The organism is Actinocrinis puniceicyclus, from assembly GCF_018283645.1.
Lineage (GTDB): Bacteria > Actinomycetota > Actinomycetes > Streptomycetales > Catenulisporaceae > Actinocrinis > Actinocrinis puniceicyclus.
In genome coordinates, this window is sequence record NZ_JAGSXH010000030.1 from 1 (window position 1) to 57,587 (window position 57,587).

Here is a 57,587-nt window from a genome sequence, read left to right on the forward strand (position 1 = left end):
CCCCGGACCCGGCGCCCGCGCCGGTACCCGCTCCGGCCCCGCCGTCACCGACCCCGGCGGCACCGACCCCGGCGGCATCCGCGCCTGCTCAGAGCGCCGACGAAGGCCCCGGCGCATACGTGACCCCGCTGGTGCGCAAGCTCGCGGCCGAGCGCGGCGTCGACCTGTCCACGATCGACGGAACCGGCGTCGGCGGCCGGATCCGCAAGCAGGACGTCATCGAGGCGGCCAAGGCGCGCGCGCCGCAGCCCGCCCCGGCAGCGGTCAACGGCGCCGCCCCCGCGCCCAGCGCCCCGGCGGCCGCGCTCTCCCCGCTGCGCGGGCGCACCGAGAAGCTCTCCCGGCTGCGCGCGCTCATCGCCAAGCGGATGGTCGAGTCGCTCCAGGTCTCCGCGCAGCTGACCACGGTCGTCGAGGTGGACGTCACCGCGATCGCGCGGCTGCGCGACCGGGCGAAGAAGGACTTCGAGGCCCGCGAGGGGGTCAAGCTTTCCTTCCTGCCGTTCTTCGCCATGGCCGCGGTCGAGGCACTCAAGCAGTACCCGCAGGTCAACGCCTCGATCGACGTGGACGCCGGGACCGTGACCTACCACGGCTCGGAGAACCTGGGCATCGCGGTGGACACCGAACGCGGCCTGCTGGTCCCGGTGATCAAGAACGCCGGAGACCTCAACCTCGGCGGCATCGCCCGCGCCATCGCGGACCTGGCGGCCCGCACCCGCGACAACAAGGTCTCGCCGGACGAACTCGGCGGCGGCACGTTCACGCTGACCAACACCGGCTCGCGCGGGGCGCTGTTCGACACCCCGATCATCAACCAGCCGCAGGTGGGCATCCTCGGCACCGGCGCCGTGGTCAAGCGCCCGGCGGTGGTGACCGATCAGGTGCTCGGCGAGGTCATCGCGGTGCGCTCGATCGTGTACCTGGCGCTGAGCTATGACCACCGCCTGGTGGACGGCGCCGACGCGGCGCGCTTCCTGGCCGCGATCAAGGCGCGGCTCGAGGAAGGACGCTTCGAGTCCGAACTCGGCCTCTGAGTTCACGCGGCCGCCGCGCGCCCCGCCCGGCTTTCACGTCCCGGCAGCTCCCGCTTCGGCGGGCGCTCGCCGGGACGCGGCGCGTTCGGGCAGGTCGGCGCGCTGCGGGCGAAGCGGGACGGTCCAGGCCCTGAGAAGGCCGCATGCGCTCGCTCAGGAAGTGGCTGTACCGTAAGCCGACCGACGGCGTCATTCGGCAGTTTCGGACTAGGGGCAGGAAGCGCGGGACGATGGCATCGCAGGCCGGTAAGAAGAGTGCGCAAGAGCGCCGTGTACAGATCGAGAAGATGCGCGCGGAGCAGACGCGCCGGGAGCGCAAGCGGAAGATCTACTTCGGGGTCGGCGCGGGCGTGTTGGTACTCCTGCTGGTCGCGGGGCTCTCGGCGCTCGCCCTGTCCAAGAAGAACGGCTCCACTCCAGCGGCGAGCACCGCGGACTCCACGCCCAACGCGCTCGCCCAGACCTGGGACGGGCTGACCGGGCAGACCGTGGACGGAGTCTCGGCGCAGACCGAGGAGCAGGTCGCGTATCACATCCACTCGCACCTGGAGATCTTCGTCAACGGCAAGCAGAAGGCCGTGCCCGCGGGCATCGGCATCGTCAAGCCGTGGAGCACGCAGCCGCAGAACGGCGGCAACGTGTTCATCGAGGGCGGCAAGCAGATCTACTACCTGCACACCCACGACAGCAGCGGAGTGCTGCACGTCGAGTCGCCGACGACGCAGACCTACACGCTCGGGCAGCTGTTCGCCGAGTGGAACCAGCCGCTGTCCGAGACCCAGGTCGGGCCGGCCACCGGCAGCGTCATCGCGTACGTGAACGGCCAGAAGTACGCCGGCGACCCCTCGAAGATCGAGCTCACCCCGCACGAGGTCATCCAGTTGGACGTCGGCCAGGACGTCGCGTTCCAGCCGTACACCTTCGCCTCGGGGCTGTAACGCCCTTGGCGGTGCTGGGGAATGTCTCAAGGGGCGAATCCGGTGGTCGAATCGTTGCCTTGATACATCCCCCAGCACCCGCCTGGCGCGCAGCGTATTCGGATTCTGACGATTCCCCGGCGGGTAGGTAGACCGCGACACCGATCCGGGCTCGCTGGGGGGTTCGTATGCACGCTGACGTGTGCGTCGTCGGCGGGGGAATCGCCGGGCTCGCCGCGGCGGTGCGACTGGCGGGCGAGGGACTGTCCGTGACCGTCCTGGAGGCGGCCCAGGACGCCGGCGGGCGGGCGAAGGACGCTCGGGTGGACGGCTTCACGCTCGGCGACGGCGCGCATCTACTGCACACGACGTGGCCGGCGCTGCGGCACGCCGTCCCGCCGGCGCAACTGGCTCTGGGCGGCTTCGCCGCCGGGGTGCGGGTCTGCTCCGGCGGCGGGAGCGCACCGGTGTCGCGGGTCCGTTTCGGCGCGGCGCCGAAGCGGCCGCAGCAGACCTTCTCCGCGCTGCGCATGCCGATCGGCACGCCGGCGGACAAGGCGCGCCTGTCCAAGTTGCTGTACCGGCTGGCCACCACCCCGCCGCAGCGGGCGCTGTCCGGTCCGGAGCAGGCGGCGGCCGAATCCTTCGCCTCGCGCGGGTACTCGCCCGAGCTGGTCGACCGTTTCCTGCGGCCGTACCTGGCCGGGCTGGCCGCCGACGACGATCTGAGCGCGTCGGCGCGCGGCGCGGACTGGCTCCTGCGCCTGCTGGTGCGCGGCCGGTTCGCGGTCGCCGGCGCCGGGATCGGCGCGTTGGTCCGCAGACTTGCCGGCAGGCTGCCGGAAGGTGCGCTGCGAACGGGCGCGCGGGTACACACGGTGCGCGCCGACCGGGTCGTGAGCGAAGCCGGGGAAATCAGGGCACGAGCGATCGTGGTCGCGTCCGATCCCCACGCCGCGACCGCGCTGCTGCCCGGGCTGCACGAGCCGCGGATGCGCTCGGTGACAACACTCTGGCACACCGTGGACGACTCGGCGCTGCCCTTCGAGCCGGACCGTTCGCCGTATGTGCTCGTCGATGCGGAACCCGGCTCACCGGTCGGCCGCACGGCGGTGGTCAGCCGCGCGGCGCCCGCGCTCGCGCCCGTGGGGCGCGCCCTGGTGGCGACGACGGTGTTCGGCGACGACGGCAAGGAACCGGGCGCGCTGGACCGGGCCGTTCTGCCCCGCCTGGCCGAACTGCACGGCGTGCCGGCCCGGTGCTGGGAGACGCTGGAGATCCGGCATGTCGAGCAGGCGCTGGTCACGATGCAGTCCCCGTACAACTTCACGCGTCCGGTGCGGCTGATCAAGGGCCTGTACGTCTGCGGCGATCATCGAGACCTGCCGAACGTCGAAGGCGCGTTGCAGTCCGGGCAACGCGCCGCGAACGCAGTGCTCGAAGACCTGGCGGGCCGGCCGTGACGCGCGCCCCGTCACGACCCGCCGGTCACTCGCCCGGGTAACGCAGCCCGATCTGCTGCCTCATCAGATCCAGCGTGCGCATGATCGACAGCGTCTCGTCCAGCGGCATCACCGGGCTCTCGGTCAGCCCGGCACGCAGGCAGCGGCCCACCTCCGCCGCCTGGAACCGCAGCCCCTTGCCCTCGCGCGGGAAGTCAAGAGTCTGCGTCGTACCGTCCAGCAGGGTGAGCCTGGCCGGAAGCCTGCCGTCCGCCCAGTCGGCGATGTCGATGCGGCCCTTGGTGCCGGTGATCGAGGCCGTGTTCGCGGTGCGCACGTCCAGGGCCGTCGTCACCAGCGCCTGCGCGCCGTTGGCGTAGCCGAACACCGCCGAGGTCTGCGCGTCCACGCCGGTGACCGCCGGGCTCGCGAACGTGGCGACGCGGTCAGGCGCGCCGAGCAGCATCGAGGCGAAAGACACCGGGTAGATGCCCAGGTCCAGCAGTGCCCCGCCGCCGAGTGCGGGGTCGAGCACGCGATGCGCCGGGTCGGAGCTGAGCACCTCGCCGCGGTCCACGACCAGCGAGCGGACCTCCCCGATCCGTCCCTGCGCGATCAGCTCGCGCAGCCCGATCTGGTGCGGCAGGAACCGCACCCACATCGCCTCCATGAGGAACACGCCGGCCGCGCGGGCCGCCGCGATCATCCGCTCGGCCTGCGCCGCGTTGACGGCGAACGGCTTCTCGCACAGCACTGCTTTACCGGCCGCGATCGCGGTGAGACTGACCTCCTCGTGCGCGGTGTGCGGTACCGCGACGTAGATCGCGTCCACGTCGGGATCGGCGGCCAGGACGTCGTAGCCGACGCGCCGGCGCGTTATTGCGTGCGGCCCGGCGAACCTGTCCGCGGATTCCTGGGACCGGGAGCCGACCGCGACGAGCTGCGCGTCGTCGAGCAGGCGCAGATCCCGTGCGAAGGCATCGGCGATCACGCCGGTTCCGGCGATGCCCCAGCGGATCCTTTCGGCCACGGTGCTGCTCCTCCCACGCGATCATCGATGCGGATTCAGCCTATAGCGCCGACAAAGGGGTACAGCCTGCCGCGGGCCCTTACCTTGGCCGGCGCCGCTGTCCCCGCCCGGCGCCGCCGAGCCCGCCTCAACCCGCCGTGCGCGATATGCGGACCGCCTCGTCCGCCCACGGCTCTCCGGACGCGCTTGTGACCGATTTCACTTGCTGTGGAACGGGCCCGCCGGCCGCGAGCGGACGCGCCGGATCGCCCGCGCATCCGGCCGCGCGGGCGCGTCGTAGAGTCGTAAGCGTGGGCGAACTGGAAATCATCCGAGGCGGTTTCGGCGCCGAGGCGGTCGATTACCGCATCGCGTGGGAGGACCAGCGCGCGCGGCACGCGGCGCGCGTGGCGGACCTTGTCACGGACGCGGTGATCCTGCTCGAGCATCCGCCGGTGTACACCGCCGGGAAGCGGACCGAGCCGCTGGACCGGCCGTTCGACGGCACGCCCGTGGTGGACGTGGACCGCGGCGGAAAGATCACCTGGCACGGTCCCGGCCAGCTGGTCGGCTACCCGATCGTGCGGATGCCGGAGGGCGTGTACGTGGTCGACTTCGTGCGGCGGGTCGAGCAGGTGATCATCGAGGTCTGCTCTGATCTCGGACTGCACACCGAGCGGGTCCAGGGCCGCTCCGGCGTGTGGGTGCCCGGCGACGCACTGCGCCAGGACCGCAAGGTGGCCGCGGTCGGGCTGCGCTTCGCCAAGGGAGTCACGATGCACGGTTTCGCCCTGAATTGCGACAATGATCTGGATTGGTACCACCGCATCGTGCCGTGCGGAATCCGTGACGCGGGCGTTACAACGCTCAGCGAGGAACTGGGCCGCCACGTGACCGTCCAGGACGTGTTGCCGCTCGTCGAGAGCCACCTGCATCTGCTCACCGAGCCCAAGGGCGCGTCGACCGACCGGTCGCGCCGCGCCGCAGCCGCATAGACTGCCGTGACCGACCCGGCGATCCCGCTACTACCAGCAGTGATGCGCGAGACCGAGGAGATGCGGCCGTGACCGCCATCAATGACAGCAGCCCGGCCGACGCGGCGCTGACCACGACCGGGCCCGACGGCCGCAGGCTGCTGCGGCTTGAGGTGCGCAACGCGGCCACGCCGATCGAGAAGAAGCCCGAGTGGATCAAGACCCGCGCGAAGATGGGCCCGCAGTACACGCAGCTGCGCGATCTGGTCAAGAACGAGGGCCTGCACACGGTCTGCCAGGAGGCCGGCTGCCCGAACATCTTCGAATGCTGGGAGGACCGCGAGGCGACCTTCCTGATCGGCGGCGAGCAGTGCACCCGGCGCTGCGACTTCTGCCAGATCGACACCGGCAAGCCGGCCGCGCTCGACCGCGACGAACCGCGGCGGGTAGGCGAGTCCGTAGCGACCATGGGCCTGCGATACGCGACCGTGACCGGCGTGGCGCGCGACGACCTGGCGGACGGCGGCGCCTGGCTGTACGCGGAGACGGTCCGGCAGATCCACGCCCAGGTGCCGGGCTGCGGCGTCGAGCTGCTGATCCCGGACTTCAACGCGGTCCCCGAACTGCTCGCCGAGGTGTTCGACTCCGCACCCGAGGTGCTGGCTCACAACGTGGAGACGGTGCCGCGGATCTTCAAGCGCGTCCGCCCGGCGTTCCGCTACGAGCGCTCGCTGGATGTGATCCGGCAGGCCCGCGCGGCCGGCCTGGTCACCAAGTCCAACCTCATCCTGGGGCTCGGCGAGGAGCGCGGCGAGGTCTCCCAGGCGCTGCGGGACCTGCACGCGGCTGGCTGCGAACTGATCACCATAACTCAGTACCTTCGGCCCTCCCGCCGCCACCATCCGGTGGAACGATGGGTGAAGCCGGAGGAATTCGTCGAACTGAAGCAGGAGGCGGAACAGATCGGCTTCGCCGGGGTGATGTCCGGGCCGTTGGTGCGTTCGTCGTACCGCGCCGGGCGGCTCTACCAGCAGGCGGTCGCCGCGCGAACGGCGTAACGGCTTGAGCGTGAGAGGGAACCCGGTCGGCGCAGTCCTGGTCTCGGAACGCTCTTCACCGGGAATTGACCGGTGCGCAGTAACCTCGCAACACGAGACAGCAACCCTGGTGGTGCTGATCCGACCAGGAGATTGGGGGCACGGAAGCATGACGGTGACGGTTGACGGCGCCGCGGCGAACCGGGCTGGGGCACGGCGCGGAGCAGTGCGGACCGTGTTGAACACGGTCGAGTGGGTGATCTTCCGCGGCGACGGGCTCACCGTCGCGCGCGAGAACGCCTGGGCCGCGGTCCAGGAGGACCGGGCGCGGGCGAAGGTCAGAGCGGAGGCGTCGACGGCGCTGCACGACGCGAACGTCCCGACGCTCAAGTAGCCGCGCGGCTGACGACCTGTCAGCCGCGCAGGCCGCCTGCCGCGAGGCGGCGGTACCGAATCAGTCACGGCGCCCCCGGGCGGTGCGATGATCACCGCGCCGGGGACATATCCTTTTGAGCATGGCGCGTAACCCCTCCCCTGAGCCGACCGTGAGCCCGGCGGCACCGTCCGAGCCGCCGAGCGGCCGCCTCAAGCAGTTCGGCTACGCCTACAAGGTGACCAAGCAGGCCGATCCGCGGCTCACCCCGGCGATGCTCGCCTGGGGCGGCGGGACCGCCGCCGTCGTGTTCGTACTCTTCTTCCTGCTGTTCGGCGGCAGCGTCGTCGGGCTGGTCTTCGCGATCCTCTTCGCCCTGGTGTTCGGCGCGCTGGTGGCGCTCTCCACGCTCTCGCGCCGGGTGCAGCGCAGCGCGTACGCGCGCATCGAGGGACAGCCGGGGGCGGCCGCGGCGGTCCTCGAACAGAGCCTCAAGCGCGGCTGGACGATGACCCCGGCGGTGCAGTTCAACCGGCAGCAGGACCTGGTGCACCGGCTGATCGGGCGTGCCGGGATCCTGCTGGTCGGCGAGGGCGACCCGAACCGGGTGGCGCAGCTCGTCGCCACCGAGCGCAAGTCGATCGCGCGGTACCTCGGCCCTGATGTCGAGGTGGACTCCCTGATCGTGGGCGACGACGGCGCGGCGGGCCAGGTTCCGCTCAGCAAGCTGTCCCAGACGCTGACCAAGCGCGGCCTTCGCGGCAAGGCGAAGCTGACATCCCTGCAGGTCAACGAGTACGCGAAGCGGCTGGCCGCGATCGGCGGAGGTCCGATGGCGAACCTGCCGAAGGGCCCGATCCCGCGCGGCGGGCGCATCCCTCGCGGCAACATCCGCTGAATGTCCCCGGTGTCAGCTCCTGACCTCGACGGTCCCGGCGAGCCGGTCGTGCAGGCCGCGCCCGTCGCGGTCCCAGACCACCGCCGGGACGACCAGCAGAAGCAGCACCGTGCGCAGGATCACGTGCAACGGGGTGAGCGGACCGCCGAGTTTGCCGACGCGCAGTCCGAACAACCGCTTGCCGAGCGTCGTGCCCCACAGCGAGAGCAGCACCAGGTGCTCGGCGCCGAACAGCGCGATCGTGCCCCACTGTCCCTGGGCCGAGGATGCGTGCCAGCCGAAGGCCAGGGCGAGCATCTCGGCCACCGCCCAGTCCACGACCAGCGCGCCGAGCCGGCGGCCCTGCGGCGCCAGCGAGCCCGGCCCGGACTCGGGCAGACCGAGCCGGCGGCCGCGGTAGCCCTCTGCGTCCTGCGCGGAGCCGGCGCGCGGGCCCTCAAGCCATCCGCCGACCGCGGCCCGTGCGCCTGCTTGCTTAGGGGTGCCTGACTTGCGCGCGGACGGTGGAGACTGTGTCATGCCTACCAAGGTAGCCGTCCGAAACAATCGGCCGGTGCCGGGTCCCCGGGTTGACGGCCCTAGCGTGCCGCGCGACGGCCTGATCCCGCCGCGTGTAACGTGCAGGAAACAACAGGGACACGGCCGGGAAATGGCCTTTACCTATCGTTCCCGGCCAGAGCCTGATTGCGAAATCGGGCCTGTGGGTCCGGCCGTCGCGCGACGCGGCGCAGGGCGGTCCCCGCAGGCGCGGACTGTCGAGGCCCTGGCGGGCAGCAGGCGAGCCGTGTGGGGGCTTGCGCGCACTCGCCGAACCAACTTCAAAGCCCCCCGCTCTGTGCCCATCGCGTTTCCCGAGTCCGGTCGGCTCTCCCGGCGAGACCGACTTCATCGGGTCGAGGAGGAATAGTGACATTCCAGAACGCCGACGAGGTACTCAAGTACCTCAGTGACGAAGGCGTCCAGTTCGTGGACGTCCGGTTCTGCGACCTGCCCGGCGTCATGCAGCACTTCACCGTGCCGGTGGAGTCCTTCGGTGCGTCCGTGTTCACCGACGGCCTGGCGTTCGACGGGTCCTCGATCCGCGGCTTCCAGGCGATCCACGAGTCGGACATGCAGTTGCTGCCGGACCCGGCCACGGCGCGGCTCGACCCGTTCCGCAAGGAGAAGACGCTCAACATCAACTTCTTCATCCACGACCCGCTGACCGGCGAGGCGTACTCGCGCGACCCGCGCAACGTGGCGAAGAAGGCTGAGGCGTACCTCAAGAGCTCGGGCATCGCGGACACCGCGTACTTCGGCCCCGAGGCCGAGTTCTACGTGTTCGACTCGATCCGCTTCGACAGCAAGGTGAACGAGTCCTTCTACCACATCGACTCGGAGTCAGGGCACTGGAACACCGGCCGCGAGGAGGTCGGCGGCAACCTCGGCTACAAGGTGCGATACAAGGGCGGCTACTTCCCGGTCGCGCCCTATGACCACTACGGCGACCTGCGTGACGAGATGGTGCAGGCGCTCAAGGGGGTCGGCCTTGAGGTGGAGCGGGCGCACCACGAGGTGGGCACCGCCGGCCAGGCCGAGATCAACTACAAGTTCAACACCCTGCTGCACGCGGCCGACGACCTGATGCTGTTCAAGTACGTCATCAAGAACGTGGCGCTCGCGAACGGCAAGACCGCCACCTTCATGCCGAAGCCGCTCTTCGGCGACAACGGCTCGGGTATGCACACCCACCAGAGCCTCTGGAAGGACGGCAGCCCGCTCTTCTACGACGAGATCGGCTACGCCGGCCTTGCCGACACCGCCCGCCACTACATCGGCGGTCTGCTCAAGCACGCCCCGAGCCTGCTGGCGTTCACCAACCCGAGCGTGAACTCGTACCACCGCCTGGTGCCCGGTTTCGAGGCGCCGGTGAACCTGGTCTACTCGCAGCGCAACCGGTCGGCGTGCATCCGCATCCCGATCACCGGCGCGAACCCGAAGGCCAAGCGGATCGAGTTCCGCGTGCCGGACCCGTCCAGCAACCCGTACCTCGCGTTCTCCGCGATGCTGCTGGCCGGCCTGGACGGCATCAAGAACAAGATCGAGCCGATCGCCCCGGTGGACAAGGACCTCTACGAGCTGCCCCCGGACGAGCACGCCGCGGTCCCGCAGGTCCCCGGCAGCCTCGGCGCCGTGCTCGACGCGCTCGAGACCGACCACGACTACCTCACCGCCGGCGGAGTGTTCACCCAGGACCTGATCGAGACCTGGATCGCTTACAAGCGTTCGGCCGAGATCGACCCGATCCGCCTGCGCCCGCACCCGTACGAGTTCGACCTCTACTACGACATCTAAGAACGTCACAGGTCAGGCCCCGTAAACAGCCCCCACGGGCCGTGCACGGGCCATGATCAAGGCCCCGCCGACGGACGTTCGTCGGCGGGGCCTCGTCACGCATCGCTCATAAGGGCGGCTTGGTACCTGACCGCCGCGAGTAGAGGTCGAGCGCACGGCTCGTCGCTTCAATCGCAGCTCTCGCCCCCGTCGTCAGCAGGGGCGCCGGCCAGTGGGAGCCCACGCTCAGTCCGCCGTCAGTCCAGCTGTATGACGCCGGCCTGGATCGGAGCCTGTTCGCCGTAGGGTGCGCCGGTCACGACGAAGACGAGGCCCGGCCGGCGCCAGGTTCCCGGGCCGGACAGCGGGATGGTGAATCGGCTGTAGCCCCTCGGCATCGCCGAAGACAACCGCGTCCACTTGCCGGGATCACCGAGCGCCCGATTGACAAAGAAGTCCTCGTCACTGTTGGCGCTGACGATGACGGTGCCCTGGGGGCCGCCGGAATCCGACCACGACACGGTCGGGGCCGCCGACGGGGCGTACCCGTCCTGGTCGAGCAGCTCCTGCGCCGGGGACGAGGCGAACGACTCCGGATCCCGGGCGAGCTTGTAGCGCACTGGGTAGTAGGTGTCCGAGACCCCGAACTCGTAGGTCATGATCCACAGACTGTGATGCACTTGCGCGACGGTGGTCATGCCCGGTCGCTGGCTGTATTCCGCACCCACGGCGTCATCGACGACCGGACCCCAGTGACGCAGGTCCCTGGTGGTCTGATGCGCCAGCTTCTGCCCGTACCTCGGGTCTCGCTGGTCAGAGTAGTAACAGACGAGCCGGTCATGGTGCAGCAGCAGGAACGGCTCCCACACGGGCGTGTTGCCGTTTTGCGGATTGGGCGGGCCGCCCTGCGCCACCGTGCTCAGGTACTGCCAGGTCAGGCCACGGTCGACGCTCGCGTACAGCACGATCCGTGTGCTCGAGGAATCCAGTGAGTTGCCGGCACACAACACCGCGCCCTTCGGGAGGCCGGCGAAGGCGCGCGGCAACTCGTACAGGAACGGCTGCAACCAGAGCCTTCCGGGCTCGCCGTTGTCGGGCACATTGCCCCGCTGAAGCCAGGTATGGCCGCCGTCGTCGCTCCGGAAGATCGGGAACCCGCCCGGCTTTCCGAAGTCGAACTGCTGGAATGTCGCCAGGTATGTCTGCGATCCGCCCGGCTGCACGCTGAGCCGCACGGCTCGCGCGTACGCCGCGCCTGGTCCGGGGTCGGCCACCGTGACCGGGCCGAATGGAACCTCACCCTGCGATAGGCCGGAGTTCGTCGCCGCCGCGACCGCTGTTCCCGTCCTGCCCACAGACAGCGCCACAACCGCGGCTCCCCCTGTCCCGAGTAACGCCCGGCGTGTCAGGCGCACAGCCCCGTCAGCCACACCATCGGCTCGCCGACCATCGGTGGATGCGGTCCACAGCGAGTCACGACCATTCTGCATGGTTCCCCTTCGCTCTATTGAGATCAGCGATGGGGACGTTACGCGGTTTAGCAGCCGAGTCAATGGACTGCGCCCAGATCGGGGTGAATAACCCTGCTTCGTCCGGGCACATCAGAGCCTTGACAAGCTTGGCGAGGCATCGGTCAGTGGTGTCGCCACGACAACCGGGAACCCGAGCACGGCCATCCATGTCAGTGGTCGACTCTACGGTCAATAACCGGTGAGGGGAGATTCGCGTCGATCCCGAGCCAGGAGCGCACCGGACGGTCCGGGCCCGCGTGAGCGGGTCTGGACCGTCCGGCTGTACGGGTTCTACATCCCGGCCGGGCGGCGCACCGGCTTGCGCCGCAACCGCCCGAGCAAGCGGGAGCCGAGCAGCGCGTGCAGAAGGCCGATCGTGGACAGCACCGCAAGCTCGGCCGGCCGGTGGTGCCGGAGCAGTTCCACCGCGGCGAGCACGATCGCGACCGCCACGACGAGCGCGGACAGCACCCCGTGGAAGCGCCGCACCTCGGAGTGCGGCCAATCCTCGGGGTCGGCCGGCTCCGGCGCGTCGGGGACCGCGCGACGATAGCCGGCGAACACCCGCGACGCCCACGCGCTGGTCGACTGACGCCCGTAGAGTTCGAGCACCCCGACGAGAACGAGGAGCGCCGCGAGGTACACGGCCACGAACCCGGCCTCGGTGCTCACGCCGTCACCGGCTCGGCATCCGGTTCGGCTCCGGCGGCCGGATCGTCCTGGACGATCTCGGTGAACAACAGGACCTCCTCGGGATCGGCCGCACTCCGGACCGCCTTGGTGCGGTAGCGCACACCGAGCCAAGTCATCCACAGCAAAGGCAGCACCCCGGCGATGAACACCACATCACCGGGCAGGCGGAGCCACTCGAAGAAGGAATTGGTGTTGCCCTGGAGGTAACCCAGGCTGCGCGCGTCCGCGTAGCCGCTCTGAACGACCTTGTACAGCTGTAGAGCGCCCTGAGGAAGCATCGAGGCGAAAGACATCCACAGCAGGCCGATGTTGAGCAGCCAGAAGGACAACCGGGGCCAGCGGTCGGACCACCGCTCCTCCGGGATGAGGTAACGCAGCGCGAACACGGCGAACCCGACGGCCAACATGCCGTAGACGCCCATCATCGCGGCGTGCGCGTGGTTGGCGGTCAGCCCGGTACCGATCTCGTAGTAGGAGACGATCGGCAGGTTGATCAGGAAGCCGTCGATGCCCGCGCCGAGGAAGTTCCAGAAGCCGACCGCGGCCAGGAACATCACGGCCCAGCGGTGCGGGAACGGGGTGGACGAGCCGCTGCGCCGCCGGGCGCCGAGCTGCAGGAAGCTCCAGGCCTCGACCGTCAGGAACAGCAGCGGGACCACCTCGAGCGCGGAAAACGTGGCGCCGAGCGCGAGATGCTCGGCGGGCGCGCCCTGGAAGTAGAGATGGTGCATCGTGCCGATGATGCCGCCGGCGCTGTAGAGCACGATGTCGAGGTAGATCACGGTCAGCGCCACGCGCTCGCGCACGACGCCGAGCAGGACGAACAGGTACGCGACCGTGGCGGTGGTGAACAGCTCCATGAAGTCCTCGACCCACAGGTGCACCACTATGAAACGCCAGAAGTCGCCCGCGGTGAACTCCGAGTCGGGGTTGGTGATCAGGCCCACGGCGTAGAACGCGGGCAGCGCGAGGGCGGCCAGGAAGAACAGCCACGGCATGTTCGCGACGCTCTCCGTGCGCAGCCGCTTTCGCAGGCCCCGGAACAGGATGAAGGTCCACAGCGCGAGCCCGACGACCAGCAGCACCTGCCATACCTTGCCCAGGTCGATGTACGCCCAGCCCTGGTCGCCGAACTCCTTCCACAGTGAGCCGAGCCAGCCGCGCATGCCGGCCATCTCGCCGAGCAGGCTGCCGACGACCACCACCACGAGCGCGCCGAGCAGCACCCGGGTGAGCAGCGCCTGCCGCCGCGGTTCCCAGCCGCGGGAGATGAGCGGAGTGAGGAAGATGCCGATGGCCAGGAACGAGGTGACCACCCAGAAGATCGCCAGCTGCTCGTGCCAGGTGCGGGTGAGGTTGTACGGCAGCCAGCGGTCCATCGGGATGCCGAAGAAGCTGCTGAGGTCGGCCCGGTAGTGCTCGGTCAGGGCGCCCACGAGGGTCTGGACCAGGAACAGCGCCGCCATCGCGAGGAAGAATCCCGCGGTGGCGCGCTGCGCCGGGGTCAGCTTCACCTTGTCGGGCGCGTGGAAGCGCAGCTCCCGGTGGTCGCGGTGGTGCCAGCCGAGGAAGTTCCAGCGGCCGAAGGCGGCGAAGATCGCGCCGGCGCCGGCCAGCAGGAAGATCAGCGACAGCACGCTCCAGAGCACGACATGACCGGTCGGGACGTTGTCCACCAGCCGTTCTGAGGGCCAGTTGTTGGTGTAGGAGTAGTCCGTGTCCGGACGGTCGGCGGCGGCGGACCAGGCGGTCCAGCCGAAGTAGGCGGTCAGGTCGAAGATGTCCGCCGGATCGGTGATCGCGCTCGGCCGCACCCCGTTCTCGCCCTTCGGGCTGCCGAGCAGTTCGGCGTAGTGCGTCCTGATCTGCTGGAACGCCACGGCCTGCGCCTCGGTCCACACCAGGGTGCCGCTCTTCTCGTCGTACCTGTTGGTGCGGAAGTCGGCGACGGTCCGGCCGTGCGGGTCGCGCAGGCCCTCGCGGGAGTACTGGTCCTGCACGGAGGTTGCGGCCCGGTTGAGGTAGTCGGCGGTGAAGTCAGGCCCGAGATAGGCGCCCTGGCCGAAGATGGAGCCGTACTCCATCAGGCCGTTGCGCAGGAACGTCTCCTGGCCCTTGCGGATCTGCTCTCCGGTGAAGAGGACCTTGCCGCTCGGCGTGACGACACGGTCCGGGATCGGCGGCTGGAACTGGTAGGTGAGCATCGCCAGCAGGCCGAGCACGAGGAAGCCGGCGACGGTGACGAGGATGGACGCCTGGACCCAGCCCTTCGCGATCATCCTGGGCTGTTTCGCCCCGGGCGGCCGGTCGGACGCGGGCGTCCCGAACTGGTCTCCAGTGGCGGGTTCGGACAATGCCATAGGTCTGATTCCTCCTCCGTGCACGCGGCACACTCCGGCTCCATATGCGGATCACCGAGCCAGCACGGCACAATAAAGTACAGACCGTTTGTATAAACAACTCAGACTGATGTGATGTTCGACACGCCGTAGAAGTTGGCGTGCGTTCCGCGCCTTCACAGAGAATACGCAGGTAATGCTGTTGATCCTCGCGCCGATGTTGCCAGCGTCACGGCAGTTAACCCTGGGCAACCGCACTCGACCGTGCAACCGAAGCGTCGCATCGCCCGACTGCAAGGATTGAAACGATAATATCCCGTGAAAAATGGGACGGAGGAGCCGGTCGGCCGCCGGCGGGGACGGCGAGCCGGTCCTGCCGCGCTCGGCGGATATGCGGCAGGACCGGCCGGATCGCCCCGCTTACAGGCTCGGGAAGCTCGGGAACGAGCAGGACGGGACGCTGCCGGAGGTCACCGGAGCCGACAGCCTGGTCAGGCTCACGTCAGTGCCCGAGGACGGATTGAGGTTGGAGCTGTAGGTGTCGACGTACGCGTACTCGGCCGTGTAGGACGTGTTGTCCAGGCTGACGTACTGAAGGTAGAGGCCCGTCATGTGCGAGGAATCGTAGCCCTCGATGATCGACGTGGCTCCCGAGACAGAGCTCTGCGACTTGAGGCCGTCGATGATGATGTTGGTGAACTCGGGGATGCTGCTGGTGCTGCTGGAGGAGGAGTAGCGCGGGTTCAGCTCGATCAGGTGCTTCACACCGCTCTCGCAGGTGTTGATGTAGGTGACCGTGGAGACCTTGCCGCCCTTGCCCGGATAGCTCTTGATCCGGATGCCGTTGTTCAGGCTGCTGACGTTGCCGGAGCTGTCGGTGCCCTGGACGGTGTTGTTCTTCACGAGCACGTTGCTCACGCCGTCGTTGGTCTCGCTGCCGATGGAGATGCCGTGCGTGCCGTAGAAGTGGTTGTTCGCGATCGTGATGTTGCTGGACGCGCCGCTGCCGCCCTTGATCGCGATACCGTCGTCGCCGTCCTGGATGTACGAGTTCTCGATCGTGACGTTGCTGGCGGCGTCCGGATCGATGCCGTCGGTGTTGCGGGCCGTCGCCGGGGTCTTGATCCGCACGCCCCAGGCGGTGAAACCGCTGCCGGACTTGTAGGTCACGTGGAAGAACGCGCCGTTGACCAGGTTGATGTCGTAGAGGGTGGCGTTGTCGGCGCCGGAGAAGTACACCAGCCGCGGGTTGTTCTGCTTCCTGCCCTCGTTGCCCGCGGTGGTGCCCAGCTGCCACCAGGTGGTGCTGGTGCCCCACATCGTCTGGCCGCCGCGGCCGTCGATGGTGCCCTGTGAGCCGCTGGAGTTGCGGATGCCCTCGATGCCGGAGTTGGCGCCGGAGACCTTGATGAACGGGTTGCAGCCGTTGTCGCTGCTGGAGATCGTGCCGCACACGTCCGAGGAACTCGACTGGTACTGCGAGGCGACGCGGGTGGCGTAGAGCGTGGCGCCCGCGTTGATCACCAGGTACACCCCGCCCGGCACGGTGAGCGGCGCGGACAGGAACGCGTTGTTGCTGCCACTGCCGGTCAGCTCGACGGCCTTGTTCGTTCCCTTACACGAGTTGAGCGCGGACTGGATGCGGGAGGTGTCCGGCGGGTTGGCCTCGGTGCCGCTGGAGAACTGCTCGTTTCCGGTGGCCAGCTTCGCGGTCAGCGTGGTGCAGACCGACGGCGGGGAGGGCTGGCCGACCGAGCGGCTGTCGCCGGTGGCGACGCTGGCGCCCTGCGCGGTACCGGCGGTCAACACGCCGAGCACGAGGGCGGCCGCGGCCGCGGCCGCGAGGGAGATTTTGGGCGTCGCAGGACGCAGTGTTCGGGTGAACGAACGCATGAAACCTGTCCTTGAGTCGTGGACTGACTGTCACATGCGCGGCCGTTCACCCTCTGCCGACCGCGTAACGACGGTGTTGCGCACCGTTGCGAAAGGAGAGTACAGGGCGTGGCAGGCGTTTGGATAGACCCGGTTTGCTCGGCTGTCCGCGGGTACGGGGTGAAGATCCGGAACACGCCTGATACACGCCGTTTGCACCGAGGGAACGTTTCAACGCCACCATGCGCGGCTAAGCGGACTAGACTGGAACACGGTTCGGAGCAGAGCCGTCGATGGTGATCTGGGGCACGCGATGCGCGGGCGCCAGGCGCCGCCCGCGCATCATCACCGGGATTCGGCTCTCCGGCTCTCCGATCCGCGGCCGCTTTTCGTAAGGGAGCCGCCCATGGTGCCGCACTCCCGAGACCTCTCCCGCGCGCGGTCGCACTCGCCGGGCCTGTACGTCGAAGTGGCCCGCGCCGAGCACGTGACGACCGTCTGCGTCGACGGGGACGTCGATCTGGCCACAGTGTGCCTTTTGAGCGCGGCCGCCGAGGTCTGCTTGCAGGGGCCGCCGCTGCGGGTGATCGTCGATCTTTCGCGGGTCACCTTCTTCGGCGCCGCCGGGCTGACCGCGCTGGTACGCCTGCGCGAACAGGCCGAGAACGCCGCGACCGACCTCGTGCTGAGCGCCCCGTCCGCGGCGGTGCACACCGTGCTGGACATCGTGGACGTGGCACGGCGCTTCCGCATCGAGCCGGTGCCCGCGGCGCAGCCGGCCGGCAGCGATGCCGCGGCGCAGCACGGCACGGTGCACCGCAGCGCGGTGGCCTTCCGTCCCGGCTGCTAGTGTCCCGCGCCGGAAATCCGCCGTGAAAATTTTCACGGCGGATTTCCGGCGCGGGACACCAGGCCAGGCCCGCATCGTTTCCGGTACCGGCGAGCGGGCAATCGCGGGCGTTCGCGTCGCACCGGGCGCAGCCGTGCCCGCACCGGAAGTGAGGCACCGGATGAGAATCCGCTCGGTCGTCGTCCTGATCCTGGTCTTCGGGACGCTGGCCGCCTGCGTCTCCGTCCGGCAGGGCGGCGGCGGCTTCGGCGGCCCCGGCGGTTCCTCCGGGCCCGGCGGCGCCTCCGGTGCGCCCGGCTCGGCGAGCTTCGCGTCGGTTCAGCCCGACCTGGTGTTCGTCGACAGCACGCTCGGCGAGCAGAGCGAACAAGCCGCGGGTACCGGGGTCGTACTCACCTCGTCGGGCGAGGTGCTGACCAACAACCACGTCATCGAAGGGGCCACGAACGTGCAGGTCACGGACGCCGGCACCGGTCATACGTACACTGCCACCGTGGCCGGTTACGACCGGTCGCGCGACGTGGCGCTGCTGCGGCTTCAGGGCGCGCGGAACCTGCCCACGGCCACGCTCGACACGTCCGCACAGCCGTCGATCGGTGACCGGGTCGCGTCGGTCGGCAACGCCGGCGGCACCGGCTCGCTGGCGGTCGCACCCGGCACGATCACCGCGCTGAACCAGTCGATCACGGCCTCCGACCAGTCCTCCGGCAGCGCGGAGCAGCTGACCGGGCTGATCCAGGTCAGGGCGCAGGTGCGTCCCGGCGACTCCGGCGGCCCGCTGGTGAACAGCGCGGGCCGGGTCATCGGGATCACCACCGCGGCCGGCAGCACTTACCAGTTCCACAGCCGGGGCGGCACCACCGCCGGTTTCGCCATCCCGATCGGCACGGCGCCGGGAATCGGACGGCAGATCGCGGCGGGACGGGCGTCGCAGACCGTGCACGTGGGACCCACCGGGCAGCTCGGCCTTGAGATCACCGGCACCTCCGCGGGCATGGACTCGGCCGGCGGCGGGGCCGCGGTCGCCGGGGTACTGCCCGGGGAGCCGGCGCAAGCCGCGGGCCTGGCCGAGGGCGATGTGATCACCTCGCTGGACGCCGCGCCGGTCGATTCGCCGACGACGCTGATCGCGCTCATCGACCGCGACCGTCCCGGCCAGTCGGTGGAGATCGGCTGGACGGACGGGACCGGGCGCAGCCGCACCGCGACGGTCACCCTCGCGGTGGGGCCGGCGGGCTGAGCCGAGGCGTATGAGAGCACGAACAGGCTCGCGGTTGCGCGTGGTTCACACAGATCGAACGCACGTGCAACCTCGGGTTGGATCTCCCGGGTCTTCCTGAAACCCGGGAGGGCTGCGAGGATGAAGACCTCCGGAGTGCGGCCGGAGCCCGTCCGACGCGGCTTCCGGATCCGTGAGAAGGGCGGTGGGCTCACGATGACCTTCCACAACCGCGCGCAAGCGGCTCGCCGATTGGCTGAGCACGTTCGCCGGCTGCGGCCGCTGGACCCGGTCGTGGTCGCGCTGGCGCCGCGCGGAGTGCCGCTGGCCGTGGACGTGGCGGCCGCGCTCGCCGCACCGCTGGACGCGGTGCTGATACACGAACTGGCCGTCCCCGGATGCCCGCCGGGAGTGCTCGGTGCCGTGGGAGAAGACGGCGTCATGGTGCTCAATCGACTGCTGGCCACGCGCCTCGGCGTCGATGCGAAACTGCTGGACAAGACCGCGCAGCAGGCCGCCGCGCACACCGAGGACCTGCGCCGCGCGCTGCGCGAGCAACTGCCGCAACAGCCGCTGAAAGGCCGCACCGCGGTGCTCGTGGACGCGGGTGTCGCCACCGGTGCCGGGGCGTCGGTGGCCGTGAGCGTGCTGCGCAAGCGGGGCGCGGACACGCTCGTGCTCGCGGTGCCGGTCGGTGCCAGCAGCGGGCTGCGGCGCCTGCGTTCCCAGGTTGACGCCCTCGTGTGCGTGCGGGAGATGCCGTGGCCGCGCCCGGTGCACGAGTGGTACGACGACGACAACCCGGACCTGAGCGACCACGAGGTCCGGCACGTACTCGTGAGCGCCGCGCGGGAGCCGGGATCCGGCGTACCGGCGATGGCCGGGTCAGGCGCGGGGGCCGGTCAGTCGGCGCAGACGCGCCGGGGCGGCAAGGGGATGAAGCCGCTCGTCCGGGCAGCGTATTCGGCGTAATCCGGCGGGATCTCGATCATGTGCTTCTCGGTAAGCGGTCTGCCGCCGCCCTTGGTGAGCAGCCGGGTCATCAGGGACCGGTGAAAGGATCGCGCACGGCACAGCCCACTGATCGACGCCGATCTGGAACAGCAACGATTTCCCGCGGTTCGCGGGATCGGTGAGCGGCGCGCCGCGCGGCGGCTTCGCGGGCTGTCGCGGCGGGATCCGCGCTCCTCAACGGCCGAGCTTTTCCGGCTTGCGCGGAAGGACCGGCAGGCCGCGCAGGAACAACTTCAGGCCCTGCACGCGGATTCGAGCACTGACGATCTGCGGCGCGAGCGGAAGACGTGCGGCGGTGCGCAGCAGGTTCCACGTGGTCGCGGGCCGCCGGGTACCCCGCAGGCTGGCGACGAACGGCGGGCGGCCGGCGCGCTCGAGCCGGATCGAAAGGGCGAGGCGCTCGCCGGGTTCGGGCAACAGCATCCGGTAGTCGCCCTCGATCGGGATGAACGGCGAGACGTAGAACGCCTTTTCCGCGCTCGCCCGGCCGGCCGCGTCCGGAGCCAGCAGGTAGCAGTGCATCCCGCCGTACGTGTTGTGTACTTCCGCGATCACGCAGCGCAGGTCGCCGCCGCGGTCGTGGCACCAGTACACCGTCAGCGGGTTGAATACGTACCCGAAGACCCGTGCCGAGGCAAGCATCGTGACGCTGCCTCCGGCCAGGTCGATCCCGTGCCCGGCCAGGAACCGGTCCACGTTCTCGCGCAGGGACAGCCGCGGGTCGCCGAGGTGGTCCCGCGCCCGGAAACCGGCCAGGAACCGCAGCGGCCCGGGTGGGCACGGCAGCCGGGCGAGATCGATCATCCACAGGTAGGTGCGGTACGTGAAGTCGTTGCGGATCGGCGCGGTACGCACGTGTCGCAGCCGGCAGATGTACAGCGCCGGTTCGGCAGGTTCGGCAGGTGGCGCCGCGGGCGCGGTGCCACCCGGCTGCGCGGTCACGGCGGTCACCAGGTCACCCCGAAGGCTTCGGCGGCGGCCACGCCGGAGGCGCAGCCGTCCTCGTGGAAACCCCAGCCGTGGTACGCCCCCGCGAACGCGGTCACCGCCGTGTTGAGTTGCGGAAGGCGGGCCTGCGCGGCGACGGACTCGGGCGTGTAGACAGGGTGCTCGTACAGCATCCGGGCCAGCACGCGCTCCGGCCTGATCCGCTCGGTCGCGTTCATCGTGACGAGGTAGTCCTCCGGCTCGTCCAGGCGGTGCAGCCGGTTCATGTGATAGCTGACCACCGCCGCGTGGCCGCCGCCGTGGCCTTCCGCGGTGGCCGCGGCCGGGCGGGCCGGACGTTTCGAGCACCCGGCCAGCAGGTAGTTCCACGAACCACGCGCCGCGTGCGCCTTAGGCAGCAGCGAAGCGTCGGTGTGCAGCAGCGTCTCGTTGCGCGAATACGGAATCGCGCTGAGCACCGCGCGTTCGTCCTCGGTCGGATCGGCCAGCAGCCGGAGCGCTTGGTCCGCGTGGGTGGCCACCACGACCCGGTCGGCGACGTAGTGATCACCCGCGTCGTCCACGATGCGCACGCCATCCGCGGTGCGGCTGACCGCGCGCACCGGAGTGGACACGTGTATCGCGGTAAGACCCTTGACCGCGCGCTCCACGTATGTGCGTGACCCGCCGACCACGGTGCGCCAGCGCGGTGAGCCGGTCACCGCGAGCATGCCGTGGTGGTCCAGGAACCGGAACAGGTACCGCGCCGGGTAGCGTTCGACGAGCGCTGTTCCGGTCGACCAGACCGCCGAGACCAGCGGGACCATGAAGTGGTCCGCGAAGAAGCGCGAGTACCCGCCGGCGCGCAGGAAGTCGCCGAGGGTCGGCCCCGGGCCGCCGGGCGGCTCGCTCAGCAGCCTGCGGGCCTGGCGGTGGAAGCGCTTCACTTCGGCGAGCATCCGCAGGTATTCGGGCCGCAGCGCGGTGTTCGGCCGGGCGAACAGGCCGCGCAGTCCGCGCGCCCCGGCGTATTCGACGCCGCAGCCTTCGCACCGCACGCTCATCGACATATCAGTTTCCTGAGTCGCGATGCCGAGTTCGCCGAACAGCCGGGTCAGCCGCGGGTAGGTGCGCAGGTTGTGCACGATGAACCCGCTGTCCACCGCGACCGGGCGACCGCCCCGGCCCGGCAGGTCGTGGGTGTGGGCGTGGCCGCCGAGCCGCGGGTCGGCCTCGAACAGGGCTACCTCGTACCGGCGTTGCAGCAGGTAGGCGGCGGTCAGCCCGGACACCCCGGAGCCGATGACCGCGACCCTGCCCCGACCGCCTCCACCCCCGCGCTCGCTCGCGCGCGTATACGCGGTCCTGCCCGCCGTCGGCGGAGTCATCGACCACGCCCCTTTCGTTGAGAGGACATCGGTATTGGTTCGGCGCATACGCGTCATCGGATTGGTCTGGCAGACGCCTATTTGAAGGGATCGAACGATGCACCAAGCCGAGTGGCGTCCGGCTGCGAATACGGTGGTGAAGCACGGCATAAGCGGAGCGGAAGAACCGGAGACCATGCAGCGGCGCACTCCCGACAGACCCGGCGGCCAGCAGCCCCGGCTGAAGCTCCTCACCCGGGACGAACGGGTGACGAGCGTCGCGCTGCTCATCCACGGGGGGACGGCCGCCAGCCGCGACCCCGTGCCGCGCGGCAGCCTGGCGCTGGCCCGCATGCGCCTGTTCGCCCCGGCGATCCTCGACGCCGCGGCGGGCCACGGGGCGGCCGTGGCGCTGCTGCGCAACCGCTACCGCGGATGGAACGAGCCCGACGGCGATCCGGTCGCGGATGCCGGGTGGGCGTTGGACGAGATCGGGCGACGCTACGGCGACGTGCCGGTCGCCCTTGTGGGCCATTCGATGGGAGGACGAGCGGCGCTGCGGGTCGCCGGCCACCCGGCGGTGCGCGCCGTCGCCGCGCTCGCTCCGTGGCTGCCCGAGGGCGAACCGATCGCGCAGCTGTCCGGGCGGACCGTGCTGGTGGCTCACGGCGAGCGGGACGGCGTCACCAGTCCCGCGGCCTCCCTCGCCTATGTGCGGCGTGCGTACGCGGCGACCGACCGGATCTGCTTCTGGCAGGTAGGCGGCGCGCGGCACGCGATGCTGGAGCGGCCCGGCCTCTGGCATCGCCTCGTGCGCGACTTCGCCCTCGGCACGCTTGGGATCAGAGCACTGACCCCGGAGCTGGCGGACGCGCTCGACGCCGGGGCGTTGGACCTCGGCGCCCGGGGACCGGGCGGGCCGCGCGACGCGGCCCCCCGCGGCTGACGGCGACGCGGACCGTGGCATCAGGCGTCTGCCGCCGCGGCGGCGGCGTACCGGGCGAGCGCCGCCTCCCGGGCGGCGGCCAGGTCGACCACCGGCCGCGGGTAGTCGGACCCGATCACGCAGCCCGCCTCGCGCTGCACCGACTCCGGCATCTTCCACGGCTCGGCCAAGTGGCGGCGCGGTACCCGCCGCAGCTCCGGAACATATTCGCGCACGTAGACGCCTTCCGGGTCGTAGCGTTCGAGATGCAGCGTCGGGTTGTAGACCCGGCGGAAGACCGGCTGCGGATCGACGCCCACCGAGGCGATCCACTGCCAGTTGCCGTTGTTGTTGGCCTGGTCGCCGTCGATCAGCAGCCTCATGAACCACTGCTCGCCGCGCCGCCAGTCGATGCCGAGCTGCTTCGTGAGGAACGAGCCGGCGACCAGCCGGGCGCGGTTGTGCATCCAGCCATCCCGTCGCAGTTGCCGCATCGCGGCGTCGACGAGCGGGAATCCGGTGCGTCCCTCGGTCCAGGCGGCGAACAGCGCGTCGTCCTCGGTCCAGGCGATCGTGCCGCGGTACCGCACCTGGTATTCGAGCCTTGCGTTCTCCGGGTAGTGGAACTGGACGTGGTGGTAGAAGTCGCGCCAGCAAAGCTGCCGCCGCCACTGCTGCGGCCCCTCGCCCCGCGGCAGCGCGGCCTCGACCTCGCGCGGGGAGAGACACCCGAAGTGCAGGTAGGCCGACAGTTTCGAGGTCCCGTCCAGGTCCGGCCGGTCGCGTTCCTCGGCGTACTGGTGGATCGGGCCGCGCAGAAACCGGTCGAGCCGCGCCACCGCCTCCCGCTCGCCGCCGCGCTGCGCGCCTTCGAGCGCCGCGGACAGACCGAGTTCGTCAGCCGTCGGGATGCGCCCGTGATCGAGGCCGGGCGGCGACGGTATGTGCGCCGGCGCGGGGATGGGCGCCCGGCGCGGGATGTCGAGCCAGCTGCGGTAGAAGGGGCTGAACACCGCGTACGGGCCGCCCGCGCGGGTTCTGACGGCCGCGACATCGTCGGCCACGGTCAGGCCCGGCAGCGCCTGCTCCGCGATGCCCGCCGCCTCAAGGGCCGCGTGTACGCTCCGTCCTCGGCTGCGCGCGAATGGGGTCACGTCGCGGGTGTAGTAGACCTCGGTGGCGCCGGTGATCCCGGCCAGCTCGATCAGGGCCCGCTCCGGCCGCTCGCGGCGGACCACGAGCCGGGCGCCGCGCTCCCGCAGCTCAGCGTCGAGGTCTTCGAGGCATTCGATCAAGAAGCGGGTGCGCGGGCCCGAGGCGTGCCGGCCCGCGAGCAGCCTGTCGTCGAAGCAGAAAACCGGCACGACGCGGTCGTGCGCGCGCAAGGCGGCGTCCAGCGCTGGATGGTCGGATATGCGCAAATCATGGCGAAACCACACAAGCGCTGTCATACCGGACGAGAATATACGCGATGGAGCGGGTAGGCAGCCGGAACGCGATTTTGCCCGACCTGGTGCGTCAGGCCGCCGCGGACGGCAATCCGCGAGGCAGGCGGCTCCGAAGTAGGGAAGCAAGGACGTGAAGACCGATGTGGCGGGCCTCGGCCGCGCCGCGCAGGCGGCGGGAGAACCGTGACGGAACGAGTTTCTGGGCACGCGGGCGCGCACCCGCCCGGCGGGTTGCGCGGCGTGCCCGCGTCCGCGGCGGACGGGCCGGGCGGCGTCGCGGCGAGCCCCGAGGAGTGCCTGCGCCGGGTGGCGCTCGGCGACCGCGAGGCGTTCGACCGCGTCTACGCGATCTTCGCCGGCCCGGTGTTCGGCCTGGCGCGACGCGTCCTGCGTGATCCGGCGCAGGCCGAGGAGGTCGCGCAGGAAGTGCTGGTCGAGGTGTGGCGCACCGCCAGCCGTTTCGACCCGCAGTTGGGCACCGCGCAGGCTTGGGTGATGACCATGACGCACCGGCGCGCCGTAGACCGGGTCCGCTCCGAGCAGGCCGCCGAGAACCGCGAGGCCAGGCTCGCGCGCTCGTCGGCGGTGGTGGACTACGACGACGTGGTCGAGACCGTGGAGAACCGTCTGGACCAGCAGCGCGTCCGCAACTGCCTGGGCGGCCTGACCGACCTGCAACGCGAGGCGGTAACCCTCGCGTACTACAACGGGTATACATATCCGCAGGTTGCCCAGTTGCTCGCGGTGCCTTTGGGTACCGTCAAGACACGTATGCGCGACGGATTGGCCAGGCTGCGCGATTGCCTGGGAGTGGGGCGATGACCATGGACGCTATGCCGGATGTGCACACGCTGACCGGAGCTTACGTGTGTGACGCCCTCGCGTCGGACGAGCGCGCCGCCTTCGAAGCGCACTTGGCGCAGTGCCCGGTATGCCGGCAGGAGGTCACGGAACTGCGCGAGGTCGTCGCGGTTCTCGGCGCGGCCGCGGCGCTCGAACCGCCGGCCCGGCTCAAGGCGGCCGTCGGCGCGCGGATCGCGGTCACCAGGCAACTGCCGCCCAAGGTAGGCGAGGAGCGCGCGACCACGGCCGGGCCGGTCGAGCAGGGGCCGGTCGAGCAGGGGCCGGTCGAGCAGGGGCCGGTCGAGCAGGGGCCGGTCGAGCAGGGGCCGGTCGCGGACGGGAAAGCCGAGTACGGGCAGGTCGCCTCGCTCGACGAAGCCCGCGCTCGCCGGCGGCTGCGCCGGTCGGCGTGGTCGGGCTGGGCCGTCGCGGCCGCGCTGGCCGGGGTGCTGGCCGTCCTGGGCGTACACAGCGGAAGCCAGCAGCAGCAGATCAACGCGCTCTCCCAGCAGACCAAGGTCGTGCAGCAACTGCTCGACGCGCCCGACGCGCACAGCGGCAACGCGGCCGTGCAGACCGGCGGGACCGCCGCGGTGCTCGACTCCCGTAGCCGGGACGAGGCCGTGATCACCTTCGCCGGGCTGGCGGCCCCACCGCCGGGCAAGACGTATCAGCTCTGGATGATGGGGCCGGGTGGCGCCCGCTCCGGAGGGCTGCTGCCCGTCCCGGCGTCCGGCAACCCGGGGCCCGTCGTCGCGCACGGCCTCGGCGACGCCAAGACCATCGGGCTGACCATCGAACCCGTACACGGCTCACCGCAGCCTACCGGCCCGCCGATCCTTTTGCTGCCCATGGGTACCTGAACGAGCGTCGGTGAGTTCTTACGGAGTGATGTCGGCTCGCGCGTTAAAGCACGGCCACTGCGACACTGGGCCGATGCGTAAACGCAGACGCAGGCTCGTGATCGTCGCCGCCATGGTCGGAACACTCGCGTCGTTGCTGTCAGCTTGCTCGTCAGGGGGCGGTGGAACGGCTCCGGCGACGTCTGCCTCGATGTCTGCGAACGCGTCGACGCCCGCGGCGAACTCGACGGCGACCGCATCCGGCAAGGCGATCGCAGTCGGTGACCAGGACTGGGTCACCTTCCACCGGGACAACGCCAGGACCGGCGTCGCGCGCGGTGTTACGCATCCGGCCAGGCTGAACGTCGCCTGGCGGGCTCACCTCGACGGCGCGGTGTACGGCCAGCCGCTGCTACTCGGCGGGATGGTCGTCGCCGCGACCGAGAACGACTCCGTCTACGGGCTCTCCCCCGCCGATGGACGCGTTCTGTGGCGGACCGCGATCGGCCGCCCACAGCCCCTGTCCCAGCTGCCCTGCGGCGACATCGACCCGCTCGGGATAACCGGAACGCCCGCGTACGACCCGGTAACCGGCTCGCTGTTCGTACTCGGCGAAACCGAGGGCAGGCACCACGTGCTCGCCGCGCTCGACCCGGCCACAGGCAGCGTGCGCTGGAGTCGGCCGGCTGAGCCCACGGCCGGTAACGCAATGGACGCGCAGCAGCGCGGAGCGCTTACCGTGGCGTTCGGCCGCGTGTACGTCCCCTACGGCGGCTTGGCCGGCGACTGCGGTGGCTACGTGGGTTCGGTGGTGGCTATCCCCGCGACCGGCCGCGGGGATCAGCTCTCGTATAACGTGCCGACGCCGCGCAACGGCGGTATCTGGACGCCCGGCGGCCTGGTCGTGCACGAGCAGACGCTGCTGGCCGCGGTCGGCAACGGCGCGGAAACCGGAACCTACGACGGAAGCGACTCGGTCCTCGCGCTCACGCCGGACCTCAAGCGCGCGGACTTCTTCGCGCCGACCGGGTGGGCGGCAGACAACGCCGAGGACCAGGACCTCGGCTCGATGTCGCCCGCTCTCATTGGCGATCGGGTGCTGATCGCCGGGAAGCGCGGCACCGCGTATGTTCTGGATCCGCACCACCTCGGCGGTATCGGCGGACAGGTGGCGCAGTTGCCGTTGTGTGCGGCATACGGCGCGGCGGCCGTGGCCGGCAACACCGCATATCTTCCGTGCCACGGCGGCTTGCGGGCGGTGACCGTGACCGGGTCCACCGTATCCGTACGGTGGCAGGGCGATCCGCAGTCGGCCAGCGACCCGCCGGCTGCCGGTGGAGGCGCGGTCTGGTCGCTGGACGACGGCGCGGGAGTGCTGTACGCGCTCGATGAGGGCACCGGCAAGGCGCTGGCGCAGGTGAACGTCGGCAGGGCGCCACACTTCGCCTCCCCGACCCTCGGCCCTCGCGGCGCTTACGTGGGCACCCTCGACGGCGTCACCGCGGTCGGCATATCGGCATCCTGAGAGCGCCCTTCTACGACGGCGTACGTGCACGCGCAAGCAGTTCGACCACCTCGGTATCCGTGAGCTGGTCGAAGTCCTCGTACCAGTAACCGACCGCGAACATCGGCTCAGGGGCGCACAACCACACCACCTCGTCGGCGACCTCGCCGAGGGCGCCGACCAGTTCCAGGGGAAGGACCGGCGCGGCCAGCACCACGCGCGCGGCGCCGCGCTGCCGCACGACCTGGCAGGCGGCGCGCGCAGTGGAACCGGTGGCGATCCCGTCGTCGACGACGACGACGGTGCGCCCGGCGATGGGCTCCGGTTCGCGCCCCACCCGGTACGCCTGTGCTCGCCGCAGCAGCTCGGCGGCTTCGCGCTCCTCGACCTGGGCGAGCAGGTCTTCGCCGATCCGCTCGAGCCGCAACACCTCCGCGTCCACGACCCGGGCACCACCCTCACCGATCGCGCCCATCGCGAGCTCCGGCTGCCACGGAACGCCGAGCTTGCGCACCACGATCACGTCCAGCGGCGCGCCCAACGCATGCGCGACCTCGTAGGCGACCGGCACGCCGCCGCGCGGCAGGCCGAGGATCACCGGCCGCTGACCACGCAGGTGCTCCAGCCGGACGGCCAGGCTCCGGCCTGCATCGACGCGGTCCGCGAACCGCGGTTCCGGCTCCTGGTACATCGCCGCCACCTCCCATCGTCGTTCGCTGGGCGCAGAGCGCGGGGTCGGTTCGAATCTGAGCGTGCGCGCGGGGTGTGGTACCCCTCTGCGCGCGCACGCTGAATCAGACGATTCCGCACCATTCAGTCAACGCCTCTCCGGCCTGTGCCGCACGGGACACCGGGTCCGTCTCGTCGCAAGCCCAGGCGACATACCCGTCCGGGCGCACGAGCGTCAACGCGTGCGCTGCGTCCGCGCACACCGCGAAGGCGACGTCGGCCTTGCGGTCCTCCACGAGCCGTGCTTCGCCACCGGACGGCGCGGATCGACTGATGAGCACGAAACGCCCGTCACGCAACCGCTCGTAGAGGCGGCCATCCGCGAGTTGCACGTCCCCGACGCGTGTACCGGCGGCAGGATGCGCGCCGTGCGCGCGTCCGTACTCGATCCCGATCCCGCTGACCGTGCCGATCGCGCGGTTCGCGATCGGCCGAACACGCAAGGCAGCGGCGCTTAGTACATCCCGCGCGGCGCGCACTGCCAGCGGCTTGACCAGGGCCAAGCGCACGAGCGCGCCGCTGCTGCGCAGCACCTGCCGGCCGACGGGATGGCGCTCTGCGTTGTAGCTGTCGAGCAGGCGCTCGGGATCGGCGGCCCGTCCGCGCAGCGCGGCGGCGAGCTTCCAGCCGAGATTCGCGGCGTCCTGCAGGCCTGTGTTCATCCCCTGCCCGCCGGCCGGTGTGTGGCAGTGCGCGGCGTCGCCGGCCAGGAACACCCGCCCGACCCGGTACTCGGGCACCTGACGCTCGTCGCTCTGGAAGCGGGAGAGCCAGCGGGCCTCGGCCAGGCCGAAATCGGTGCCGAACGCCCGCTCCAGCACCTCGCGGATCTCGGCGAGCTCCAGCGGCGCGCCCGGCGGCAGCTGGCGGTCGCGGTTCCAGCAGAAGGTCCGGTACCAGCCGTCGCCGAACGGCGCGACGAAAGCAAACGCGTCACCTACCGCGCCGACGGTCAGCACGTCCTGCGGAGGCTTGGCGAAACGCACGTCCGCGAGCACGAGCGAGCGGACGACCGGACGTCCGGGATACGGCAGGCCGAGGGCCTCACGCACGGTGCTGTGCACGCCATCCGTGCCGACCGCATACTCGGCTCGGAAGACTGATTCGGGCGCCGCTTGGGCCTCAGGCCGCACGCGCACCGACACCCCTTCCGCGTCCTGGCTGAGACCCGCGACACAGACGCCGCGAAGCACGCGGGCTCCCGCCGCGACGGCTCGCTCCTCCAGCACGCGCTCCACGTTGAACTGCGGGGTGACGAGCAGGAAGGGAAAGCGGCTCGGCAACTGCGCGAAGGAGAGCGCCACCTTTCCGTACAGGCGCAGCGCGTCGACCGTCGTGCCGGTCGCCAGCAGACGGTCGGCCAGACCGCGGGCGTCAAGCTGCTCCAGCGTGCGTGCGTGCACGGCGAAGGCACGGGTGGTGGTCGTGTCCGGGGGCTCGGCGCGGCGTTCGAGCACCGTGCAGGCGATGCCGCGCTCAGCCAGGTCCCCGGCGAGCAGCAGCCCGGTCGGACCCGCTCCGACAATCACGACGTCCTGGTCCCGATGCATCTCGTGCGTCATCTCACTCATCCTCCTCATCCACCGTTGCGGCCGTCCGCGGGGAACCCGTCGCGGCGCCGAGTTCAACGTAAATCCGGACGGCCGCGAAAGTCAACGCTTGTTGGCCAACTAGCGTTGGCAAACGACGCGCTTGTGTCGCGCGGCCGCGCCCGCCAGCATGGACGGCGACGGCGGAACGTCGTTGTGACATGGATCACACCCATGGGTGTACGAAACCGTTTCGTACAGCAGGCGGTCCGAGGTAGAGTTCCGGAACGAAACGGTTCCGTACACCCGGATGGTCGGGAAGGAAGGACATCGTGGTCGACTTGGAGATCGGTGCGCGCGGGCTGGAGATGCCCGAGCCGCGTGGTTCCCGGCGCGGTCCGGAGCGGCGCGAGGCGATCTGCGACGCGGTGTTCGAACTGCTCGGCGAGGTCGGTTACGACCGGATGACCATGGACGCGGTCGCCACGCGGGCTCGTGCCAGCAAGGCCACCATCTACCGGACCTGGCCCGACAAGCCGGGCCTGGTGGCGGAAGCCCTGATCAGCCGGTTCGGTCCCACTCCGGACGCTCCGGACACCGGCTCGCTGCGCGGTGACCTCATGGCCTTGATGTCTCGCGCGTGCGAATTGACCAACAGCCCGGACGGCGAGGTCATCACCGGCGTGTTGACCGCCGCGGCCCGGAATCCCGCGCTCGGGCGCACGGTGCACGAATGCACCTACGAGTCCAAGCACTGCATCAACGAGACCATCATCCGCAACGCCGCCGAGCGCGGCGAGATCTCAGCCGACGCCGATCCCGGGCTGCTGCACGAGGTGATGTACGCGCTGATCCTGACGCGCAAGCTCACCTCCGATCAGCCGCTCGACGAGGAATACAGCAGGCACGTCATCGACGACGTCCTGATCCCGCTGCTGCGGGCGCGCGACGCAGGGGCTTGTGATGCGCCCCCCGTCGACCTGCTCCGATAGCGGCTCCCCGGAATCTGTCGGTGCCGGGTCGTAGATTCTCTCCACGACGCTGAGATCTGTCACGCGCGCCCGGGTGCGCGGTTGTACCGCCCTTGGAGGGGAATCCATGTCCGAAAACACCGCTGTCACGCGCGCCGGAACGCCCGGCGCGCATCCGCCGGACCACGCGCAGCCCGACCCGAGACGCTGGCTCGCGCTGGTGATCATCCTCATCGCGCAGCTCATGGTGGTGCTCGACGCGACCATCGTGAACATCGCGATGCCGTCGGCGCAGAAGGCGCTGCACATCGACGACGCCAACCGTCAGTGGATCCTGACCGCCTATACCCTGGCCTTCGGCGGTCTGCTGCTGCTCGGCGGCCGACTGGCGGACTATGTCGGGCGCAAGCGGATCTTCCTGATCGGCCTGGTCGGCTTCGCCGGCGCCTCGGCGCTCGGCGGCGCGGCGCAGAACGAGGCGATGCTGTTCGCGGCCCGCGCGCTGCAGGGCGCCTTCGGCGCGCTCCTGGCTCCGGCCGCGCTCTCGCTGATCACCGTCACCTTCACCGACGTCAAGGACCGGGCCAAGGCGTTCGGCATGTTCGGTGCGATCTCCGGCGTCGGCGCGGCCATCGGCCTGCTGCTCGGCGGCGTGCTGACCCAGTACACCAGCTGGCGCTGGTGCCTGTTCGTGAACATCTTCATCGCGGCGATCGCCATCGCGCTGGCGGTCCCGATCGTCAAGGAGAGCAAGGCCGAGGGCAACACCCGGTACGACGTCCCGGGCACCCTGCTCTCCAGCATCGGCATCGGCGCGCTGGTCTACGGCTTCACCGAGGCCGCCAAGCAGAACAGCTGGACCTCGACCGGCGTGCTGGTCTCCTTCTCCATCGCGGCCGTGCTGCTGGTCGGCTTCGTGCTCCTGGAGTCGCGCATCGCCAACCCGCTGCTGCCGCTGCGGGTGGTCTGGCACCGAAACCGGGGCGGGTCGTTCCTCACCTCGATCATCATCGGCGCCGGCCTGATGGGCATGTTCCTGTTCATGACCTACTACTTCCAGCAGATCCAGCACTACTCCCCGCTCAGGAGCGGCGTCTCCTACCTGCCGTTCTCCGGGGCGCTGATCGTCACCGCGGGCGTCAGCAGCGCTCTGCTGCCGCGGCTCGGCCCACGGGTGATCATGACGACCGGCGGCCTGCTGGCCACCGGCGGCATGACCTGGCTGACCCAACTGCGGGCGGATTCCTCCTACGCGACGATGATCCTGCCGGCGCTCATCATGCTTGCCGTCGGCATGGGCTGCGTATTCGTGCCGCTGGGCAACACCTCGCTGACCGGCGTGGCCAACCACGACGCCGGCGTGGCAAGCGCCATGGTCAACACCACCCAGCAGGTCGGCGGCTCGCTCGGGGTGGCGCTGCTGAACACGGTGTTCACCACGACGATCCTGTCGTACGGCACCAACCACCACACCTCGCCGTTCTCGCCGGCGGCTCAGGTACACGGCTACAACGTGGCCTTCACCATCAGCGCGATACTGCTGGGCCTGTCCACGCTGGTCACGTTCGCGCTGATCCGCAAGGACCCGGCGCAGAGCGTCGAGGGCGAGGCCACCGGCGCGGGCGTCGAGGCCCCCGCCGCGGTCGTCCACGTGGGCTGACCCACCAAGTCGGCGCACAGGACCGGTGCACTGAGCGGGAGCACCGAACGGGCGCACAACCGAATACGCGACACCCTCTGCAGCAGGGGGCGCCGGGGCTCCGCCTTCACTCGACGGTGAAGGCGGAGCCCCGGCGCGTTGGCGGTGGAGCCCCGGTCCCGGTGGGTCGGGACCGGGTCAGACCGGTGTCCCTGCGGGTGCCGCAGAGGTTTACGAGTGGGCGGCCAACACCGGGTAGTAGCCGTCGGCCTGGCCGGTCGCGGTCGGGTGATAGGAGTCGCCGATGTTCGTCCAGTCCACCGAGTGCAGCCAGCCCGAGCCGTCGCACAGTTCGTGCCCGCTGAAGATCGGGCGCACGTCCGCGTACACCACGCCGTTGCGGGAAGCGGCCTGCTGGACCAGCGAGTCGAGCACGTTGATGCCCTCGTCGATCTTGGCCCGGCTGGTGCTGCTCAAGCCGACGCAGAACGAGACGCTCAGGTCGTAGAAGTCCGGGTAGTCCATGAACACGATCCGGGCGTTCGGCGCCTTGGCCTTGATCGCGCTGAGCACGTTGTCGTATCGGCCGGGCAGGACCGACTCGGCCTTCGCCTCGTCGGCGTTGACGTCGCTGACGCAGGTGCTGGTGCCCCAGAGAACGCAGTTCTCCATGGTGCTGGAGAAGCCCACGTCGTTGCCGCCGATGATCAGCGAGACCAGGTTGGTTCCGCTGTTGATCGAGGCGATCTGGGTGCTGAGCACGTCGCTGGTGGTCGCGCCGGAGCAGGCCGGGAAGGCGAACGAGGCCGGGCTGTTCGCGTTCTTCCACAGGTAGGCGGCCGCGTTGGTGCTGCGGTAGCACGAACTGCCGTCGGAGAGGTAGCTTCCGGCGCCGAGGCCGGAGGCGTACGAGTCGCCGAGCGCGACGTAGTTCGTCGACGACGCGTTGGCGGGAGCGGCGGTGAGCAGGACGGCGGCCGCTGTTGCGGTCGCCGCGGTGAGCGCGACAAGGGTATGACGCGGGCGCAAGGTTCCCTCCGGGTTGTGGAGTCTGATGCAGCTAACACATCTGTAACTCCCTAACGCCGAGCGGGAAAGAGCGAATACGTTCTATGCGAAGATTTTGCCGTTCCGCACATTCTACGTTTATGCAGGTAAACGCACTATTCATGAGTAGAAGATGAATGCGCGTTCATATTCCCTACCTCAGTCTTCGCAGACGACCTCTCCCGCGGCCACGGTGAGCACGACGCGCGCCTCGGCGATACGGGACCGCGCCGCGGCGAAGACGTCGCGATCCAGCACCGCGAGGTCCGCCCGTTTGCCGATCTCCAGCGAACCGGCGAAGGACTCGGCGTGGCACACCCTCGCCGACCCGGCCGTGTACGCGGCAAGGGCGTCGGTGAGGGAGAGCGCCTGCTCGGGCAGGAAGGGCACGGTACCGGGCGGTGCCTGCGGCTCGACGCGGTTGACCGCGACATGCACCGCCTGGAGCGGATCAGGGCTCGAAACCGGCCAGTCGCTTCCCGCTGCCAGCATCGCCCCGTCCCGGCACAGCGCGCCGAACGGGTACTGCCCCGCGTAACGCTCGGGTCCGAGCACCGGTTTGTTGAGCGCGCGCATCTGCCCGTCTTCAGCGGCCCACAGCATCTGCATCGTCGCAGTGACGCCAAGCTTCCGGAAACGTGGAACGTCGCGCGGGTGTACGACCTGGAGGTGCGCGATGTGGTGCCTGTTGTCGGCCGCACCGTTGGCTGCGTGCGCGGCCTCGAACGCATCAAGGCAATCGCGCACCGCACGATCGCCGATCGCGTGGACGTGCACCTGGAAGCCCAGGGCGTCGAGGCGCGTCACCGCCTGCGTCAACAGTGCCGCGTCGAGATAGCCGTGCCCGCGGTCGCCGGTGGCACGGCCGGCCGCGTCGTAATAGGGGTCGAGCATCGCAGCCGTCAGGTTCTCGCAGATCCCGTCCTGCATGATCTTGACGGTTCCCGCGCGCATGCGGCCACGGCCGGGCCGCGGACTCGCCGGCGCGGCGGCTGCCGCGCGCCGCTCGACCAAGTCGGCGATCTGCTCCAGCCCGCGGTTGCGGTCCCACCACAACGCACCGGTCACGTGGCCCGTGAGCAGACCTTCCCGAGCCGCACGCAGGTAGGCCGGCAGGATGTCGTCGTAGCCGAGATACGCGCCCACGATCGCGTCCTGCCAGCCGGTCACGCCGAACGAGTGCAGATGGCGCTGCCCTTCCAGCAGCGCGGCCAGACAGTCGTCCTCGCTCAGCCGGGGCGCGTGGCGGCCGACGAGGTTCGCGGCCTCCTCGTGCAGCGTTCCGGCCGGCGAACCGTCGGGCTCGCGGGCGATGCGGCCGCCGACCGGGTCGGGCGTGTCCCGATCCACTCCGGCGATCCGCAGCGCCACGCCGTTGGCCCAAGCATCGTGGTGGTCGCGGTTCAACAGGAACACGGGGCGGTCGGGCACCACCGCGTCGAGCAGCGCACGGCCGGGCGCTGCACCGGGGAACTGGTCCATCGACCAGCCGCCGCCGACGATCCACGGCCGGTCCGGATGCTTCGCCGCGTACGCCGCCACGCACGCGACCGCCTCATCCGCGTCGCACGCCGCGGTCAGATCGCACCGTAGCCGCTCGGCGCCGCCGAACACCGGATGCACGTGCGCGTCGACGAACCCGGGTAACGCCGACCGGCCGGCCAGTTCCACGACCCGCGTGCGCGGACCGATCAACGTCCGCGCATCCCGCGCACCGAGCGCGGCGATGACGCCGGCGCGCACGGCCACACCCGAGGTCCACGAGCGCGCGGCGTCGGCGGTGAAGCAGGGTCCCCCGAGCAGGACGAGGTCGGCGGGCGTGGCGGTCATGGAGCCGAGCATCGCACGCGCAGGCTCGCGCCTCCTACCGACAGAATGTAAGCCATGAGGATCCTTGAGCTGGCGGTCGGCGCCGGCATCGTAGCGGCGACCTGGCTTTCTCTGGTGGCGAGCCTGGTGATGCCGCGCGGGCTGCGTTCCAGCTACACCCGGCTGGTGCACGGCGCGGTGCGGTGGCCGTTCCAGTTCGCGGCCGACCGCTGCCACACCTACGACGCCAAGGACCGGGCACTGGCCTGGGCCGCGCCGCTGGGCATCCTGGTCACCCTGATCAGCTGGCTCGCCTTCTTCCTGGCCGGATTCGGGCTGCTGCTGGCGGGCGCCAGCGGGCTGAGCCTCAACGGTGCGTTCCGGGAGGCGGGCTCCTCGCTGTTCACCCTCGGCTTCGCCTCCTCCGCCCGGGACCGGCTCACCTTCCTCGACTTCGCCGCCGCGGCCACCGGCCCGGTGGCGATCGCCTTGCAGATCGGGTACCTGCCCGCGCTGTACTCCGCCTATTCGCGCCGCGAGGCGGAGGTGACGCTGCTTCAGGCGCGCGCCGGGGTGCCGGCCTGGGGCCCGGAGATCCTCTCCCGGCACGTCCAGGTCGTCGGGCTGCGCGAGAACCTGCCGGACCTGTACCGCGGCTGGGAACGCTGGGCCGCGGAGATCTCGGAGAGCCACACCAACTACCCGGTGCTGATCCACTTCCGCTCGCCGCAGCCCAATCGCAACTGGCTGATCGCGCTGCTGGCCGTGATGGACGCGGCCGCACTGGAACTGGCGCTCAACCCGAGCAACCGGGACGCGGGCGCGATCCGCATCGGGCTGCGCGGCGGGTTCACCTGTCTTCGGGACATCGCGCACATGGAGCGCATCCCGTACGACCCGGATCCGGACCCGGACAGCGACATTCAGCTGAGCTTCGAAGAATTCTCCCAAGGCATCGACATGCTGCGATACGGCGGATACCCGACCGAACGCAGCCCGGAAGAGGCTTGGCCGCACTTCCGCGGCTGGCGCGTCAACTACGAGGCCACCGCGTACGCTCTCGCGTACCGCATCGACGCCGTCCCCGCGCCGTGGTCCGGGCCGCGCCGCACCCCCGGCCAACTGGTCAGGGTACGCACACCCCGGGACCGGCAGCCGACCAAGGGCGTACCGGCCGAGACCTCCACGACGCCTGTGCACAAGACCCCGGACCAGAGCCCGCGCGAGAGCCGGAGCTGAGACGGTATAAGACGGTATAAGCCCTCTGTCAAAAAGATTCGCGCAAAAAACCCATACAAACCTCAGGCAACGGATACCGGACACCTGCCGGTCGGCTTCGCGTTCCGCTCCGTCCACCCCCGGCACATAGCTTCACGGCCGTAGCCGGGCTGCATACGGGCACGCCCGCGCCCCGCCGCATGGAGCAATGCCATGAGGACACGTATAAAGCTCTGGACCGCGGCCAGCTGCGCCCTGGTCCTGGGCACCGGTACCGCATTCGCCGTCGTATACGGCCCCAACCATCACGCCGGCCCACAGGGCAACGGCGCCGCCTATACCCCGGTCGGCTGGAAGGTCACCCCGGCCGGCCGACAGGCCGCACTCGGCTCGCTTCCCACCAGCACCGCTCTCTCGCCGGACGGCCGGCTGCTCGCCGTCCTCGACGCGGGTGACGCCACCAATGAGCAAATGCAGGTCGTCGACACGCGCACCGGCGCCGTCGTGGACGCCTTCGCCTACACCTCGCCCGAAGGCGTCTACGCGGGTGTCGCGTTCAGCAAGGACGGCTCACGCCTGTACGCCTCGGGCGGCGGCAGCGAGAAGATCCACGTGTTCGACGTCGCCGCGGGCAAGGTCACCAAGGACTCGGACATCGCGCTGCCGACGAAGAACCCGGCCGGCGTCGCGGTCAACCTGTACCCGGCGGGCCTGGCCGTGACGCCCGACGGCTCCCGGCTCGTCGTGGCCGATCAGCTCGCCGACGCGGTGTCCATCGTCACCGTCGCGACCGGGGCGGTCGCCACCGTCGGCGTCGGCCACAACCCGTATGCGGTCGCGCTCTCCCCCGACGGCCGCACCGCCTACGTATCGGACCAGGGTTCGAATACGGTCGACGTGCTCGATGTGTCCGGACCGGCCCCGGTCAAGGCGCGCTCGGTGACTGTGGGCACGCACCCGAACCGTGAAGTCGTCGACCCGCACACGGGCACCCTGTACGTGGCCAACGGCGACAGCGACACGATCAGCGTGATCCGGCGGGGCACCGGCGTCGCTCGCACCTCGTTCGACCTGGCTCCGTACCGCAACGCCCCGGTCGGCTCGAACCCGGACGGCCTGGCGCTGTCCGCGGACGGGCGCACGCTGTACGTGGCGAACTCCGGCAACAACGACATCGACGTCGTGCACGTCTCCTCGGGCCGGGTCGAAGGCATGATCCCGACCGGCTGGTACCCGACCTCCGTCACCGTGTCGAGCGACGGGCGCAAGTTGTTCGTCACCAACGCCAAGGGCCTGGGCGCCGGTCCGAACGACGCGGGCGGCGGCCCCAACCCGACTCAGGGCGACGGCTACGGTACCGGGAACACGTACATCGGCACGATGATCGACGGCACGCTGTCCACGATCAGCACCCCGGGCACCGCGCAACTGAACCGCTACTCGCGGCAGGTGGTCTCCAACGACGGCTTCGACGAGCGGGACAAGGTGCGCGAGGCGGTCGCGGCCAACCCGGTGCCCGACCGGATCGGCGCGTCCTCCCCGATCAAGCACGTGATCTACGTCGTGCGTGAGAACCGCACCTACGACCAGGAGTTCGGCTCGCTCGGCAAGGGCAACGGCGACGCGGCGCTGAACCTGTTCGGCGACGACTCCGCGCCCAACTCCCGCGCGCTGGAGCGGCAGTACGTCACGCTCGACAACTTCTACGCCGACGCCGAGATCAGCGCGCAGGGCTGGAACTGGTCCGTCGGCGCGAATTCGAACCCGTACGTGGAGCAGACCTGGGTCGGCAACTACTCGGGCCGCAACCACCCGTACGACTACGAGGGCGGCAACCTGGCGACCGCGCCGAACAACGACCCGCTCGACGCGTACATCTGGGACCGGCTGGCCGACAAGGGCGTCTCGTTCCGCAACTACGGCTTCTACGAATCCGACAACGTGCTGAACACCGGCTCGACCGGCGGCCCGGACCCGCGCCTGGCCGCGAACACCGACCCGCACTTCTACGGCTGGGACCTGGCGGTGCCCGACTCCTCCGGCACCTTCGCCGGCCCGAACGAGGCGCACGCCCGCATCGACGAGTGGCAGAAGGAGTTCTCGCAGTACGTCGCGAACGGCGACCTGCCCAAGGTCGAACTCCTGCGCCTGCCCAACGACCACACCGCCACGACCAGGCTCGGCGCACCGACCCCGCAGGCGTACGTCGCGGACAACGACTACGCGCTCGGCCGGCTCGTCGACACGGTCTCGCACTCCGCGTACTGGTCGTCCACGGCGATCTTCGTGGTGGAGGACGACGCGCAGGACGGCCCGGACCATGTGGACGCGCACCGCACCACGGCCGAGGTGATCAGCCCCTACACCCGCACCGGCAAGGTGGACTCGACGTTCTACTCGACGGTCTCGATGCTGCGGACCATCGAACTGCTCGTCGGGATCAAGCCGCTGACGCAGTTCGACGCCTCGGCGACGCCGATGTTCAACGCGTTCACCCCGCGTCCGGACTTCGCGCCCTACAGCGCGATCAAGCCGGCCGCCTCGGTGCTCACGGCGGTCAACGGGGCGGGCGCGCCACTGAGCGTTCAGACCTCGAAGATGGACTACACCCAGGAGGACCGGCTGAACGACCAGCTGGCGAACCTGGCCATCTGGGAGTCGGTGAAGGGCACCGGCTCGCCGTACCCCGGCGCGCAGCACCACGTCTTCCCGGGACCCGGCCCGGCCGACGCGGCGGGCACCGGCGCGCTGAGCGGGTCCGACAACTGACCGGCCGCTCACGCGAGCGGGCGGCTCGGAGGCAGGACGCCGAGCCGGCCCACTGAGTCAGTTCACGCAGGGAATACCGGGCGGCGCGGTCACCACCGGCGCTGCGGTCGTCGGCGCGGTCGTCGCCGGCGCTGCGATCGCCGACACACTGGCCGGCGAGGCCGTGTCCGCCCGGACCGCGTTCTTCGGCACCGCCTTGCCCCGCCGCACCGGGTCGTGCAGGGCTGAAGCACTGGGCGTCGCGCTCGCGGCCGCCGTAGCGGCCGGGGCTTCAGTCGCACTCGCAGTTGCGGGCGCGGCCGGGCCCCCGGCCGCGACCCCGGCCGCGGTCTCGGCCGCCGCCTGGGGGATCGCTGGTCCGCCCGGCGGCGGTGGCGCGGCCGTGCCGGACGCGTCGGGGCCCTGCCCGGACAGCAGCCGCTGCGCCACAGCACGCACCTGAGCCGGGTCGATGAGGTTCACCGACTCGCCGTCCTCGGTCGCGTAGCCGGTGATCGGCAGCGTGTAGAACGTCACGTCGCCCGAGGTCACCGCTCCGGCCCGATGGATGAACGAAAGCAGGTCGAAGCCGGAGTCGACCACGACGTCCCTGCGCGCGACGTCGAGCAGCGCGCCGATCCGGCTCATGTCGCCGAAAACCCCGGCGCGCTTGAGCTTGTTCACGGCCGAGGCGAGAAACGCCTGCTGGCGGTGCGTGCGATCCAGGTCCCCGTTGGCCAGACCGTGCCGCTGCCGCACGAAGGCGAGCGACTGCGCGCCGTCCAGGGTCTGCACCCCGGCCGGGAAGTGCGCCCCAGAATACCGGTCGTTCACCGGCTCGCGCAGGCAGACCGGCACTCCGCCGAGCGCGTCGGCCAGGTCGTAGAACCCGGCCAGGTTGACCTCGGCGAAGTGGTCGACGGTGACGCCCAGCAACCGCTGCACCGCGTCGATGGCCGCATGCCGCCCGGCCTCGCGGCCCAGCCGTTCCAGCGTGGCCCGGTCACTCGTCCCGTCAGCCTGCGCGACGGCCTGCGCGTTCGCCTTCGCCCGGCCGTAAGCCTCCTTGATCTTGTGCTGGCCCAGGCCCTCGGGCAGGTCCACGAAGTCGTCGCGCGGGATCGACAGCGCCACGGCGCGCGAGCCGTCCGCCGGCACGTGCAGCAGGATCAACGTGTTCGTGTTGTACCCGCCCACATCGCTGGAACTGCCCGCGTGCAACTGCGCGAGCACCGCCGGGGGCAGGTCGTTGCCCTGGTTGTCGCGCCGCGAGTCCAGCCCCATCAGCAGGATGTTGAGGTCGGCTCCGGCGTGCGGCTGGGAGTTGAGACCCGCCAGCGCGTGCGAGCTGGCCAGACCGCCGAACACGGAGGAGTGCAGGTACCAACCGCCGGCGGCCGCGGCCAGGACGAGAGCCGACGCCACGCCGAAAAGAGCACGCAGGATGCGGTGTGCGCGCCGGGTCAGCCTCAGTTGCGCCGGGAGCGGCCGAGCGGGAGCGGTACGCGGCGGCTGCGGTCGCCGGGCGCCAGAGGCAGTTGCGCGCGGCGGCCCGGACCGGGGGATGCGGCCCGGACCGCCGCTCTGCGTATAGCCTCCGCGCCGGTCCACCGCGTCTCCCGTTTGTACGCACCCGAGGATCCTCGTCTCTTGATCCTAGGAAGGTCGCGCACAACGCTTCCGACGCCACGGCGCCATCTCACTCGTCCGGAGCAGCACACAACACGGCTCGGCGTTGGTAACGTGCGAAGAGTGACGAGACCTGATCTGACGGCCGGCTATCCGCAAGCACATCGCGACGCTCTCACCGAGATCATCCATGGGCTGACGATCAGCGATCCATACCGGTGGCTCGAAGACGCGGCCTCGGCGAGGACCGAGGCGTGGAGCCGCGCGCAGGACGCGCTGTTCATCCGGGCCCGCACGGCCTGGAGCGATTACGGCCCGCTGCGCACCCGGATCGCTGAGCTCTCCGCCACCGGGGCGGTCGATCCGCCGGTCTGGCGCGGCGAGCGGGCGTTCTTCACCCGGCGGCTGCCCGACCAGGAGCACGCGGTGCTGGTGACCGTGGACGCCGCGGGAACCGAGCGGGTGCTGGTCGATCCGGTCCGGCTGAATCCGGACGGCACGACCACGCTGGACGGCTGGTACCCCTCGCCGTCGGGACTTCTGGTGGCATATCAGGTCTCGGAGGGCGGCACCGAAGAGTCGGTGACCCGGGTACTCAACTCCGTGACCGGCGAGGACGTCGACGGGCCGATCGACCGCACCCGGTACACCGATGTCTCCTGGCTCGCGGACGAAAGCGGCTACTACTACACCCGCCGGCTGGCGCCTGAACTCGTTCCGCCGCACGAGACGCAGTATCACCGGCGCGTTTATCTACACCGCGTGGGCACCGATCCGGCCGATGACCCGTTGATCTTCGGCGAGGGCCTGAAGCTCACCCGCTACCACCACGCGTCGGTCTCCGCAGACGGCCGCTGGCTTCAGGTCTCCAGCAGCGAGGGTACCGAGCCCAACAACGACCTGTACCTCGCCGACCTGTCCGGGGCAGATCCCGCCGCGCCGCCGTTCAAGCCGGTGCAGACCGGTGTCGCGGCGACGACGTACCTTTACCCGGCACGCGGGGACAGTCCGCTGGCCGGACGGGCGCTGGTGTTCACGACCCTGAACGCTCCGCGCGGCCGGATCTGCGTCACGTCCACCGACGACCCGGCGCCCGAGGCGTGGCGCGAACTGATCCCCGAGGACGCCGAGGCGGTCATCGAGGACCTGGCCCTGGTCGACGGCCCGGAACTACAGCGCCCCCTGCTGCTCGTGGTGCGGATCCGGCACGCGACCTGTGAAATAACAGTGCACGACGCGGTCAGCGGCGAACAGCACGGTACGGTGCCGCTGCCGTCGGTAGGGACCGTTGCGGCTCTCACCACGCGACGCACCGGCGGCCATGAAGCATGGTTCAGCTACACGGACTTCGGGACGCCGCCGCGCGTGTACCGTTACGACGCGCGAACCGGCGCGACGACGCTCTGGGCTGACACGCCGGGCAAGCCGACCTCGCCGAAAGTCCACACGCAGCAGGTCGAGTACGCCTCGAAGGACGGCACCGTCGTTCGTATGTTCATCGTTTCCGGTGAGCCGAACGAGGTGCCCGGCCAACCGCGCCCGGCGCTGCTTTACGGCTATGGCGGCTTCAACGTCAGCCTGCCACCCGAATACACCGTCTCCGCGCTGACGTGGGTGGAAGCCGGTGGCGTCTACGCCGTCGCCAACCTGCGCGGCGGCGGTGAGGAGGGCGAGCAGTGGCACCGGGCCGGCACGTTCGCCGACAAACAGAACGTCTTCGACGACTTCCATGCGGCAGCGCAGTACCTGATCGACCGCGGCTGGACCACGCCCGACCAACTCGCCATCCACGGCGGTTCGAACGGCGGCCTCCTCGTCGGCGCCGCCCTTACCCAGCATCCGGAGCGGTACCGCGCGGTCGCCTGCTCGGCGCCTCTGCTCGATATGGTGCGTTACGAGCTGTTCGGCCTGGGTGAGACCTGGAACGTCGAGTACGGATCGGCCGACGATCCGCAGCAGCTCGCTGCCCTGTTCGCCTATTCGCCGGTACACAACGTGCACGAGCACACTCAATACCCCGCGGTGCTGTTCACGGTCTTCGAGGGCGACACGCGGGTCGATCCGCTGCACGCGCGCAAGCTGTGCGCGGCGCTCCAGTGGGCGACCAGCGGCGATCCGGCCGACCGGCCCGTCCTGCTGCGCCGGGAGACCGGAGTCGGGCACGGCGCCCGTGCGGTGTCGCGCAGAGTCGACCTGCTCGCCGACACCCTCGCGTTCCTCGCGCACCACACGGGTCTACGGTTCGGCTAGCCTGGCGGGGTACCCGACCCTACTGGTGGGTACACCACGACCGTCGGCCACCAGCCGAGGGTCGAACGCATCGAGTCGAGACGTCGTGTGCCATAAGCACCGGGTCACCGAACCGAGACAGAAAGGCGGCAACGGTGCCGTCGACGACACCGCGGGCGCCCCTGCCCACCTCCGCGGGCGCGGAACCGATCGAAACAGCCGCGCAGGCACCGCCGGATCAGGCACCGCCGGATCAAGCGGGGCAGACCGGCCTGCGCGCCCTCACCGAACAGCTGCGCGCGCATCTGGCGCACGTCCGCCTCGGAGGGGACGAGCGTTCCCGCGCCAAGCACACCGCGCGCGGCAAGCTGCTGCCGCGCGAACGCATCGACCGGCTGGTCGACCCCGGCTCTCCCTTCCTCGAACTGGCGCCGCTGGCTGCGTACGGCCTCTACGCCGAGCACGGCGGCCCGGTGCCTTCCGCCGGGATCATCGCGGGCATCGGGCGCATTCAGGGCCGGCTTTGCGTGATCGCGGCGAACGATGCGACGGTCAAAGGCGGCACGTACTATCCGATGACCGTCAAGAAACACCTGCGCGCGCAAGAGGTCGCAGCAGCCAACCGGCTGCCCTGTGTGTACCTGGTCGACTCCGGCGGCGCTTACCTGCCGCTCCAGGACGAGGTGTTCCCGGACCGCGACCACTTCGGCCGGATCTTCTTCAACCAAGCCCGGCTCTCCGCGGCCGGAATCCCGCAGCTCGCCGCCGTCATGGGCTCGTGCACGGCCGGTGGCGCGTACGTCCCGGCGATGAGCGACGAGACCGTGATCGTGCGCGACCAGGGCACCATCTTCCTCGGCGGCCCGCCGCTGGTGAAGGCGGCGACCGGTGAGATCGTGACCGCCGAGGAGCTCGGCGGCGCCGACGTGCACACCCGCCTTTCCGGTGTGGCCGACCACTACGCCGAGGACGACGAGCACGCCCTCGAACTGCTGCGCGCCGCGGTCGCGACGCTGCCCGAGCCCGAGCCGTGGCTGGTTCCCCGGGATCCGGCGCCACCGGCGCAGGACCCGGCGCAGCTCTACGACGTCGTGCCGGCCGATCCGCGCATGCCCTACGACGTGCGGGAGGTGATCCGGCGCATCGTCGACCGCTCCGAGACGCATGAGTTCAAGACGCGGTACGGCGAGACGCTGGTGTGCGAGTTCGCGAGGATCCATGGGTACCCGGTCGGCATTCTCGCGAACAACGGCATCCTCTTCAGCGAGTCCGCGCTCAAGGGCGCGCACTTCATCGAGCTGTGCCAGCAGCGCCGCATCCCGCTGGTGTTCCTGCAGAACATCTCCGGGTTCATGGTCGGGCGCGACTACGAACACCGCGGTATCGCCAAGGACGGCGCGAAGCTGGTCACCGCGGTCTCCTGCGCCACGGTGCCCAAGTTCACGGTCGTCATCGGCGGCTCGTTCGGCGCCGGCAACTACGGCATGTGCGGCCGCGCGTACGACCCGCGCTTCCTGTGGATGTGGCCGAACGCGCGCATCTCCGTCATGGGCGGCGAGCAGGCCGCCACCGTGCTGGCGACCGTACGCCGGGACCGGATCGAGGCCGAGGGCGGCACCTGGTCGGCGGCCGAGGAGGACGCGTTCAAGAAGCCGGTGCGCGACCAGTACGAGGCGCAGGGCTCGCCGTATCACTCGACCGCGAGGCTGTGGGACGACGGGATCATCGACCCCGCGGACACCCGGCGGGTCCTCGGTCTCGCGCTGGCCGCCGCCTCTTACGCGCCGCCGGCCGCGACCGGCTACGGCGTCTTCCGGATGTAGGGGGCTGGGACCGACGATGAGCGAGATCACCAAGATCCTGATCGCGAACCGCGGCGAGATCGCGTTGCGGATCATCCGCACGGCGCGCGCCATGGGCATCGCGACTGTGGCCGTGTACTCGGACGCGGACCGCGACGCAGCACACGTGATCGCGGCTGACGAGGCTGTGCGTATCGGCGCCGGCGCCGCGGACTCCAGCGCGCCGGCCGCCTCCTACTTGAACATCGATGCGCTGCTGCGCGCCGCGAAGGAAACGGGTGCGGACGCGGTCCACCCCGGTTACGGCTTCCTTTCCGAGCGGGCGGAATTCGCGCGCAGGTGCGGCGAGGCAGGTCTCGTGTTCATCGGACCGCCGCCGGAGGTCATCGAGGCGATGGGCCGCAAGGACTATGCGCGCCGTGTTGCCGAGCAGGCCGCGGTCCCGGTGCTGCCTACCTATCGGCCGGACGATCCGGCGATGCGTTTACCGGTGCTGGTCAAGGCGGCGGCCGGCGGCGGCGGTAAGGGCATGCGGATCGTGCGTTACGCCGCCGATCTGCCAGAGGCGCTCGCCGCTGCTCAACGTGAGGCCGAATCAGCGTTCGGCGACGGCACGATGCTTATCGAGCGGTACGTCGAACACGGCCGTCACGTCGAGGTGCAGGTACTCGCGGACGCGCACGGCAACGTCCTTCACCTGGGCGAACGCGATTGTTCGGTTCAGCGCCGGCACCAGAAGGTCGTGGAGGAGAGCCCCGCGCCGACGATCTCGGCCGCGGCGCGCGAGAGCCTTCTCGACGCGGCGGTGCGGCTGGCGGCGCAGGTCGGCTACGTCAACGCGGGAACGGTCGAATTCCTGGTCACGGGCGACGAGTTCTTCCTGCTGGAGATGAACACCCGCCTTCAGGTCGAGCACCCGGTTACCGAACTGGTCACCGGCCTGGACCTGGTGGAACTCCAGATCCGCGTCGCGGCCGGCGAACCGCTGCCGCTGCGTCAGGAGCAGGTGTCGTCGCACGGGCACGCGATCGAGGTGCGCGTATACGCCGAAGACGCAGACCACGGATTCCTTCCACAGGCCGGGCGCGCGGGCGTCGTCGCCTGGCCGCGCGGCGAAGGCGTGCGTGTGGACGCCGCGCTGCGTTCGTTCGACGAGGTCTCGGCGTGGTACGACCCAATGATCGGCAAGGTGACCGGGTACGGCCGCGACCGTGAATGCGCGCGCGAAACCGTCCTGGCCGCCCTCACCCGCACGCGCATCGACGGCCTGACGACCAACCTCGGTTTCCTGAGCGCCCTGCTCGGCTCCGCGCAGTTCGCCGAGGCGGCGATCGACACCGCCTGGTTGGACCGCAATCCCGACCTGCCGCTGCATCCGCGGCTCGGCGCGGACGGCCCGACGCCGTTCGACCTGCTCGACGGCTGGAGACTGGCCGGGCCGCCGCGTCCGGCTCAGGCCCGCGTCGAGCGCTCCCGCGCTTCGTCGTCCTCCGCGGCCGCAGTACTGGACGGCGTCGTGCGGGCGCCGATGCCCGGCACGGTGATCGCGCTCAAGGCCGGCCCCGGGCAGCGCGTCTCGGCGGGTGAGGCGCTCGGCGCGCTGGAGGCGATGAAGATGGAACACACACTCACCGCACCCCACGACGGCGTCGTCACCCGGGTCGGCGCGTGCGTCGGCGACCAAGTGCCGATCGGCGCGGAACTGTTCGTGGTCGAAAGCCCGGCCGGCGAGGAGCCCGCCGGCGAAGCCGCCGAAGGCGAGGACCTGCCGTGAGCGCTGCGCTGCCGCAGGTCTTCCCGCATGCCGGCCTGCCCGCGCGGGTCACCGTGTACGAGGTCGGCGCCCGTGACGGCCTGCAGAACGAGAAAGCGACCGTACCCACGGCGGTGAAGGCGCAGTTCATCGACCGCCTCGCCGAAGCCGGCGCCACGGTCGTCGAGGCCACCAGCTTCGTGCATCCGAAGTGGGTGCCACAGCTGGCCGACGCGGAGGACCTGTTCACGGGATTGCGGCGCCGCGACGGGGTGCGTTACCCCGTGCTGGTGCCGAATCCGCGCGGCTACGAGCGCGCGCTGGCGTGCGGCGCGCGTGAGATCGCGGTCTTCGCCTCGGCCACCGAGACCTTCGCGCGGCGCAACCTCAACACCAGCGTCGAGGGCGCCCTGGCCGAGATCGAGGCGGTCGTCGCACGGGCGCGGGCCGCGGGACTCTGGGTGCGCGGATACGTCTCCATGTGTTTCGGCGATCCGTGGCAGGGGCCGGTCGATCCGGCCGCCGTCGCCGCGGTCGTCGAACGGCTGCTCTCGGCCGGCTGCCAGGAGATCAGCCTCGGCGACACCATCGGCACCGCGACCCCCGGCCACGTCAGAGCCCTGATCGACACGCTCGGGAGCCGTGGCGTGGACCCGGCGCGGCTGGCCGTGCACTTCCACGACACCTACGGCCAGGCGCTGGCGAACACGCTGGCCGCGCTGCTGGCCGGCATCACCACCGTCGACGCCTCGGCCGGCGGTCTCGGCGGCTGCCCGTTCGCGAAGTCCGCCACCGGCAACCTCGCCACCGAAGACCTCGTGTGGATGCTGGACGGACTCGGTGTCTACACCGGCATCGACCTTCCGGCCCTCGTCGAGACCTCCCGCTGGATGGCCGGCCATCTCGGCCGTCCGGCCCCGTCCAGAGCCGTCCAAGCCCTCACAAAGGACTGATAACCGTGCTCGATCCGCAACTGCCCGCGGAGTACGAAGAGCTTCGCAAAACCGTCGAGGAGTTCGCCCACACCGAGGTCTCCCCGGTCATCGGCGACTACTACGAACGGCACGCCTTCCCATATCCGCTGGTCGCAGCGATGGGTCGGATGGGTCTGTTCGGCCTGCCGTTCCCCGAGCAGTACGGGGGGATGGGCGGGGACTACTTCGCGCTCTGCCTCGCCCTGGAGGAGTTGGCGCGGGTCGACTCCTCGCTCGCCATCACGCTGGAGGCCGGGGTCTCACTCGGCGCGATGCCGCTGTACCGCTTCGGCACGCAGGAACAGAAGCAGCGCTGGCTGCCCGATCTGTGCTCGGGCGAGCGGCTGGGCGCCTTCGGCCTGACCGAGCCCGACGGCGGCTCGGACGCCGGCGCGACGAAGACCAGCGCGCGGCTGGAATCCGCCGGGTCGGGCGGCAGCTGGGTGGTCAACGGCTCGAAATCCTTCATCACCAACTCCGGCACGGACATCACCAGCCTGGTCACCGTCACCGCGGTGACCGGCCCGCAGCAGGAGGGCCGCAAGGAGATCTCTTCGATCGTCATCCCGAGCGGCACCCCCGGCTTCACCGTGGAGCCCGGCTATTCGAAGGTGGGGTGGTGCGCCTCGGACACGCACGGGCTGTCCTTCGCGGACTGCCGGGTGCCCGAGGAGAACCTGCTCGGCGAGCGCGGACGCGGCTACGCACAGTTCCTGCGCATCCTCGACGAGGGCCGCATCGCCATCGCCGCGCTCGCCACCGGTCTCGCGCAGGGCTGTGTCGACGAATCGCTGCGGTACGCCCGCGAACGCGCTGCCTTCGGCCGCCGGATCGAGCAGTACCAGGCGATTCAGTTCAAGATCGCCGACATGGAGGCGCGCGCCCACACCGCCAGGCTGGCCTACCGGCATGCCGCGGCGCTGTTGATCCACGGCCGGCCGTTCAAGAAGCAGGCCGCGATCGCCAAGCTGGTGGCCAGCTCGGCCGCGATGGAGAACGCGCGCGAGGCCACTCAGATCTTCGGCGGCTACGGGTTCATGAACGAGTTCCCGGTCGGCCGGTTCTATCGCGACGCGAAGATCCTGGAGATCGGCGAGGGCACCAGCGAGGTACAGCGACTGCTGATCGCGCGCGACCTCGGTCTGCCCGCCTGACAGGCCGTCAGCCGTGCGTGTCCGGCCCGGGGCCGGGCACGCACCGTCCGCGGCCGCACACGCCCCGAATCGTTTCCCGGCAATCAGTTCGAGACGCGGAAATACGGCCGGGCTCCTTAGTACGGTAACCTGTGCGGACCCTGAATCGGGCGGCGACGCACGGTCCCGCCTCGGGTGACGCGACCGGCCACACGCGAATCCAGCGGCCACAAAACCCCAGCACGGCCCCGACTTACGAGGAGAAACACCCCATGGCAGCCACGCTTCAGGAGATCCTGCTCACGCCGGATAACCGCCCGAAGGTCGTCGCCGACTGCCAGACGCTGATCGACCAGGAGGTCTCCGACAAGTCGGGGATCTCCGGCACCGCGATCAAGCTGGCCTACAAGACCGTCACCGCCTTCGCCTCCGGCATCGTCCACGACGCGGTCGACTCACTGCTGCCGGACTTCGTGGCCAGGCTGGAGCCGTACTGGGCCGACTTCACCGCCTCGGGCGGCGCCGGGTTCGGCGACTACCTGGCCAAGCGCGGCGGCGAGGTCTCCGAGTCGCTGCTGTCGGTCACCGACGCGCGCGCCGCGAAGTCCGAGCGGGCCCCGCTGAAGAAGGCGTACAACACCGTGCGCCCGAGTGGCGTGAAGAACGTCGAGGCCGCGCTGCCCCGCCTCGGCGCGCTGATCCAGAAGTACGCGGGCTGACCCGAGCCCCGCCGTCGGCATCGCCGCGGGCAAAAGGGCTTTCCGCCTGGTCAAGCGTCGGATCGCGGCTCCACGAGAGCCGCGATCCGACGCTTGATCAGTTTTTGTCGGTACCTCCTGTCATAGTCGGTGACTGGACGTCATGGTTCGTCCGCACCCGACTGAAGGAGGAGAAATGTCCGCACCCGCAACCGCCGCACCGCGCGGCACCGCGTCCGTCATCGAACTGGAGATCGCCGCCGAGGCCGGTCCCGGCTGGCTCGGCTGCGGTGCCGAGCCGGTCACCGTCCACCTCACCGCCGAGACCGTTCGCTTCGAGGGCCCGAACCTGCACTTCATCACCGGCAACACCGTGGTGCGCACCGTGCCGAGAGCCGAGGTGACGGCGCTGACCTGGCGCGGCAGTGCGCCACGCGGACGCGGTTCGGGGCCGCACCGCAATGCCGGGGTGCTGTGGACCGAGGAGGAGCGCGGCCGGCTCACCGCGGAGGTGCTCGGCGACCTGAGCTGGATCGAGATCAGCCACCGGCACGAGCGCAGCATCTCCGCGGTGCGGCGCGAAGCGGTCCGCATGCGCCTGGTGGACGAGCTCGGACGCCGGCTCGACGAGCAACGCGCGGCCACCGGTGCCGCCCTGTCCCCGGGCGAGCAGTCGCTCGGCCGCGACAGACCATAGTGGTGTCAGGAGCCTCACAGTGCTCTTGACCGAGCACGTGGTAGAGGCCGTGTTCGGTCCGGTTCCCGGGGCGCACGTCCCGGGAACCGGACCGCGGGTCAGCCGTAGAACAAGCGCTCGAACACCGCGCGGGCCCGGCGCGCGCGACGGCGGTGCGCGTCCAGCAGCGCTTCCTTGTCGATGCGGTGGTGATCCAGCGCCGCGCCGACCGCGGGCGCCACGCCCCCAGCTTCCGCGAGCACGGCGCCGGTCACCGCGCCGTGCTCCGCCGGGGTCTCGTCACGGCTCCAGCTGTCCAGATAGCGCCCGACCACGGCGAGGTCACGCGCACCGGTCGGCACCTGGTCCGTCGCGCGGCCGCGCACGAGCGTGATGCCGTTGCGCATCCTCGTGGTCTGGTACCAGGCGTCGTCGAGCAGGTGCCGGTCCTCCCCGCCGATCAGCCCGGCGTCGCTCGCCGCCGCCAGAACCGCCCGGGTGCCGGTGACCCGCAGTGACGCGACGGCCCCCGCATGCCTCAACTGAAGGAGCTGAACCACCCATTCGACATCGGAAAGCCCGCCCGGGCCGAGTTTCGTGTGCAAAGCCCGGTCGGCGCCGCGCGGCAGCCGCTCGGCCTCCATCCGCGCTTTGAGCCGCCGGATCTCCAGCGTGTCCGCCTCGGACAGCCCCTTTTCCGGGTACCGCAGCGGATCGATCAGCTCGATGAACCGCGCGCCGACGTCCTTCGCGCCGGCGATCGGTTCGGCGCGCAGCAACGCCTGCGCCTCCCAGACCCGCGACCAGCGCCGGTAGTACTCGGCGTAGGAGGCCAGGCTGCGCACCAGCGGCCCCTGCCTTCCCTCCGGCCGCAGATCCGCGTCGATCACCAGCGGCGGATCGGTCCCGGGCGCCTGCAGCAACCTGCGCAGCTCGTTGGCCAGTTCGAAGGCGAGCGCGGCCGCCTCCTGCTCGTCGGCGCCCTCGCGCGGCTCGTGCACGAAAAGAACGTCGGCGTCCGAACCGTAACCGGGTTCCCCGCCGCCGAGGCGGCCCATCGCGATCACGGCGAGCCGGGTGGGCAGTTGCGGGCCGGTCCCGTCGACCACCCGCGCGGCGGCGTCCTGCGGGCCGCGCGCGCCGCGGAAGGCGATCACCGCGGCGAGCGCCGCCTCGATGGTGGCCGCCGTGACGTCGGTCAACGCCCGGCCCAGGCGGTCGAGCGGGTCCGGCGCGGCCCCCGCCGGGCCCAGCAGACCCAGCAGGTCCGCCGCCACGATCCGGAACAGTTCCCGCCTGCGGATCGCGCGCACGGCCGTGACCGCCTGCTCCGCGCTGCGCGCGCGGTACACCACGGCCATCATCTCCGCCTCGATGGCCGCCCGGTCACGCAGCGCCAATCCGTCGCGTGCTCCGAGCAGCGAGACCGCCGCGGGGTCGCGCAGCAGCAGATCCGGGACATACTCGCCGCAGGACAGTATCCGCGCCAGCCGCCACGCGGCCTCGCCCTCATCACGCAGGGTCCTGAGATACCAGGGGGTGGAGCCGAGCGCGTCGGAGACCCTGCGGAAGGCCAGCAGCCCGGCATCCGGGTCGGGCGCGTCCGCGAACCAGCCGAGCATCACCGGCAGCAGGGTGCGCTGGATCGCCGCGCGCCGGCTCACCCCGGTCGCCAGCGCCTCGATGTTGGCCATCGCTCCGGCCGGGTCGGCGTATCCGAGCGCGGCCAGCCGGGCGCGCGCGCTGTCCGCCGAGAGCCGCGGCACCGGCTCCGCCCCGCTGGGCACGGCGACGGCGCTGCTCTCGTCCAGCCTCGCGACCGCGACCAGCAGCGGCCGGTAGAACAACTTCTCGTGCAACCTGCGCACCTCGCGGGCGTGAGAACGCCAGGTCTTTCCGAGCTCGCCGGCCGGGTCCGTGCTCCAGCCAAGGGAACGGCCGATCCGGCGCAGCGCGGCCGGGTCATCGGGCATCGTGTGGGTACGTTCGAGCCGGAACAACTGGATGCGGTGCTCCAGCGTGCGCAGGAACCGGTAAGCCTCGGCCAGCTGCGCAGCGTCCTGCCGCCCGACGTAACCGCCCTCGGCGAGCGCCTCCAGCGCCTCCAGCGTGCCGCGCACGCGCAGCGTCTCGTCTCTGCGGCCGTGGACCAGTTGCAGCAGTTGCACGGCGAACTCGACGTCCCGCAACCCGCCCGGGCCCAGCTTGAGCTCCCGGTCCACCGCGACCGATCCGGGAGCACGGCGCAGCGAGTCGGTCGCGTGGTCGACCACACGCCGCCGCATGGCCTGCACGTCGTCGACGAAATGCTCGCGGCCCGCGGCAGTCCACACCAGCGGGCTGATCACGTTGAGGTAGGCCTCGCCCAGTGCCTCGTCCCCGGCGACCGGTCGTGCTTTCAGCAGCGCCTGGAACTCCCAGGTCTTCGCCCAGCGCCGGTAGTACGCAGCATGGCTGGCCAGCGTGCGGACCAGCGGCCCGGCCTTGCCCTCCGGCCGCAGCGCCGCGTCTACCTGCCAGATGCTGCCTTCTGGCGTGCTGTCGGAGCAAAGCCGCATCATCCGCGCGGCCAGACGGGTGGCCGCCCGCAGCGCCTCGGCGTCGTCCACCGCGGGTGCGCCTTCTTCCTCCCCGTCCGGGCGCACGGGTTCGGCCACGAAGACGACGTCGACGTCGCTGACGTAGTTCAGTTCGCGCGCCCCGCACTTGCCCATCCCGATCACCGCCAGCCGGCACAGCGCGGCGCTCGCCGGGTCCTGCGCGCGGGCCACCGCCAGCGCGGCGCCCAGAGTCGCCGCGGCCAACTCCGCCAGGTCCGCGGCCACCTCGCCCAGATCGGCGGACGCGGCCACGTCCCGCGCCGTGATCGCCAGCAGCGCCCTGCGGTAGGCGATGCGCAACGCGTCCTCGGCCTCCGGACCGGTGAGCGTCGCGACCGGCTCCCCGTCCCGCTCCTCCCCCGGCTCCGGCGCGCGCACTGCCACCGCCTCGAACATCAGCGCACGGAACCGGCCGGGCTCCGGGCTCAGATCCGCGACCTCGAACTCCTCCAGAGCGTGCCAGGAGTCGGGATGGCGCACCACGAAATCCCCGAGCGCCGCGCTTACTCCGAGCACGCCCAGCAACCGGTCGCGCAGCGGTTTGGAGGAGGCCAGCGTCGCGCGCAGAGTCCGCGGATCCGGGCTCGCCTCCAGCAGCCGGCCGAGCGTCGCCAGCGCCAGGTCCGGGTCCGCGCAGCGGCTGAGCGCGTCCAGGACCACCGGGTCGCGCCCGAGTTCTCCGAACGGCGGCGAACCGAGCAGCGCCGCCGCGGCCGCCGCGTCCGCGAAACCCCGCCGCGCCAACTGGCTCAGCGGGGACTCCCGCTCCCGATCAGCGACCACCAGAAGACTCTAACCAGCAGCCACCCGGCCAGTCACCCGAACCCGAGAAGAGAGCGCCGTCTTCGTCATCGGGTGGCCGCGCACACCGCGGCCGCGCACACCTTTCTTCGCGCGAGACGCGCCGCCCGCGGGCGGCCACGATCCGCGGACGGGTTCGCTCGAAAGAGTCGAGAGCCCCGCGATTACCCTCCGCTGCGCTACGGTGACGCCATGCGCGACAGCATCCTCGCCCCAGACCCCGCCCCGCGTGCTGGCCGGATCCGTCCACGCGAACGCAAGACCCTCACCCGCACCGACTGGATCGGGGCCGCCCTCGACGCCCTGGCCCGCGACGGGCTGCGCGCGGTGGCGGTCGAACCGCTGGCCGAGCGCCTCGGCGCCACGAAGGGCTCCTTCTACTGGCATTTCCGCGACCGCAAAGCGCTTCTCGAGGCGGCGGTCGCGCACTGGGAGCGCACCTCGACCGATGAGCTGATCGCCCGGCTGGAGGGCATCGCCGATCCGCGGCAGCGGCACGACGCCGCGATCGCCGCGATGGCCGGCTCGGAGCAGGACGCGCAGATCTTCATGGTTTTGCTGTGGAACGCCGACCACCCGGTGATCGGCCCGGCGGTGAACCGGATCCTGAGCAAGCGGATGACCTTCTCCCTGCGCGTACGGGTGCAGTGCGGTGAGGACGAGAAGCAGGCGCGCACCTCGATGATGTACGCCTACTCCGTCTTGCTCGGCCTGCAACTGCTGCGGCGTGTCACCCCCCGGCTGGTACCGGAGGGTGACACGCCGCAGGGTTTACGCGACTATGTCGCCGCGCTGATCAGGCAGGCGGCCGGAATCGAGCTTTCGGCCGCGCTCTGACGCCGCGTCACCGCGCAGGTCAGTCCCGCAGCACCGCGCCGCTGGACGGGTCCAGGATGATCCGGTCCGCGTCACGCTTGCCGAAGTCGAACATGGAGTTGAGCGGGCCGGCCACGGCGTCGAAGGATCCGTCGCCGATCTGCCCCGTCTTCCAGTTGTCCTCGACGAACTTCAGGATGGAGCTCTGGTCGGTCACCGAGTGGTCGACGTAGTTCGCCTTCGAGTACGGCGAGATCACCAGCAGCGGGGTGCGCGGACCGTAGCCGCAGCGGTCCTGGTATCCGGCCAGGGGCAGCCGCGACTGGGTGTTGCAGGCGCCGGCGCCGTTGGCGAAGTCCCAGTTCGCGTCCGAGGAGGAGTTCACGTTCGGCGGGGCGACGTGGTCGTACCAGCCGTCCGAGTCGTCGTAGGCGATGACGACCGCGGTGTTCTTCCAGTCCTTGGACTTCTCCAGCGCGTTGATCAGCGAGACCAGGCCGTGCTGCTCGTCGGTCGGGTCCGAGTAGCCGGCGTGGCCGTCCTGGTACATGGCCTGCTTCACGAAGGAGACCGCGGGCAGCTTGTCCGCGTTGATCGCCTTGTAGAAGTACGACAGGTCGTACTGGTGGTTGGCCGCGCCGTTGTGCCCGACCTCGTTGACCGAGGCGGGCGCGGTGTGGTGCGGGTTCGCGGTCGAGGCGTAGTACTGGAACGGCTCGTGGTGCGGGCTGTAGTCGGGGATCGTCGCACCGCCCACGTTCGCGTGGGACTGGCCGCAGACCGCCTTGCTCGTCGCGGTGGCCGCGGTGGTCGCGCCGAAGCCGCCCTGGAACCAGCCCCAGCTCACGCCCTTGCCGTTGAGCAGGTCGCCGACGTTCTTGCCGGTCATCGCCAGGTGGTCGCTGTTGTTCGAGCAGTCGTCGAACGCCGGGTCGGTGTCGCGAACGTCGGTCCCGATGCCGTTCGCACCGACGGTCCCCAGGAAGCTGGCGCCGCTGATCTTCTGACCGGCCGCGTTGACCGCGTAGCCGCCGTGCGTCTGGCCCGAGATCAAGTTGAGCGCACCAGGCGTGGAGGGCCCGTACGTGGTGTCGTACGAGTTGTCACTCATCGCGTAGTTCTGCGCGTAGTTCCACATCGCGGTGACGGTGTTGCCGTCGTAGTAGTCCATCACCAGACCGGGCACGCCCTGGTCCGGCGCGGAGCAGCTCTCCGTCTGGGTGTACTGCGGGAACTTGTCCACCAGGCCGTTGTCGTACGCCTTCTGCTCGGCGTCGTACCCGTGGCCCTGGTCGCAGGTCAGCGCCTGAGCGGGGGTGAGCCGCTTCGGGTTGAGTCCGTTCGGGTTGTTGTTCAGCAGCGAGGTGGTCAGACCGTCGACCGCCGGGGTGCCGGGCTTCGCGGTGAACTTCGTACCGCCGGTGTTGGCCGCGTTCGGGTAGGTGCCGAAGTAGTGGTCGAAGGAGACGTTCTCGTCGAAGATCACCACGAGGTGCTTGATCGGCGTCGTCGTCGCGGAGCCGGAGCCCCAGTCCCCCAGAAGTACCCGGCCGCCGGGGCCGGGCTGCGCCGGGGCCGCGGCGGCCCCGCTGCCCCAGCTCGGCTGCGCGAGCGCGAACGTCAGGCCGAGTGCGGCGGCGGCGGCGGTTCCCGCGATGACCGCCGGCCGTCGGCCGGCCTGCTTGATACTGCGTGGAAGTCTTGCCACGTCTTCCCCTCCGCATGGAGCCGAGAATGATCGGCTGCTCAGGTTCTGCGGAGTATGAGCTTGCTCCGGCGCGCGGACCTCACGCTCACGCCGAAGTGGCCCACAGGTGAACTTCGGGGAAGCTCACGGCGTCGCGTTTCTTCGAACTCTTCGATGGTTCGCGGCCGCAGCGGGGCTGCGGCGGCACGCGGCTGACCGTCACAGGACCGGCAGATACCTGGTGAGCTCGAACGGCGTCACCTGGCGCTGGTACTCCTCCCACTCGGCGCGCTTGTTGCGCAGGAAGAAGTCGAACACGTGCTCACCGAGGGTTTCCGCGACCAGTTCGCTGTGCTCCATCGCCCGGATCGCGTCGTGCAGCGAAGCGGGCAGCGGCTCGATGCCGAGCGCGCGCCGTTCGGCCCGGGTCAGCGTCCACACATCGTCGTCGGCGCCGGGAGGCAGCTCGTAGCCCTCCTCTATGCCCTTCATCCCGGCCGCGAGCAGCACCGCGTATGCCAGGTAGGGGTTGCAGGCGCTGTCCAGCGAGCGGATCTCCACGCGGGTGGACTGGCTCTTGCCCGGCTTGTACATCGGCACCCGCACGAGCGCGGATCGGTTGTTGTGCCCCCAGCTGATGTACGCCGGGGCCTCGCCTCCGCCGGAAAGGCGCTTGTAGGAGTTCACCCACTGGTTCGTCACGGCGCTGATCTCGCCGGCGTGCCGCAGCAGGCCGGCGATGAACGAGCGGCCCACCTTCGAGAGCTGGTATTCGGCGCCGGGCTCGTTGAACGCGTTGCGGTCACCTTCGAAGAGGGACAGGTGCGTGTGCATGCCGGAGCCCGGGTGGTCGTTCAGCGGTTTGGGCATGAACGAGGCGTACACGCCCTGTTCGAGCGCCACTTCCTTGACGACCAGGCGGAAGGTCATGATGTTGTCGGCGGTGGTCAGCGCGTCGGCGTACCGCAGGTCGATCTCCTGTTGCCCGGGCGCCGCCTCGTGGTGGCTGAACTCGACCGAGATGCCCATGGATTCCAGGTGGGTGATCGCCTGGCGGCGGAAGTCGTGTCCGACTCCGTGCGGGGTGAGGTCGAAGTAGCCGGAGGAGTCCACGGGGGTCGGCTCGACTCCGGGTCCGGGTTGGCCCTTGAACAGGAAGAACTCGATCTCGGGATGGGTGTAGAAGGTGAAGCCCTTCTCCGCGGCTTTGGCGAGGGCGCGCTTGAGTACGTACCGCGGGTCGGCGTACGAGGGCGTGCCGTCCGGGGTGAGGATGTCGCAGTACATCCGGCCGGTGCCGGGTGCTTCGGCCCGCCACGGCAGGATCTGGAAGGTGGACGGATCGGGCTTGACGAGCATGTCGGACTCGTGCACGCGGGCGAAGCCCTCGATCGCGGATCCGTCGAAGCCGATGCCTTCGGCGAAGGCCTGTTCGAGCTCGGCCGGGGCGACTGCGACGGACTTGAGGAAGCCGAGCACATCCGTGAACCAGAGACGGACGAACCGGATGTCCCGCTCCTCGAGGGTCCGCAGGACGAACTCCTGTTGCCGTTCCATGCTCCACACTCCAGCTTCAGCCTGCGCCGCGAACGGCCTGATCCAGCTCAGTCCACAGTATCGCGTGACAGGGTTACGCCCACATGAACCCACTCTGGCGTAGTGCCTGGTGCTATGTGCGAAGTGGCGTGGAAGGTCGGCTGTGCCGCTGTGTTTCGCTGGGCGGTGGCGGCCGTAGTGGTGTGGGC

44 protein-coding genes are annotated in these 57,587 nt (G+C 70.3%); 27 read left to right on the plus strand and 17 right to left on the minus strand.

Features of this window, described 5'->3' with window-relative positions:
• The 3 genes from sucB to KGA66_RS11045 all read left to right on the plus strand — a co-directional run.
• Nucleotides 1-1,037 (plus strand): 2-oxoglutarate dehydrogenase, E2 component, dihydrolipoamide succinyltransferase (gene sucB, locus KGA66_RS11035; RefSeq protein WP_211467415.1); only part of this gene is annotated, 1,037 nt, incomplete at its 5' end.
• A 230-nt stretch (nt 1,038-1,267) separates the two neighbouring features.
• Nucleotides 1,268-1,975: a hypothetical protein gene (locus KGA66_RS11040; protein ID WP_211467417.1), complete on the plus strand. Its 708-nt coding sequence runs from the start codon at nt 1,268-1,270 to the stop codon at nt 1,973-1,975.
• A 167-nt stretch (nt 1,976-2,142) separates the two neighbouring features.
• A complete protein-coding gene (locus KGA66_RS11045; protein WP_211467419.1) occupies nt 2,143-3,417 on the plus strand; it encodes an FAD-dependent oxidoreductase in 1,275 nt (424 codons plus the stop codon).
• Between the two features lie 25 nt (nt 3,418-3,442).
• On the opposite strand, the gene KGA66_RS31545 is transcribed toward KGA66_RS11045, so the two are convergent.
• Entirely contained in the window at nt 3,443-4,426 is a 984-nt protein-coding gene (locus KGA66_RS31545) for a Gfo/Idh/MocA family protein (RefSeq protein ID WP_211467421.1), read from the minus strand.
• 290 nt (nt 4,427-4,716) lie between these two features.
• Here KGA66_RS31545 and lipB point away from each other — a divergent pair, with 290 nt between their 5' ends.
• The 4 genes from lipB to KGA66_RS11070 all read left to right on the plus strand — a co-directional run bounded on the left by lipB (nt 4,717) and on the right by KGA66_RS11070 (nt 7,687).
• Entirely contained in the window at nt 4,717-5,400 is a 684-nt protein-coding gene (gene lipB, locus KGA66_RS11055; protein ID WP_312886855.1) for a lipoyl(octanoyl) transferase LipB, read from the plus strand.
• Nucleotides 5,401-5,468: 68 nt separating this feature from the next.
• Nucleotides 5,469-6,437 carry a lipoyl synthase gene (gene lipA, locus KGA66_RS11060; protein ID WP_312886856.1) on the plus strand — a complete coding sequence of 323 codons (969 nt, stop codon included), beginning with the start codon at nt 5,469-5,471 and terminating at the stop codon, nt 6,435-6,437.
• Nucleotides 6,438-6,651: 214 nt separating this feature from the next.
• On the plus strand, nt 6,652-6,810 hold the full coding sequence (locus KGA66_RS11065; RefSeq protein ID WP_211467425.1) for a hypothetical protein: 159 nt from the start codon (nt 6,652-6,654) through the stop codon (nt 6,808-6,810).
• A gap of 121 nt (nt 6,811-6,931) precedes the next feature.
• Complete coding sequence (locus tag KGA66_RS11070; protein WP_211467427.1) at nt 6,932-7,687, plus strand: DUF4191 domain-containing protein; 756 nt, start codon at nt 6,932-6,934, stop codon at nt 7,685-7,687.
• A 12-nt stretch (nt 7,688-7,699) separates the two neighbouring features.
• Here KGA66_RS11070 and KGA66_RS11075 read toward each other — a convergent pair whose 3' ends face one another.
• Nucleotides 7,700-8,206 (minus strand): RDD family protein, encoded by a 507-nt coding sequence (locus KGA66_RS11075; protein ID WP_211467429.1) that lies wholly within the window; start codon nt 8,204-8,206, stop codon nt 7,700-7,702.
• Nucleotides 8,207-8,593: 387 nt separating this feature from the next.
• Between KGA66_RS11075 and glnA the strand changes: the two genes are divergently transcribed.
• A complete protein-coding gene (glnA, locus tag KGA66_RS11080) occupies nt 8,594-10,021 on the plus strand; it encodes a type I glutamate--ammonia ligase (RefSeq protein ID WP_211467431.1) in 1,428 nt (475 codons plus the stop codon).
• Between the two features lie 236 nt (nt 10,022-10,257).
• Here glnA and KGA66_RS11085 read toward each other — a convergent pair whose 3' ends face one another.
• The 4 genes from KGA66_RS11085 to KGA66_RS11100 all read right to left on the minus strand — a co-directional run bounded on the left by KGA66_RS11085 (nt 10,258) and on the right by KGA66_RS11100 (nt 16,436).
• A complete protein-coding gene (locus KGA66_RS11085; RefSeq protein ID WP_211467433.1) occupies nt 10,258-11,367 on the minus strand; it encodes a sialidase family protein in 1,110 nt (369 codons plus the stop codon).
• A gap of 435 nt (nt 11,368-11,802) precedes the next feature.
• Complete coding sequence (locus tag KGA66_RS11090; RefSeq protein ID WP_211467435.1) at nt 11,803-12,183, minus strand: hypothetical protein; 381 nt, start codon at nt 12,181-12,183, stop codon at nt 11,803-11,805.
• Nucleotides 12,180-14,564, minus strand: a complete 2,385-nt coding sequence (locus tag KGA66_RS11095; protein WP_211467437.1) for a nitric-oxide reductase large subunit — start codon at nt 14,562-14,564, stop codon at nt 12,180-12,182. The genes KGA66_RS11090 and KGA66_RS11095 overlap by 4 nt, the downstream gene beginning before the upstream one ends.
• A 399-nt stretch (nt 14,565-14,963) precedes the next feature.
• Entirely contained in the window at nt 14,964-16,436 is a 1,473-nt protein-coding gene (locus tag KGA66_RS11100; protein ID WP_211467439.1) for a glycoside hydrolase family 28 protein, read from the minus strand.
• Nucleotides 16,437-16,821: 385 nt separating this feature from the next.
• Here KGA66_RS11100 and KGA66_RS11105 point away from each other — a divergent pair, with 385 nt between their 5' ends.
• The 3 genes from KGA66_RS11105 (at nt 16,822) to KGA66_RS11115 (ending at nt 19,456) form a co-directional block, all read left to right on the plus strand.
• Nucleotides 16,822-17,265: an STAS domain-containing protein gene (locus tag KGA66_RS11105; protein WP_211467441.1), complete on the plus strand. Its 444-nt coding sequence runs from the start codon at nt 16,822-16,824 to the stop codon at nt 17,263-17,265.
• Nucleotides 17,266-17,425: 160 nt separating this feature from the next.
• Nucleotides 17,426-18,505, plus strand: coding sequence for a S1C family serine protease (locus tag KGA66_RS11110; protein ID WP_211467443.1), 1,080 nt, complete (start codon nt 17,426-17,428; stop codon nt 18,503-18,505).
• 231 nt (nt 18,506-18,736) lie between these two features.
• On the plus strand, nt 18,737-19,456 hold the full coding sequence (locus tag KGA66_RS11115) for a phosphoribosyltransferase family protein (RefSeq protein WP_211467445.1): 720 nt from the start codon (nt 18,737-18,739) through the stop codon (nt 19,454-19,456).
• 216 nt (nt 19,457-19,672) lie between these two features.
• Here the strand turns inward: KGA66_RS11115 and KGA66_RS11120 are convergent, their stop codons facing one another.
• Both KGA66_RS11120 and KGA66_RS11125 read right to left on the minus strand, forming a co-directional pair.
• Nucleotides 19,673-20,440, minus strand: coding sequence for a DUF1365 domain-containing protein (locus KGA66_RS11120; protein WP_211467486.1), 768 nt, complete (start codon nt 20,438-20,440; stop codon nt 19,673-19,675).
• 5 nt (nt 20,441-20,445) lie between these two features.
• Nucleotides 20,446-21,813 (minus strand): NAD(P)/FAD-dependent oxidoreductase, encoded by a 1,368-nt coding sequence (locus KGA66_RS11125; protein WP_211467447.1) that lies wholly within the window; start codon nt 21,811-21,813, stop codon nt 20,446-20,448.
• Between the two features lie 97 nt (nt 21,814-21,910).
• On the opposite strand from KGA66_RS11125, the gene KGA66_RS11130 reads away from it, so the two are divergent.
• The gene (locus tag KGA66_RS11130; protein WP_211467449.1) at nt 21,911-22,738 is read left to right on the plus strand and encodes an alpha/beta hydrolase; all 828 of its coding nucleotides are present in this window, start codon (nt 21,911-21,913) and stop codon (nt 22,736-22,738) included.
• 20 nt (nt 22,739-22,758) lie between these two features.
• Here the strand turns inward: KGA66_RS11130 and KGA66_RS11135 are convergent, their stop codons facing one another.
• Complete coding sequence (locus KGA66_RS11135) at nt 22,759-24,168, minus strand: cryptochrome/photolyase family protein (RefSeq protein ID WP_211467451.1); 1,410 nt, start codon at nt 24,166-24,168, stop codon at nt 22,759-22,761.
• Nucleotides 24,169-24,405: 237 nt separating this feature from the next.
• Here KGA66_RS11135 and sigK point away from each other — a divergent pair, with 237 nt between their 5' ends.
• The 3 genes from sigK (at nt 24,406) to KGA66_RS11150 (ending at nt 27,375) form a co-directional block, all read left to right on the plus strand.
• Nucleotides 24,406-24,987, plus strand: a complete 582-nt coding sequence (sigK, locus tag KGA66_RS11140; RefSeq protein ID WP_211467488.1) for an ECF RNA polymerase sigma factor SigK — start codon at nt 24,406-24,408, stop codon at nt 24,985-24,987.
• A complete protein-coding gene (locus KGA66_RS11145; RefSeq protein WP_211467452.1) occupies nt 24,984-25,871 on the plus strand; it encodes an anti-sigma factor in 888 nt (295 codons plus the stop codon). The genes sigK and KGA66_RS11145 overlap by 4 nt, the downstream gene beginning before the upstream one ends.
• A gap of 190 nt (nt 25,872-26,061) precedes the next feature.
• Complete coding sequence (locus KGA66_RS11150) at nt 26,062-27,375, plus strand: outer membrane protein assembly factor BamB family protein (RefSeq protein ID WP_211467454.1); 1,314 nt, start codon at nt 26,062-26,064, stop codon at nt 27,373-27,375.
• 10 nt (nt 27,376-27,385) lie between these two features.
• Here KGA66_RS11150 and KGA66_RS11155 read toward each other — a convergent pair whose 3' ends face one another.
• Nucleotides 27,386-28,045 (minus strand): phosphoribosyltransferase, encoded by a 660-nt coding sequence (locus KGA66_RS11155; RefSeq protein WP_211467456.1) that lies wholly within the window; start codon nt 28,043-28,045, stop codon nt 27,386-27,388.
• A gap of 103 nt (nt 28,046-28,148) precedes the next feature.
• The gene (locus KGA66_RS11160; RefSeq protein WP_246507493.1) at nt 28,149-29,645 is read right to left on the minus strand and encodes an FAD-dependent oxidoreductase; all 1,497 of its coding nucleotides are present in this window, start codon (nt 29,643-29,645) and stop codon (nt 28,149-28,151) included.
• A 299-nt stretch (nt 29,646-29,944) separates the two neighbouring features.
• Between KGA66_RS11160 and KGA66_RS11165 the strand changes: the two genes are divergently transcribed.
• On the plus strand, nt 29,945-30,604 hold the full coding sequence (locus KGA66_RS11165; RefSeq protein WP_211467458.1) for a TetR/AcrR family transcriptional regulator: 660 nt from the start codon (nt 29,945-29,947) through the stop codon (nt 30,602-30,604).
• 106 nt (nt 30,605-30,710) lie between these two features.
• Nucleotides 30,711-32,243 carry an MFS transporter gene (locus KGA66_RS11170; RefSeq protein WP_211467460.1) on the plus strand — a complete coding sequence of 511 codons (1,533 nt, stop codon included), beginning with the start codon at nt 30,711-30,713 and terminating at the stop codon, nt 32,241-32,243.
• A gap of 210 nt (nt 32,244-32,453) precedes the next feature.
• Here KGA66_RS11170 and KGA66_RS11175 read toward each other — a convergent pair whose 3' ends face one another.
• Nucleotides 32,454-33,251: an SGNH/GDSL hydrolase family protein gene (locus tag KGA66_RS11175; RefSeq protein WP_211467462.1), complete on the minus strand. Its 798-nt coding sequence runs from the start codon at nt 33,249-33,251 to the stop codon at nt 32,454-32,456.
• A gap of 177 nt (nt 33,252-33,428) precedes the next feature.
• Nucleotides 33,429-35,099: an amidohydrolase gene (locus KGA66_RS11180; RefSeq protein WP_211467464.1), complete on the minus strand. Its 1,671-nt coding sequence runs from the start codon at nt 35,097-35,099 to the stop codon at nt 33,429-33,431.
• Between the two features lie 54 nt (nt 35,100-35,153).
• On the opposite strand from KGA66_RS11180, the gene KGA66_RS11185 reads away from it, so the two are divergent.
• Both KGA66_RS11185 and KGA66_RS11190 read left to right on the plus strand, forming a co-directional pair.
• Nucleotides 35,154-36,317 (plus strand): hypothetical protein, encoded by a 1,164-nt coding sequence (locus KGA66_RS11185; protein WP_211467466.1) that lies wholly within the window; start codon nt 35,154-35,156, stop codon nt 36,315-36,317.
• A gap of 192 nt (nt 36,318-36,509) precedes the next feature.
• A complete protein-coding gene (locus KGA66_RS11190; RefSeq protein ID WP_211467467.1) occupies nt 36,510-39,065 on the plus strand; it encodes a bifunctional YncE family protein/alkaline phosphatase family protein in 2,556 nt (851 codons plus the stop codon).
• Between the two features lie 57 nt (nt 39,066-39,122).
• On the opposite strand, the gene KGA66_RS11195 is transcribed toward KGA66_RS11190, so the two are convergent.
• Nucleotides 39,123-40,469: an LCP family protein gene (locus KGA66_RS11195; protein WP_211467469.1), complete on the minus strand. Its 1,347-nt coding sequence runs from the start codon at nt 40,467-40,469 to the stop codon at nt 39,123-39,125.
• A 327-nt stretch (nt 40,470-40,796) separates the two neighbouring features.
• On the opposite strand from KGA66_RS11195, the gene KGA66_RS11200 reads away from it, so the two are divergent.
• The 7 genes from KGA66_RS11200 (at nt 40,797) to KGA66_RS11230 (ending at nt 49,959) form a co-directional block, all read left to right on the plus strand.
• Nucleotides 40,797-42,923, plus strand: coding sequence for a prolyl oligopeptidase family serine peptidase (locus KGA66_RS11200; protein WP_312886859.1), 2,127 nt, complete (start codon nt 40,797-40,799; stop codon nt 42,921-42,923).
• 251 nt (nt 42,924-43,174) lie between these two features.
• Nucleotides 43,175-44,725, plus strand: a complete 1,551-nt coding sequence (locus KGA66_RS11205) for a carboxyl transferase domain-containing protein (protein ID WP_438822033.1) — start codon at nt 43,175-43,177, stop codon at nt 44,723-44,725.
• 16 nt (nt 44,726-44,741) lie between these two features.
• Nucleotides 44,742-46,478, plus strand: coding sequence for an acetyl/propionyl/methylcrotonyl-CoA carboxylase subunit alpha (locus KGA66_RS11210; RefSeq protein WP_211467471.1), 1,737 nt, complete (start codon nt 44,742-44,744; stop codon nt 46,476-46,478).
• A complete protein-coding gene (locus KGA66_RS11215; protein WP_211467473.1) occupies nt 46,475-47,410 on the plus strand; it encodes a hydroxymethylglutaryl-CoA lyase in 936 nt (311 codons plus the stop codon). The genes KGA66_RS11210 and KGA66_RS11215 overlap by 4 nt, the downstream gene beginning before the upstream one ends.
• A 5-nt stretch (nt 47,411-47,415) precedes the next feature.
• The gene (locus KGA66_RS11220; protein WP_211467475.1) at nt 47,416-48,585 is read left to right on the plus strand and encodes an acyl-CoA dehydrogenase family protein; all 1,170 of its coding nucleotides are present in this window, start codon (nt 47,416-47,418) and stop codon (nt 48,583-48,585) included.
• 251 nt (nt 48,586-48,836) lie between these two features.
• Entirely contained in the window at nt 48,837-49,283 is a 447-nt protein-coding gene (locus KGA66_RS11225) for a DUF6918 family protein (RefSeq protein ID WP_211467477.1), read from the plus strand.
• 175 nt (nt 49,284-49,458) lie between these two features.
• Entirely contained in the window at nt 49,459-49,959 is a 501-nt protein-coding gene (locus KGA66_RS11230; protein WP_211467479.1) for a hypothetical protein, read from the plus strand.
• A gap of 98 nt (nt 49,960-50,057) precedes the next feature.
• On the opposite strand, the gene KGA66_RS11235 is transcribed toward KGA66_RS11230, so the two are convergent.
• Nucleotides 50,058-53,324 carry a bifunctional [glutamine synthetase] adenylyltransferase/[glutamine synthetase]-adenylyl-L-tyrosine phosphorylase gene (locus KGA66_RS11235; protein ID WP_211467496.1) on the minus strand — a complete coding sequence of 1,089 codons (3,267 nt, stop codon included), beginning with the start codon at nt 53,322-53,324 and terminating at the stop codon, nt 50,058-50,060.
• 207 nt (nt 53,325-53,531) lie between these two features.
• Here KGA66_RS11235 and KGA66_RS11240 point away from each other — a divergent pair, with 207 nt between their 5' ends.
• Complete coding sequence (locus KGA66_RS11240; RefSeq protein ID WP_211467480.1) at nt 53,532-54,176, plus strand: TetR/AcrR family transcriptional regulator; 645 nt, start codon at nt 53,532-53,534, stop codon at nt 54,174-54,176.
• A gap of 19 nt (nt 54,177-54,195) precedes the next feature.
• Here KGA66_RS11240 and KGA66_RS11245 read toward each other — a convergent pair whose 3' ends face one another.
• Together KGA66_RS11245 and glnA2 are read right to left on the minus strand one after the other, a co-directional pair.
• Entirely contained in the window at nt 54,196-55,863 is a 1,668-nt protein-coding gene (locus tag KGA66_RS11245; RefSeq protein ID WP_312886862.1) for a phospholipase C, read from the minus strand.
• A 198-nt stretch (nt 55,864-56,061) separates the two neighbouring features.
• On the minus strand, nt 56,062-57,399 hold the full coding sequence (gene glnA2 / locus KGA66_RS11250) for a gamma-glutamylpolyamine synthetase GlnA2 (protein WP_211467482.1): 1,338 nt from the start codon (nt 57,397-57,399) through the stop codon (nt 56,062-56,064).
• Between the last annotated feature and the right edge of the window lie 188 nt (nt 57,400-57,587).

What these genes read in the sequence shown, in the direction of transcription:
- KGA66_RS11040 (WP_211467417.1), top strand. Translation starts at nt 1,268, where the DNA reads ATGGCATCGCAGGCCGGTAAGAAGAGTGCGCAAGAGCGCCGTGTACAG.
- KGA66_RS11130 (WP_211467449.1), top strand. Translation starts at nt 21,911, where the DNA reads ATGCACCAAGCCGAGTGGCGTCCGGCTGCGAATACGGTGGTGAAGCAC.
- KGA66_RS11105 (WP_211467441.1), top strand. Translation starts at nt 16,822, where the DNA reads ATGGTGCCGCACTCCCGAGACCTCTCCCGCGCGCGGTCGCACTCGCCG.
- KGA66_RS11210 (WP_211467471.1), top strand. Translation starts at nt 44,742, where the DNA reads ATGAGCGAGATCACCAAGATCCTGATCGCGAACCGCGGCGAGATCGCG.
- KGA66_RS11240 (WP_211467480.1), top strand. Translation starts at nt 53,532, where the DNA reads ATGCGCGACAGCATCCTCGCCCCAGACCCCGCCCCGCGTGCTGGCCGG.
- KGA66_RS11185 (WP_211467466.1), top strand. Translation starts at nt 35,154, where the DNA reads ATGAGGATCCTTGAGCTGGCGGTCGGCGCCGGCATCGTAGCGGCGACC.
- KGA66_RS11155 (WP_211467456.1), bottom strand. Translation starts at nt 28,045, where the DNA reads ATGTACCAGGAGCCGGAACCGCGGTTCGCGGACCGCGTCGATGCAGGC.
- KGA66_RS11180 (WP_211467464.1), bottom strand. Translation starts at nt 35,099, where the DNA reads ATGACCGCCACGCCCGCCGACCTCGTCCTGCTCGGGGGACCCTGCTTC.
- KGA66_RS11075 (WP_211467429.1), bottom strand. Translation starts at nt 8,206, where the DNA reads ATGACACAGTCTCCACCGTCCGCGCGCAAGTCAGGCACCCCTAAGCAA.
- KGA66_RS11225 (WP_211467477.1), top strand. Translation starts at nt 48,837, where the DNA reads ATGGCAGCCACGCTTCAGGAGATCCTGCTCACGCCGGATAACCGCCCG.
- glnA2 (WP_211467482.1), bottom strand. Translation starts at nt 57,399, where the DNA reads ATGGAACGGCAACAGGAGTTCGTCCTGCGGACCCTCGAGGAGCGGGAC.
- KGA66_RS11070 (WP_211467427.1), top strand. Translation starts at nt 6,932, where the DNA reads ATGGCGCGTAACCCCTCCCCTGAGCCGACCGTGAGCCCGGCGGCACCG.
- KGA66_RS11170 (WP_211467460.1), top strand. Translation starts at nt 30,711, where the DNA reads ATGTCCGAAAACACCGCTGTCACGCGCGCCGGAACGCCCGGCGCGCAT.
- KGA66_RS11190 (WP_211467467.1), top strand. Translation starts at nt 36,510, where the DNA reads ATGAGGACACGTATAAAGCTCTGGACCGCGGCCAGCTGCGCCCTGGTC.
- KGA66_RS11150 (WP_211467454.1), top strand. Translation starts at nt 26,062, where the DNA reads ATGTCTGCGAACGCGTCGACGCCCGCGGCGAACTCGACGGCGACCGCA.
- KGA66_RS11125 (WP_211467447.1), bottom strand. Translation starts at nt 21,813, where the DNA reads ATGACTCCGCCGACGGCGGGCAGGACCGCGTATACGCGCGCGAGCGAG.
- KGA66_RS11100 (WP_211467439.1), bottom strand. Translation starts at nt 16,436, where the DNA reads ATGCGTTCGTTCACCCGAACACTGCGTCCTGCGACGCCCAAAATCTCC.
- KGA66_RS11160 (WP_246507493.1), bottom strand. Translation starts at nt 29,645, where the DNA reads ATGACGCACGAGATGCATCGGGACCAGGACGTCGTGATTGTCGGAGCG.
- KGA66_RS11135 (WP_211467451.1), bottom strand. Translation starts at nt 24,168, where the DNA reads ATGACAGCGCTTGTGTGGTTTCGCCATGATTTGCGCATATCCGACCAT.
- KGA66_RS11145 (WP_211467452.1), top strand. Translation starts at nt 24,984, where the DNA reads ATGACCATGGACGCTATGCCGGATGTGCACACGCTGACCGGAGCTTAC.
- KGA66_RS11045 (WP_211467419.1), top strand. Translation starts at nt 2,143, where the DNA reads ATGCACGCTGACGTGTGCGTCGTCGGCGGGGGAATCGCCGGGCTCGCC.
- KGA66_RS11230 (WP_211467479.1), top strand. Translation starts at nt 49,459, where the DNA reads ATGTCCGCACCCGCAACCGCCGCACCGCGCGGCACCGCGTCCGTCATC.
- KGA66_RS11110 (WP_211467443.1), top strand. Translation starts at nt 17,426, where the DNA reads ATGAGAATCCGCTCGGTCGTCGTCCTGATCCTGGTCTTCGGGACGCTG.
- KGA66_RS11095 (WP_211467437.1), bottom strand. Translation starts at nt 14,564, where the DNA reads ATGGCATTGTCCGAACCCGCCACTGGAGACCAGTTCGGGACGCCCGCG.